The 56,601-nt window shown below is 66.7% G+C and carries 49 protein-coding genes (2 of these 49 only partly in view); 26 read left to right on the top strand and 23 right to left on the bottom strand.

The genetic code is table 11. The features are described 5' to 3' along the window. From ACGFZ3_RS06645 to ACGFZ3_RS06620, 6 genes are all read right to left on the bottom strand, one after another. A protein-coding gene (locus ACGFZ3_RS06645; protein WP_392918145.1) for a L,D-transpeptidase family protein crosses the window boundary here: on the bottom strand, window positions 1-470 show its 5' portion. The gene continues 496 nt to the left of window position 1, outside the view; 470 of the gene's 966 nt are visible here — the first part of the coding sequence; it begins with the start codon at window positions 468-470; the stop codon falls past the left edge of the window. Window positions 471-591: 121 nt separating this feature from the next. Next, window positions 592-927, bottom strand: a complete 336-nt coding sequence (locus tag ACGFZ3_RS06640) for a hypothetical protein (RefSeq protein WP_392918143.1) — start codon at window positions 925-927, stop codon at window positions 592-594. A 78-nt stretch (window positions 928-1,005) separates the two neighbouring features. Then, window positions 1,006-1,950 (bottom strand): DegV family protein, encoded by a 945-nt coding sequence (locus ACGFZ3_RS06635; RefSeq protein WP_392918140.1) that lies wholly within the window; start codon window positions 1,948-1,950, stop codon window positions 1,006-1,008. Window positions 1,951-2,032: 82 nt separating this feature from the next. Beyond that, window positions 2,033-2,668 carry a 2-hydroxychromene-2-carboxylate isomerase gene (locus ACGFZ3_RS06630; protein ID WP_392918137.1) on the bottom strand — a complete coding sequence of 212 codons (636 nt, stop codon included), beginning with the start codon at window positions 2,666-2,668 and terminating at the stop codon, window positions 2,033-2,035. A 57-nt stretch (window positions 2,669-2,725) separates the two neighbouring features. Then, window positions 2,726-3,997 (bottom strand): amidohydrolase family protein, encoded by a 1,272-nt coding sequence (locus ACGFZ3_RS06625; RefSeq protein WP_392918134.1) that lies wholly within the window; start codon window positions 3,995-3,997, stop codon window positions 2,726-2,728. After that, window positions 3,994-5,403, bottom strand: a complete 1,410-nt coding sequence (locus tag ACGFZ3_RS06620; protein ID WP_392918132.1) for an amidohydrolase — start codon at window positions 5,401-5,403, stop codon at window positions 3,994-3,996. The genes ACGFZ3_RS06625 and ACGFZ3_RS06620 overlap by 4 nt, the downstream gene beginning before the upstream one ends. Before the next feature lie 159 nt (window positions 5,404-5,562). Between ACGFZ3_RS06620 and ACGFZ3_RS06615 the strand changes: the two genes are divergently transcribed. From ACGFZ3_RS06615 to ACGFZ3_RS06600, 4 genes are all read left to right on the top strand, one after another. Further along, window positions 5,563-6,339: an AMP nucleosidase gene (locus tag ACGFZ3_RS06615; RefSeq protein WP_282247266.1), complete on the top strand. Its 777-nt coding sequence runs from the start codon at window positions 5,563-5,565 to the stop codon at window positions 6,337-6,339. Between the two features lie 53 nt (window positions 6,340-6,392). After that, window positions 6,393-6,932 (top strand): DUF924 family protein, encoded by a 540-nt coding sequence (locus ACGFZ3_RS06610; protein ID WP_392918128.1) that lies wholly within the window; start codon window positions 6,393-6,395, stop codon window positions 6,930-6,932. A gap of 312 nt (window positions 6,933-7,244) precedes the next feature. Further along, window positions 7,245-7,403 (top strand): class IIb bacteriocin, lactobin A/cerein 7B family, encoded by a 159-nt coding sequence (locus ACGFZ3_RS06605; RefSeq protein WP_392918125.1) that lies wholly within the window; start codon window positions 7,245-7,247, stop codon window positions 7,401-7,403. Between the two features lie 45 nt (window positions 7,404-7,448). Further along, window positions 7,449-7,823 carry a hypothetical protein gene (locus ACGFZ3_RS06600; RefSeq protein WP_392918123.1) on the top strand — a complete coding sequence of 125 codons (375 nt, stop codon included), beginning with the start codon at window positions 7,449-7,451 and terminating at the stop codon, window positions 7,821-7,823. A 69-nt stretch (window positions 7,824-7,892) separates the two neighbouring features. Here ACGFZ3_RS06600 and grxD read toward each other — a convergent pair whose 3' ends face one another. Beyond that, a complete protein-coding gene (grxD, locus tag ACGFZ3_RS06595; RefSeq protein ID WP_392918120.1) occupies window positions 7,893-8,819 on the bottom strand; it encodes a Grx4 family monothiol glutaredoxin in 927 nt (308 codons plus the stop codon). Between the two features lie 57 nt (window positions 8,820-8,876). Between grxD and ACGFZ3_RS06590 the strand changes: the two genes are divergently transcribed. Then, a complete protein-coding gene (locus tag ACGFZ3_RS06590) occupies window positions 8,877-9,728 on the top strand; it encodes a polysaccharide deacetylase family protein (RefSeq protein WP_392918117.1) in 852 nt (283 codons plus the stop codon). Here the strand turns inward: ACGFZ3_RS06590 and ACGFZ3_RS06585 are convergent. The 4 genes from ACGFZ3_RS06585 to ACGFZ3_RS06570 are packed head-to-tail and all read right to left on the bottom strand — an operon-like array spanning window position 9,631 to window position 12,584. Then, on the bottom strand, window positions 9,631-9,990 hold the full coding sequence (locus ACGFZ3_RS06585; RefSeq protein ID WP_392918114.1) for a hypothetical protein: 360 nt from the start codon (window positions 9,988-9,990) through the stop codon (window positions 9,631-9,633). The genes ACGFZ3_RS06590 and ACGFZ3_RS06585 overlap by 98 nt on opposite strands. Continuing rightward, window positions 9,987-10,628, bottom strand: coding sequence for a methyltransferase domain-containing protein (locus ACGFZ3_RS06580; protein WP_392918111.1), 642 nt, complete (start codon window positions 10,626-10,628; stop codon window positions 9,987-9,989). The genes ACGFZ3_RS06585 and ACGFZ3_RS06580 overlap by 4 nt, the downstream gene beginning before the upstream one ends. A gap of 56 nt (window positions 10,629-10,684) precedes the next feature. Further along, on the bottom strand, window positions 10,685-11,308 hold the full coding sequence (locus tag ACGFZ3_RS06575) for an SGNH/GDSL hydrolase family protein (RefSeq protein ID WP_392918108.1): 624 nt from the start codon (window positions 11,306-11,308) through the stop codon (window positions 10,685-10,687). A gap of 1 nt (window position 11,309) precedes the next feature. Further along, window positions 11,310-12,584 carry a pyridoxal phosphate-dependent aminotransferase gene (locus ACGFZ3_RS06570; RefSeq protein ID WP_392918105.1) on the bottom strand — a complete coding sequence of 425 codons (1,275 nt, stop codon included), beginning with the start codon at window positions 12,582-12,584 and terminating at the stop codon, window positions 11,310-11,312. A 125-nt stretch (window positions 12,585-12,709) separates the two neighbouring features. Here ACGFZ3_RS06570 and rsgA point away from each other — a divergent pair, with 125 nt between their 5' ends. From rsgA to ACGFZ3_RS06555, 3 genes are all read left to right on the top strand, one after another. Then, complete coding sequence (gene rsgA / locus ACGFZ3_RS06565) at window positions 12,710-13,801, top strand: ribosome small subunit-dependent GTPase A (RefSeq protein ID WP_392918102.1); 1,092 nt, start codon at window positions 12,710-12,712, stop codon at window positions 13,799-13,801. A 67-nt stretch (window positions 13,802-13,868) separates the two neighbouring features. Next, window positions 13,869-15,137, top strand: a complete 1,269-nt coding sequence (locus ACGFZ3_RS06560; RefSeq protein ID WP_392918100.1) for a flavohemoglobin expression-modulating QEGLA motif protein — start codon at window positions 13,869-13,871, stop codon at window positions 15,135-15,137. 172 nt (window positions 15,138-15,309) lie between these two features. Further along, window positions 15,310-17,604: a TonB-dependent receptor gene (locus ACGFZ3_RS06555; protein ID WP_392918097.1), complete on the top strand. Its 2,295-nt coding sequence runs from the start codon at window positions 15,310-15,312 to the stop codon at window positions 17,602-17,604. 143 nt (window positions 17,605-17,747) lie between these two features. On the opposite strand, the gene phbB is transcribed toward ACGFZ3_RS06555, so the two are convergent. From phbB to ACGFZ3_RS06540, 3 genes are read right to left on the bottom strand one after another with little or no spacing between them, the layout of a single operon-like run. Beyond that, entirely contained in the window at window positions 17,748-18,488 is a 741-nt protein-coding gene (gene phbB, locus ACGFZ3_RS06550) for an acetoacetyl-CoA reductase (RefSeq protein WP_068853963.1), read from the bottom strand. 16 nt (window positions 18,489-18,504) lie between these two features. Further along, a complete protein-coding gene (locus tag ACGFZ3_RS06545; protein ID WP_392918884.1) occupies window positions 18,505-19,830 on the bottom strand; it encodes a CitMHS family transporter in 1,326 nt (441 codons plus the stop codon). A 28-nt stretch (window positions 19,831-19,858) separates the two neighbouring features. Then, window positions 19,859-21,040 (bottom strand): OprO/OprP family phosphate-selective porin, encoded by a 1,182-nt coding sequence (locus ACGFZ3_RS06540; protein WP_392918093.1) that lies wholly within the window; start codon window positions 21,038-21,040, stop codon window positions 19,859-19,861. Between the two features lie 216 nt (window positions 21,041-21,256). On the opposite strand from ACGFZ3_RS06540, the gene ACGFZ3_RS06535 reads away from it, so the two are divergent. From ACGFZ3_RS06535 to ACGFZ3_RS06500, 8 genes are all read left to right on the top strand, one after another. Then, entirely contained in the window at window positions 21,257-21,946 is a 690-nt protein-coding gene (locus tag ACGFZ3_RS06535; protein ID WP_392918091.1) for a response regulator, read from the top strand. After that, on the top strand, window positions 21,933-23,318 hold the full coding sequence (locus tag ACGFZ3_RS06530) for a sensor histidine kinase N-terminal domain-containing protein (RefSeq protein ID WP_392918088.1): 1,386 nt from the start codon (window positions 21,933-21,935) through the stop codon (window positions 23,316-23,318). The genes ACGFZ3_RS06535 and ACGFZ3_RS06530 overlap by 14 nt, the downstream gene beginning before the upstream one ends. Continuing rightward, window positions 23,315-24,355, top strand: a complete 1,041-nt coding sequence (locus tag ACGFZ3_RS06525) for an ABC transporter substrate-binding protein (protein WP_392918086.1) — start codon at window positions 23,315-23,317, stop codon at window positions 24,353-24,355. The genes ACGFZ3_RS06530 and ACGFZ3_RS06525 overlap by 4 nt, the downstream gene beginning before the upstream one ends. Before the next feature lie 284 nt (window positions 24,356-24,639). Then, window positions 24,640-25,293 (top strand): response regulator transcription factor, encoded by a 654-nt coding sequence (locus tag ACGFZ3_RS06520; protein ID WP_282246411.1) that lies wholly within the window; start codon window positions 24,640-24,642, stop codon window positions 25,291-25,293. 170 nt (window positions 25,294-25,463) lie between these two features. Next, entirely contained in the window at window positions 25,464-25,991 is a 528-nt protein-coding gene (locus ACGFZ3_RS06515; protein ID WP_392918083.1) for a hypothetical protein, read from the top strand. A 605-nt stretch (window positions 25,992-26,596) separates the two neighbouring features. Beyond that, window positions 26,597-26,761, top strand: coding sequence for a hypothetical protein (locus ACGFZ3_RS06510; protein WP_392918080.1), 165 nt, complete (start codon window positions 26,597-26,599; stop codon window positions 26,759-26,761). Between the two features lie 428 nt (window positions 26,762-27,189). Then, on the top strand, window positions 27,190-27,738 hold the full coding sequence (locus tag ACGFZ3_RS06505; protein ID WP_392918078.1) for a hypothetical protein: 549 nt from the start codon (window positions 27,190-27,192) through the stop codon (window positions 27,736-27,738). Between the two features lie 117 nt (window positions 27,739-27,855). Beyond that, window positions 27,856-28,419 carry a hypothetical protein gene (locus ACGFZ3_RS06500; RefSeq protein WP_392918075.1) on the top strand — a complete coding sequence of 188 codons (564 nt, stop codon included), beginning with the start codon at window positions 27,856-27,858 and terminating at the stop codon, window positions 28,417-28,419. Window positions 28,420-28,534: 115 nt separating this feature from the next. On the opposite strand, the gene ACGFZ3_RS06495 is transcribed toward ACGFZ3_RS06500, so the two are convergent. Continuing rightward, the gene (locus ACGFZ3_RS06495; protein ID WP_392918072.1) at window positions 28,535-31,183 is read right to left on the bottom strand and encodes a PAS-domain containing protein; all 2,649 of its coding nucleotides are present in this window, start codon (window positions 31,181-31,183) and stop codon (window positions 28,535-28,537) included. A 142-nt stretch (window positions 31,184-31,325) separates the two neighbouring features. Between ACGFZ3_RS06495 and ACGFZ3_RS06490 the strand changes: the two genes are divergently transcribed. After that, a complete protein-coding gene (locus tag ACGFZ3_RS06490) occupies window positions 31,326-31,862 on the top strand; it encodes a hypothetical protein (RefSeq protein ID WP_392918069.1) in 537 nt (178 codons plus the stop codon). Between the two features lie 222 nt (window positions 31,863-32,084). Here ACGFZ3_RS06490 and ACGFZ3_RS06485 read toward each other — a convergent pair whose 3' ends face one another. Further along, on the bottom strand, window positions 32,085-33,251 hold the full coding sequence (locus tag ACGFZ3_RS06485; RefSeq protein WP_392918067.1) for an OprO/OprP family phosphate-selective porin: 1,167 nt from the start codon (window positions 33,249-33,251) through the stop codon (window positions 32,085-32,087). Between the two features lie 261 nt (window positions 33,252-33,512). Between ACGFZ3_RS06485 and ACGFZ3_RS06480 the strand changes: the two genes are divergently transcribed. Both ACGFZ3_RS06480 and ACGFZ3_RS06475 read left to right on the top strand, forming a co-directional pair. After that, window positions 33,513-34,862 carry a dicarboxylate/amino acid:cation symporter gene (locus ACGFZ3_RS06480; protein ID WP_392918064.1) on the top strand — a complete coding sequence of 450 codons (1,350 nt, stop codon included), beginning with the start codon at window positions 33,513-33,515 and terminating at the stop codon, window positions 34,860-34,862. Window positions 34,863-35,115: 253 nt separating this feature from the next. After that, a complete protein-coding gene (locus ACGFZ3_RS06475; RefSeq protein WP_392918062.1) occupies window positions 35,116-37,407 on the top strand; it encodes an NADP-dependent malic enzyme in 2,292 nt (763 codons plus the stop codon). 524 nt (window positions 37,408-37,931) lie between these two features. On the opposite strand, the gene ACGFZ3_RS06470 is transcribed toward ACGFZ3_RS06475, so the two are convergent. After that, complete coding sequence (locus ACGFZ3_RS06470) at window positions 37,932-41,273, bottom strand: GH92 family glycosyl hydrolase (protein WP_392918059.1); 3,342 nt, start codon at window positions 41,271-41,273, stop codon at window positions 37,932-37,934. Window positions 41,274-41,598: 325 nt separating this feature from the next. Here ACGFZ3_RS06470 and ACGFZ3_RS06465 point away from each other — a divergent pair, with 325 nt between their 5' ends. The 4 genes from ACGFZ3_RS06465 to ACGFZ3_RS06450 all read left to right on the top strand — a co-directional run bounded on the left by ACGFZ3_RS06465 (window position 41,599) and on the right by ACGFZ3_RS06450 (window position 44,807). After that, on the top strand, window positions 41,599-41,796 hold the full coding sequence (locus tag ACGFZ3_RS06465; RefSeq protein WP_019183790.1) for a zinc-finger domain-containing protein: 198 nt from the start codon (window positions 41,599-41,601) through the stop codon (window positions 41,794-41,796). A 16-nt stretch (window positions 41,797-41,812) separates the two neighbouring features. Next, entirely contained in the window at window positions 41,813-42,925 is a 1,113-nt protein-coding gene (locus ACGFZ3_RS06460) for a glycosyltransferase (protein WP_392918056.1), read from the top strand. After that, window positions 42,906-44,228: an O-antigen ligase family protein gene (locus ACGFZ3_RS06455; RefSeq protein WP_392918882.1), complete on the top strand. Its 1,323-nt coding sequence runs from the start codon at window positions 42,906-42,908 to the stop codon at window positions 44,226-44,228. Before ACGFZ3_RS06460 ends, ACGFZ3_RS06455 begins: the two co-directional genes overlap by 20 nt. Before the next feature lie 144 nt (window positions 44,229-44,372). Beyond that, a complete protein-coding gene (locus ACGFZ3_RS06450; protein ID WP_392918053.1) occupies window positions 44,373-44,807 on the top strand; it encodes a transposase in 435 nt (144 codons plus the stop codon). Window positions 44,808-44,914: 107 nt separating this feature from the next. On the opposite strand, the gene ACGFZ3_RS06445 is transcribed toward ACGFZ3_RS06450, so the two are convergent. After that, window positions 44,915-45,835: an LpxL/LpxP family Kdo(2)-lipid IV(A) lauroyl/palmitoleoyl acyltransferase gene (locus ACGFZ3_RS06445; protein WP_392918050.1), complete on the bottom strand. Its 921-nt coding sequence runs from the start codon at window positions 45,833-45,835 to the stop codon at window positions 44,915-44,917. Window positions 45,836-45,923: 88 nt separating this feature from the next. On the opposite strand from ACGFZ3_RS06445, the gene waaA reads away from it, so the two are divergent. Further along, window positions 45,924-47,222 carry a lipid IV(A) 3-deoxy-D-manno-octulosonic acid transferase gene (gene waaA, locus ACGFZ3_RS06440; protein WP_392918047.1) on the top strand — a complete coding sequence of 433 codons (1,299 nt, stop codon included), beginning with the start codon at window positions 45,924-45,926 and terminating at the stop codon, window positions 47,220-47,222. 125 nt (window positions 47,223-47,347) lie between these two features. Here waaA and ACGFZ3_RS06435 read toward each other — a convergent pair whose 3' ends face one another. The 3 genes from ACGFZ3_RS06435 to ACGFZ3_RS06425 form a co-directional block, all read right to left on the bottom strand. Further along, window positions 47,348-48,712 carry a TolC family outer membrane protein gene (locus tag ACGFZ3_RS06435; RefSeq protein WP_392918045.1) on the bottom strand — a complete coding sequence of 455 codons (1,365 nt, stop codon included), beginning with the start codon at window positions 48,710-48,712 and terminating at the stop codon, window positions 47,348-47,350. 16 nt (window positions 48,713-48,728) lie between these two features. Further along, entirely contained in the window at window positions 48,729-49,379 is a 651-nt protein-coding gene (locus ACGFZ3_RS06430) for a protein-L-isoaspartate O-methyltransferase (RefSeq protein ID WP_392918042.1), read from the bottom strand. Between the two features lie 137 nt (window positions 49,380-49,516). After that, window positions 49,517-50,188 (bottom strand): TetR/AcrR family transcriptional regulator, encoded by a 672-nt coding sequence (locus tag ACGFZ3_RS06425; RefSeq protein WP_392918039.1) that lies wholly within the window; start codon window positions 50,186-50,188, stop codon window positions 49,517-49,519. 123 nt (window positions 50,189-50,311) lie between these two features. Here ACGFZ3_RS06425 and ACGFZ3_RS06420 point away from each other — a divergent pair, with 123 nt between their 5' ends. Both ACGFZ3_RS06420 and ACGFZ3_RS06415 read left to right on the top strand, forming a co-directional pair. After that, the gene (locus ACGFZ3_RS06420; RefSeq protein ID WP_392918035.1) at window positions 50,312-51,439 is read left to right on the top strand and encodes an efflux RND transporter periplasmic adaptor subunit; all 1,128 of its coding nucleotides are present in this window, start codon (window positions 50,312-50,314) and stop codon (window positions 51,437-51,439) included. A 4-nt stretch (window positions 51,440-51,443) separates the two neighbouring features. After that, window positions 51,444-54,626 (top strand): efflux RND transporter permease subunit, encoded by a 3,183-nt coding sequence (locus tag ACGFZ3_RS06415; protein ID WP_392918032.1) that lies wholly within the window; start codon window positions 51,444-51,446, stop codon window positions 54,624-54,626. 443 nt (window positions 54,627-55,069) lie between these two features. Here the strand turns inward: ACGFZ3_RS06415 and leuB are convergent, their stop codons facing one another. Together leuB and leuD are read right to left on the bottom strand one after the other, a co-directional pair. Next, window positions 55,070-56,131 carry a 3-isopropylmalate dehydrogenase gene (gene leuB, locus ACGFZ3_RS06410; RefSeq protein WP_392918029.1) on the bottom strand — a complete coding sequence of 354 codons (1,062 nt, stop codon included), beginning with the start codon at window positions 56,129-56,131 and terminating at the stop codon, window positions 55,070-55,072. Then, a protein-coding gene (leuD, locus tag ACGFZ3_RS06405) for a 3-isopropylmalate dehydratase small subunit (RefSeq protein WP_392918026.1) crosses the window boundary here: on the bottom strand, window positions 56,121-56,601 show its 3' portion. It continues 98 nt past the right edge of the window; only the last 481 of its 579 coding nucleotides appear in the window; the start codon falls outside the window, past its right edge; it ends in the stop codon at window positions 56,121-56,123. Before leuD ends, leuB begins: the two co-directional genes overlap by 11 nt.

Here is a 56,601-nt window from a genome sequence, read left to right as displayed (position 1 = left end):
AGCAGCTTGGGGTCGGCGTGGAAACGTTCGCCGAGCGCTTCGCCCACGGAAGTAAAGCCCATCGCCTTGAGCTTGGCCTGCTCGGCAGGCTTCTTCGGAACGGGCTGGAAGGGGCCAGCCACGTCTTCGGCGGTGAGGGTGTAGCTGGCCAAGGGCGGCGTGCTGTCCGGCTGCAGCGCCTGCCAGGTGGCGTCGTCCAGCTCACCGGTCACCTTCAGTCCGCGCGCGGCCTGGAAGCCGGCCACCGCGCGCTTCTGGTTCGAACCCGTGAGCCCGTCGATCTGGCCCGGCGAGAAATGCGCGCGGTCCAGCAGCACCTGCGCATGCAGGTCAGAGCGTGGGCCGGTGGCCACGGCATCGCTTTCGGCGATGGGCGCGGGCAGGGTAGCCGGAGTCTGCGCCACTACCGGGGTTGCGGCGGCCAGGGCAAGGGCAAGCAGGGAAACGGAGGCAGGCAGGCGCAGCGGCATCGAATACTCCAGGGCAGGTTCATCCCCACCATGCCGGAGCGCGCTGCACAGGCCCCGTGAAATGCCTGACGGGCAGCTGACCGGCAACGCGCTGCAGCGGCGCCGCCGGTCGGCTTGGCTTTTACCGGACGTCGCGCAGTTCCCAGTGGTGGCCGGCGAGCAGGCGCAGCCGCTCCTTCAGCACATCGCTGTTGATGGTGGTGGTGACCACAAGGTTGATGCGCAGGTCTTTCTGCTCACCCGTCACGGTGGCAGCCGGGTCGGTTGCACCCCACTGCGGCTCGACGGCATCGGGATCCGGCTGCTTGGCGCGCCAGCGGTCGAACAGGCCGGTAGTGCGCAGTGCGGCCTCCAGCTCCTCTGCGAAGCCGCCGGCGCTCTGCGAACTGAAAGAAAGATCGGCATCGTTGCCGTGTGCCTTGGAAGGGTCCGGCAGGCTGATGAAATACTGCGACATGGTGGTCTCCGTTGAATGCGGCAAGGCTGGCAGATGCGCGGTGGAATCGGTGTGCAGAAACCGGCCGTGGTCTGTTGCTCAGGCGCTGAAGGTATGCGGCTCGTCCGCGAAACCAATGGTGACCGCGCCCTTGCCCACGTTGACCATGCCGGTCAGGCTCATCACCGATTCGTACACGTCGACCCCATGCGCTTTGCAGGTCTCGCGCAGGCCGGCATAGCCCGGCAGTGCCTGCAGGTCGGCCAGTTCGCCACCATAGCTGACGCACACCGTGGGCGTCAGCAGCCCCGCCCGCACGCGCTGTCCAACGAAATCGAACAGCTTCTGCACGGCGTTGTCGAAGCCCTTGATCTTGGCCACCGGACCGGTGGTGCCCCGGTAGCCGTGCAGCACCGGCTTGATGTCGAGGGCGCTGCCAAGCGCGGCGCTGATCAGGCCGACGCTGCGGTCGCCCTTGTGCCGGGCCCGGGCGCGCATGTAGTAGAGGTCGCGGGTGACCATGTAGCCGTGCACGTTCTGTGCCAGGCTTTCCAGCCGCTCGCGGATCTGCTGCACGCCGGCGCCGCTTTCGCGCAGGCGCACGGCTTCCACGGCCGTCACGCCCTGCGCGGCGAACAGGTTCTGGGTGTCCAGCACGCGCAGCGCGAACGGCGAGTTGTAGCCCGCGGCCTGGCGCACCGGTTTGTAGTCGTTGAGGATCGCGAAGCTGGCCTGCATCGCGTTGTCGTAGATCGGACTGCGGGTCTTGGTGATCGTCATGCAGAACACGTGGTCGTAATCGATCACCAGCTTGCCCAGGAACAGATCGCGGATCTGCACCACGCTGAAGGGAATGGTCTCGGCCTCGGCACCGTGTTCGGCCACGTGGGCGTGCAGGAAACTCAGGGTGGCCTGTTCGTCGCGGTGGTCGGCCAGTACGGCCTCGCCAATCCGGACGGTGATGGGCAGCCGCACGATGTTGTGCTGCTGGATGAAGTCCTGCGGCAGATCACAGGCAGAGTCGACCACGATTCCGATGCGCATCCTGTTTGCCCCCTCCAGGCAGGTGTCCGTTCGAAAGTGTGAAAGCTATCTCAAAACGCGTCCGGTTACCTGACCGCGCGGGTCAGCTCGGCCGGCTCCGTTCCACTGCTACCGGCAGCGCGTCGATCCGTTGCCATTCCGGCCGCTGCAGCAGGGCCGGATCGGCCAGCACCGCCGCCATCAACGCGTGGCTTTCGTTGCCCCAGAACAGCTCACCATCGATGGACAGGGTGGGGACCCCGAACACGCCGGCGGCGATGGCCGCCTCGGTGTTCTGGCGCAGCTGCTCCTTGACCGACGGCGCCGACACCGCGGCCACGACGTCGCCCACGTCCAGCATCGCCGCCGGCAGGGCCAGGGCCTGCGGCGTATCGGCCGCACGGCCGTCGCGCCAGATCCAGTTGAACAGGATGTCCAGCGACGCCGGCGTGGCGTTCGCCGCCAGGCACAGGCGCAGGGCGGCCAGCGGGTTGAACGGGTGGCCGGGCGGGAAGCGCAGCGGCACGCCCTGCTGCTGCGCCTGCCAGAGCACCTGACGGTAGGTGAAGCGGCGCTTGGCCGGGATTTCGGCCGGGCCCAGATTGCCCAGGTGATGCAGCACCGCCCCCAGCGCGATCGGCACCGGGGTGATGCGGTCGAACTGCGGCAGGGTTTTCAGCTGCTGCCAGTGCAGGTAGGCGAACGGGGAGACGAAGTCGAAGTACCAGCGCAGGGTCATGGGATTCCTTGGCCTTCAGCCAGGCGGGGCCTGGCTCTACGGGTCGTGTAAAAGACCTTAGCGCGAATATGCCCTGGGTTCGCGGGTGGCCGGGGCGGCATAGCGGTCGCGCAGCTCGGTCTGGCGCGAGCGCATCGGCATGCTCCGGCCGCCCAGCCAGACCTGCTCGGCGTAGTGGCTCACATCGAGCGGGTCGCCTTCCCACAGCACCAGGTCGGCCAGCTTGCCCGGCTCGATGCTGCCCAACGTGTCACCGACGCCCAGCACCTGCGCCGGAATCCGGGTCAGCCCGGCCAGGCCGTCCTGCCAGGGCAGGCCATTGGCCACTGCATTACCCGCCAGCTGGCGCATCTTGCGCGCGTTGTGCGAGGCATCGTCGCGCTGGGCGAAGCTGACCTGTACCCCGGCCGCATGCAGCCGGGCCGCATTTTCCAGGGTCGCGCCGAGCTGGTCGAAGCTGCTGGGCAGGTTGCCCAGCGCGTCCACGAACACCGGCACCTTCGCCTGCGCCAGCAGCGGCGCCACCCGCCAGGCTTCGGCACCGCCGGCAATGGCGATGCTCACCTTCTCGCGCGCGGCCCAGCGCAGCAACTGGCGGATGTCCGCGGCGCGGTCCACCTCCACCACCAGCCGTCCCTGCCCGGCCAGGTAGCGCGCCAGCGTGGCGCGGCCGGCAGGGGTGAGCAGGGCGTGCGGCGAATCGACCGGCACCCGGTTGCGGGCTTCGCTCACCATCTGCTCCAGCAACATCCACTGCGCCGCACGCGAGGTGCCGGTGAGTTCGGCGCCGGACGAGCCGAGGCGGATGAACAATGCACGCGGGCCGATCGGATCGGCGCTTCCATCCAGCCGCATCACCCCTCCCTGGCCGGCGATGAAGCTGCCGTCGCTGTTGGCGCCCAGGGCGGTGAAGCCTATGCCGTCAAGGCGCGCAACGGGGATCAACACCGAGGCCGGGTTGTAGGCCAGGGTGACGTCGAACTCCGGTCGCATCGGCTGGTCCTGCAGCTTCAGCGAACTGTCCACCGTGGTCGATTCGCCGGACACTTCGTCGATGCCGATATCGGTGATGCCCCCAAAGAACGCCGGGGTCAGCGGGCGGCCGTTGGCCTCCACCACCGTGGCGCCGGCCGGTGCGGCCAGGCCCGTGCCTACGGCGCGGATCACGCCGGCCTGCACCAGCACATCGCTGTGTTCCAGGCTGCCGCGCGCGCTGGCGGTGTGCACTGTGGCATTGCGGATCAGCAGGTCCTGCGCCCCGCTGGCGGGCGCAGCGCCAAGCAGTGCCAACACCAGCAGGCTGCGCTGCAGTACGCGGGTGGCGGTCATGGGCGCGCCTCCTGGCCAAGCATGAAGTCCGACAGCGGCTGGCGGCGCACGTCGTGGCGGTCGTAGACCTGGTGGCCGTCGATGTAGACCTTTTCAGTCATTGCGTAGGAGCTGAAGGGGTTGCCGTTCCACACCACCACATCGCCCATCTTGCCTACCTCCAGGCTGCCGGTCTGCTTCTCCACGCCCAGCGAGCGTGCTGCGTTGAAGGTCAGCCAGCCGATGGCGCGTTCGGGCGCGATCTGCATGCCGGCGCGGCGCGCGTTGGCGATCACCTTGGCTGCCTCCTGGTTGAGCCGCTGGATGCCCTCGGGCGAATCCGAGTGCACGATCGCGCAGCTGTTCGCCGGGCGGTCGACCAGCGCGATGTTTTCCTGGATGCCGTCAAAGGCTTCCATCTTGAAGCCCCACCAGTCCGCCCACAGCGCGCCGCAGACGCCTTCGGCGGCCAGCCGGTCGGCCAGCTTGTAGGCTTCCACGCCATGGTGGAACGCGGCTATCTTGAAGCCGAACTCCTTGGACAGGTCCAGCATGGTGGCCATTTCGTCGGCGCGGTAGCAGTGGATGTGCACGCGGATGTCGCCGTCGATGGCGCCAGCGAGCGTATCCAGCTTCAGGTCGCGCTTGCCGCCGGTATCGCCGGCGCTGTCGCCCTTGTCGCTGCCGCCGAACCAGCGCTTCTTCTTGACCTTCTTCGGCGCGTTCTTGGCCAGGTATTCGCTGGCGTCGATGAAGGCGGCGCGGTACCCGGCCACGTTGCCCATGCGGGTACCCGGTGCCACGCCCTTGCCGCCGCCGTATACCCGCTTGGGGTTTTCACCACAGGCCATTTTCAGGCCCCATGGTGCGCCGGGGAACTTCATTGCCTGGTAGGTGGTGGCCGGCACGTTCTTGAGCGTCACCCCGCGGCCGCCGACCAGGTTGGCAGAGCCGGGCAGCACCTGCATCGAGGTCACTCCGCCGGCCAGCGCAGCGGCAAAGCCCGGATCCTGCGGCCATACCGAATGTTCTGCCCAGACGTTGGCGGTGACCGGTGCGGTCATTTCATTGCCATCGCTGTGCGCGCTTACGCCGGGGCTGGGGTACACGCCCAGGTGCGAATGCACGTCGATGATGCCGGGGGTGACCCACTTGCCGGTGCCATCGACCTGCACCGCGTTGACCGGTGCCTCCAGCGCGCTGCCCAGCGCGGCGATGCGGCCATCGCGCAGCAGCAGGTCGGCCTGCTCCAGGCGCGCGCCGGTGCCGGTGAGCACGGTGGCGTTGCGGATCAGCACCGGGGCCGAGGCAATCGGCGCATAGGTGCTGGGGTAGGGGTCCTGGGTGAAGCGCGATGCGGCCGGCGCCGACGGCGCAGCCAAGCCGAACAGCGCCAGGCCCAGCCCGGCGGTCAATCGTGTACGCATGTCATCCCCGAAGCGGCGTGAAAGATCCCCCGCGACGCTAGCCGCTGGCCGGCGCGTTGCCAAGTGGCCAAGTGCATGCCCTGTCCGCCGCCGGCTTGCTTATTCGTTGCAGCGCACGACAATTGCCGCATTCAACGGGATGCCACGCCGAGCCGCGCCATGAAAAACAAACAGGAAATCGTCGAAAACTGGCTGCCGCGCTACACCGGCGTGGCGCTGGACCAGTTCGGCCCGCACGTACTGCTGACCAACTTCGGCGGCTACCTGCACGTGTTTTCCCAGCTCACCGGCGCGCCGGTGCAGGGCCTGGACCGGCCGATGGCCAGCGTCACCAGCGATGGCATCACCCTGATCAACTTCGGCATGGGCAGCCCCAACGCGGCCATCGTGATGGACCTGCTGTCGGCGGTGATGCCAAAGGCCGTGCTGTTCCTGGGCAAGTGTGGCGGGCTCAAACGCAAGAACCAGCTGGGCGACCTGATTCTCCCGATTGCAGCGATCCGCGGCGAGGGCACCTCCAGCGACTACCTGCCGCCGGAAGTTCCCGCGCTGCCGGCGTTCGCGCTGCAGCGTGCGGTGTCCACCACGATCCGCGACCTCGGTCACGATTACTGGACCGGCACCGTCTACACCACCAACCGGCGGGTCTGGGAACACGACGAGGCGTTCAAGGAAAAACTGCGGCTGATGCGCTGCATGGCCATCGACATGGAAACGGCCACCCTGTTCGCGGCCGGCTTCGCCAACCACATCCCGATCGGCGCCCTGCTGCTGGTGTCCGACCAGCCGATGATTCCAGATGGGGTCAAAACCGAGGCGTCCGACGCCAAGGTCAGCTCCCAGTTCGTTGAAAACCATATCCAGATCGGTATCGAGGCGCTTAAGCTTATACGGCGCAACGGCAAGTCGGTCCGCCACCTGCGCTTTGACGAATGATGGCAATGGCAGGGGTGGGCGCCTGGAAGGCGCGCCGCCCGCAGGGGTATTGAATGGACGTGGCGGCACAAGTAGTGGAATTCTGGCGCAACGCGGGACCCCAGCAGTGGTTCGCGCGCGATGACGCGTTCGATGCGCGTTTCCGCGAGGCATTCCTCGACGAACACTTCGCTGCCGCCCGGCGTGGGCGCGAGCATTGGCTGGAAACGGCCGATGGCGCACTGGCGCTGATGATCCTGCTCGACCAGTTCCCGCGCAACTGCTTCCGCGACACCGCCCATTCCTACGCCACCGACGGCCTGGCCCGCCACTACGCCATGCGCGCGGTGGAAGAAGGCCTGGACCTGCAGCTGGTGCCCAAGCTGCGCGCCTTCATCTACCTGCCATTCGAGCATTCCGAAGACCCGCAGGACCAGGAACGCTCGGTGGCCATGTTCGACGTGCTGGGCGACAAGGAATACCTGCAGTACGCCGAACTGCACCGCGACATCATCCGCCGCTTCGGGCGGTTCCCGCATCGCAATGCGGTGCTGGGGCGGATGCCGACCCCCGAAGAACTGGACTACCTCGCCGAAGGCGGCTTCGCCGGCTGACCGACCCCGCGCAGCGACGCAGGGCGTCGCTCTGCAGAATGGCACAATGGAGCATGTCGTCGTTTCAGGATGCACGGCGCTGGTAGCGTCGGTTCCCAAACGACGGCCGTGAGATCATCCGCGTTCTTTAACGTCGATGAATGATCGAACGCGCCGTCCGAAGTCAGGGTGGGGCGAGACATTCGAGAAGGCGTGGGTAAGGAATCATCCTCAGATTTCGTAGCCGTTTTCTGATTCTCTGGAACTGTCGCAATCACACATTGAGCGGCTCTTCGCTGGTGCGTACTTTCTCATTCCGCCTGGAGATGCTGTATGAGAGAAGTTACTGCCCAGGAAATCGAGGCTGTCGCCGGCGGGGTGGTGCCCATTGCGGTGGCGGTTGGCTGGGCGTTCGCGAAAGGTGCGTTCGCCGGGGCCTCAGCGGCTGGTGGGGTATATCTTGGATATCAGTTCTACCAGATGGCCAAGTAGACAGGCCCGCGAGGCCCGTTTGCCCCACGCTCTGGAGGGTGTCAATTGAAACTTGTCGAAGGCTTTGACCGCCAGCATAGAAACTTTTACTTCTGGTTTCTGGTTGTAATGGCATTCTGTTCTGGATTGATGTTGATCGCCGGATTCTTTGAGGAGTCCCCCCGCAATCTTCCAAAGCTGGTTCGCATTGCTCTGGCCACCCTGTCTTTATTTGCGGCCACGGCCAGCTACCTGTCAATCGACCGTTTCGACCGTTCGTACCCGCTGGTTGGCCTATCATCCGTGGTGTATGCGGCGTCACTCTGGGCGTTCGGGTTGCCAACCGCCCTGGTGCTGCTGATCGCCATTCCTTCACTCGTTCTGTCTGTGCTGTGCCTGATATTCAAAGGCGCGGCGGACCTTACGGATAAAGTGGATTGACATGAAAAACGCCGGCTTGCCGGCGTTTTTCTTTACCGCGTGACACGCAGGGCGTGTCACTACGCGCCATCAATACTTCGGCACGCTGTTGTCAACCGCATCCGACCAGGCATCGATGCCGCCGGTGATGTTGTAGACCTTGCTGAAGCCCAGCGCACGGAACTGTTCGGCGGCCTGCGCGCTGCGGCCACCGTGGTGGCACAGGAACGCCAGCGGGGTGTCCTTGGGCAGGGCTTCCAGCTCGGCACGGCTGTTGCCGTCGAAGGTCTTGAACTCGCCGCCAATCGAGGCAATCGCACGCTCATCGGCCGGGCGCACATCCACCACGGTCAGGGTGCCGGCGCGGCGCTGGTCGTCGGCATCGCGAACGGCCAGTTCCTGCACGGCCTTCGGCGCATTCGGGTTGTCGATGGCCAGGCCTTTGCCACGGATATCGTCCACCCAGTCGATGGTGATGCCCTCGGCGCGGCGCGCGCTCGCCAGGTCGAACTGCACGCGCAGGCCATTGGATTCAGCGGCAATGGCGCTGTCATCGTGCGGGGCCAGCTGGAAGTTCGGCTGGAAGCTGGCATCGATGCTCAGCTGCAGCGAAGCACCCGGTGCATCGGCCAGCGCACCGCGCAGCATTTCCACCGCGGCCGGGGTCACGGTGATGTTCGGCGGGGTGCGGTCCGGCGCGGCCAGGCCGAGCACGCTGCTCAGCTCACCGCTGCTGGCCATCTGCAGGATGATGTCGCTGCCGCCGACCAGTTCGCTGTCGATGTACAGCTGCGGGATGGTCGGCCAGTCGCCGTAGGCCTTGATGCCTTCACGGATTTCCGGGTCGGCCAGCACGTTGACGTGGGCGAACTCCACGCCCAGGTCCTGCAGCGCGCCCACGGCCTTGGCCGAGAACCCGCACTGCGGCATGGTCGGCTGGCCCTTCATGAACAGCACGACGCGGTTGGCGGTAAGGATGGATTCGATGCGCGAACGCAGGGCGGGATCAAGGGACATGGTGGTCGGGTCCGGAGTTTCGAACCTTACATTCTACGCGGCATGGCATCATGGGGCATGACCGTACCGGAAACGTTGCATCGCATTCCCCGCCGCCCGTGGCGCTGGCTGCCCTGGCTGCTGCTGTCCCAGCTGGCCGTGGTGCTGGCCTGGTGGGCCTGGGGCTGGGCCATCGGGCTGCCGTTGATGGTCGCCTCGCACGCCCTGTTCCTGGTGCCGGTGTTCCTGCCCAACAGCCGCTTCTACGCCCCGGTGCTGAGCCACCTGCCGGCCCCGGCTGAACAGGTCTGGCTGACGATTGATGACGGCCCCTCCGAAGAGACCCCGGCCGTGCTGGACCTGCTGGACCGCTATCAGGCCAAAGCCACCTTCTTCATGGTCGGCGAGCGCGCTGCCGCCCAGCCGGAACGGGTGCGGCAGGTGCTGGCCCGGGGCCACGATCTCGGCAACCACAGCCACCGCCACCCGCAGACCCGTTTCTGGCGGCTCGGCCCGGCGGCCATGGCCGACGAAATCGCCCGCTGCCAGCAGGCGCTGACCGCCATCGCCGGCACCCCGCCGCGCTGGTACCGCTCGGTGGTGGGCATGACCAACCCGTTCGTGGCCCCGGCACTGAAGCGCTGGGGCCTGACCCGGGTGGGCTGGAGTGCACGCGGTTTCGACGGCGTCGACTGCCAGCCGCAGGCCGTGGTCGACCGCATCGTCGCCCAGCTTCGTCCGGGCGCGATCGTGCTGCTGCACGAAGGCGCCGCCCACGGCCACAACCTCGCCATCATCGAAGCGGTATTGCAGGCCATCCAGGCGCGTGGTCTCAGTGCGGCGTTGCCTCTGCGCCCGCTGTCGGATGCGCATCCACCCATTGCTGGTGGATCCAGCTCCCCAGCGACGCCTGCGCCCACAACAACGTGATCGACAGCCCCAGCGCCAGCACGCCGGTCACCCGGCGTCGCTGGTGCTGCAGCGCGCTGCCGATGCCCAGCAGCAGGCCCACCACCGTGACACCCAGCGCCACGAACAGCATCACCAGCACCGCCACCGGCACCTCATGCATGCCCGCGTAGCGGGGCAGGTGCGCCACATGCGCGGTCACCGCGAACAGCACCAGCGCCACCAGGCTCACCGCCAGCGCGGCGATGCCCAGCGCAGAATGGCGGCGGCGGGAAGTCGTCATGCCGGCTGCCTGCGTACGGCCGTCACCAGCCAGTTGTTGAACGGTGTATTGCCGTACAGCGGCGTCATTGCCAACTGCAGCCCGGCGGCCTCCAGCGGTGCGCGCACGCTCGCCGCATCCGGGTAGTGCCGGGGCCGCGTGCCCATCCAGCCGACCAGGTGCGCCAGCATGTCGGTGATCCGCGTGGTACGGTCGCGCCCGCTGTTGTCGGCCAGCGTGGTGCGGATCACCAGCCGCCCGCCGGGTGCGACCCGTGCCGCCGCGTCGCGCAGCAGCACCGGCTGCGCGTCGGCCGGCAGGTATTGCAGCACGTCCAGCAACGCCACGCTTCCGTGGTGATCGGGCAGGGCAGCGCTGGCATCCACGCACTCAAAACGCGCATCGTGCAGCGCCGCGCGCGCACCCGCACGCTGCGCGCGGGCAATCTTGTCTGCATCGATATCCACGCCATGGTAGGACTGCGTGCGCTGGTTCTGCCGCAGCACGTGGGCCAGCAATCCCAGCCCGCAGCCAATATCCAGCAGGGGCAGCGAACACGGCGCGAGCGCACCGAGCACGCCCGGATACAGCGGGTCGCTGCCGAGTTTGCCGCGGCTGTAGTAGTAATCGCGGCGGTTGCCGAAGCGCTGCGCCGGCATGAAGGCATCGGCGATGCGGTGGGCCTGTTCCCTGGCCAGTGGTAACGCGTCCGTGCTCAGCGTGCTGCCTCGTCATCCAGGTGGGCGCGAACGAGCGGGAAGGCCCGGCGCGTCCATTCGGTATACATCGCCGCCGACGGATGCAACCCATCGTCGACCAGCATGTCAGGTTCCGCACCGCGTTCGCGGCTGATCGCGGTGATGTCCACGAACGCCACCGCGTGCTCGGCACAGATCGCCTGTGCGGCCGCGTTGTAGGCATCCAGCTCGTGTGCGATCTGCGCCGGATCGCGCTTGTTCTCGCGCGCATACGGGGTCACGCCCCAGTCCGGAATGGACAGCACAAACACCCGCCGTCGCTGCCGCCCGGCAAAGCCGAGCGCGCGCTGCAGCAGGGCAGCAAAGCGCGGGCGGTACTCCTCCACGCTGCGGCCGCGGTACTGGTCATTGACCCCGATCAGCAGGCTCACCAGTCCGAACGGGCCCGTTGGCGAGGCGGCATCGATGCCCGCATCCAGTTCGTCGGTGGTCCAGCCGGTGGTGGCGATGATCTGCGGTTCGGCCACCACGTGGCCGGCCTCCTGCAGCGCCGTGGCCAGCTGCACCGGCCAGCGCCCGCCCGCGGCCACGCCTTCACCGATGGTGTAGGAATCGCCCAGGGCCAGGTAGGACAGCGCCACCTCAGGCCACCGCGCTGCGCGGCTTGAGCGGTACCACCTTGGTATTGGCGTCGGCGCGGCGGGCCAGCGCCCGGTCGATGCGTGCGAACACATCGCGCATCACCTCGGCCTCCGGCAGCAGCGTCACCCGGAAGTGGTGGCGGTAGGGCACGTTGAAGCTCGAACCCGGCACTACCAGCACGCCTTCCTCGTTCATCAGTTCCAGCGCGAAATCGTGGTCGTCGAAGCTGCGCGCGGCTGCGCCCACCACCGCCGGGAACGCATAAAGCGCGCCGGCCGGAGCCACCAGCGACAGATGCTCGCTGGCGTCGCAGGCCTCGATCACCGCGCGCCGGGTTTCATACAGGCAGCCACCGGGGGCGCACAGCGCCGACACCGTGTCCGGGCCGTTGACCGCCGCATCAATGGCGTACTGGCCCGGCACGTTGGCGCACAGGCGCAGCGCGCTGAGAAGGTCCATCGCGGCGCGGAACTCACCCAGCCGTTCCGCCGCACCAGACAGCATGGCCCAGCCCACGCGCCAGCCGCACGCGCGGTGCACCTTGCTCAGGCCGCTGAAGGTGATGCACGGATGCTCGCCGGCCAGCGGGGCCACGGGCTGGAACTGCGCGTCGTCGTACAGGATCTGGTCGTAGATCTCATCGACCATCAGCAGCAGATTGTGCTTGGCCGCGATGGCCACGATACGCTCCAGCAGCTCGCGCGGATAGCTGGCGCCGCTGGGGTTGTTCGGGTTGATCAGTACGATGGCGCGGGTGCGCGAGGACACCAGCGTCTCGATCTCCACCGGGTCCGGCTGGAAGCCGTTCTCGGGCGCACAGCGGTAGTACACCGGGCGGCCGTCGTTGAGGATGGTTGCCGCCGACCACAGCGGATAGTCGGGCGAGGGCACCAGCACTTCGTCGCCGGGGTTGAGCAGGGCGCGCAGCGAGAGGTCGATCAGCTCGCTGACACCATTGCCGATGAATACCCGGTCCGGGTGTGCATCGGGCGCGCCACGGCGGGCATACGCGGCGGCGATGGCCTCGCGTGCCTCGGGCAGGCCCTGCTGGTGGGTGTACGGATCGGTGCGGCCCATGTCGTCGGCAATGGCACGCTGCAGGTGTTCCGGCGCGCGAAATCCAAAGTTGCCCGGGTTGCCGATGTTCAGCTTGATCAGCTTGCGGCCCTGCGCCTCCAGCTCACGCGCTCGCCGCGCCAGTTCGCCCCGGATCTCGTAGCGGACTTCGGACAGGCGCTCGCGGGTGGCAAGCGGCTTCAGCGGGGGCGTGGACATGACTGGGCCGTGGTTCGGGCATGGAAATCGCATACTAGCGGAAATGCTGCGTTGCAGGGCAAGGGCTCCCGGGCAAATTCCCAGCATTGGCGGGCAGTTGCCGCCGATGCCTCTAGAATGGGCACATGAGCGAACCGATCGACTACCGCGCCCTGCAGACCATGGGCTGGCCCTGGGCAGGCGCCCCCGAGCTGCCCAGCTGGCAGGCCCTGTTCGAGCAGTACCCACAGGCCCGCCCGGGCCGGGTGGTCGAACAGCACCGCACCGGCTACGTGGTGGCCGATGCCCCGGGCGCGGCGATCAAGACCGAATCCCCGGCCGAATGGCAGCGCCCGCGCTTCCCCAGCCACGAACGCGCGGCGGTCGGCGACTGGGTGCTGCTGGACGGCATCCTGATCGTAGCGCTGCTGCCCCGGCGCACCGCGATCAAGCGCGGTGCGGCCGGCGAGCATTACCACCAGCAGGTGATCGCGGCCAACATTGATACCGTGTTCATCGTCTGCGGGCTGGATTCGGACTTCAACCCGCGCCGGATCGAGCGTTACCTGATGCTGGTGGGCGGTGGCGGCGCGCAGCCGGTGGTGGTGCTGACCAAGGCCGACCAGACCGAGTACAGCGAAGACGCCCTGGCGGTGCTCGAAGAACTGGCCGCGCAGGACATCCCGCTGCTGGCCATCAACGGCCGCGACCCGGCCAGTGCCAGCGCGCTGCTGCCGTGGCTCGGCGCCGGGCAGACCGTGGTCCTGGTCGGCTCCTCCGGCGCCGGCAAGTCGACCCTCACCAACACGCTGCTTGGCTACGAGCTGATGAAGACCGCCGAAGTGCGGGGCAATGATTCCAAGGGCCGCCACACCACCACCCATCGCGCGCTGATTCCGATGCCGTCGGGCGCGTGCCTGATCGACACCCCTGGCATGCGTGAGCTCAAGCCGACCGGTGAAGAAGCGTTGGGCGAAGTGGGCTTTGCCGACGTGGAAGCGCTGGCTGCCCAGTGCCGCTTCCGCGACTGCGCGCACCAGCGTGAGCCGGGATGTGCGGTGCGCGCGGCGATCGACGCCGGTGAGCTGGACGAAGAACGGCTGCTCAACTACTTCAAGCTGAAGGACGAAGTCGCCGCCGCGGCGGCCAAGCTGGCCGTGCGCCAGGCCCAGCAGGCGCTGGAGCGCAAGCATGTGAGCAAGGGCGCGCAGTGGCGCCCGCCGGGCAGGAAGCGCTGACCAAAGCGCGCTGGCCCTACCAGGGGAGGGGCCGACAGCGCGGTTCGGGCCTGCTAATGTCCGCGTCATGAGCATCGCTCCTCACCGCCCGCCGATGACCGTGGACCGGGACGTGGCCCACCACACCGAGCTCGATGCCCGGCTGGTGCAGGCCGTGGGGGGGCTGCGGCTGCTGGGCCTGACCAGCTGGCCGGCCGCCCTGCAGGCCCCGTTCCTGGCCAGCGTGGCGCGCGGCCAGCCGGTGCTGCCGGTGCTGGAGTACCCGAAACTCGATTTTGCCGACACCCGCCGCGAACTGGCCGCGATCAGCGCACAGTGCGACGTGGACCACCCGATCGGCCTGTACATCCGCCGCTCCGCGCACAGCTGGGACCAGGCGGCCGGCCTGCTTGAATCGCTGGGCACCGCTGCGGTGGACGGGTATTCGGTGGAATTGTTCGGGTCGCCCGAACAGCCGCTGCCTGGCAATGGGCCCAGCACCCGCGACGCGGCCCGCCACTTCATCCAGATCGCCCAGGAACTGGACCACGAGCTGCTCGCACCCGAAGAGCAGGTGCCGGTATCGGCCACGGCCTTGCAGCTGCAGCTGCAGAGCGACCTGGATGCATTCTTTGAATCACGCATCATCAGCGTACAGCTGGACCCGGAATTGATCTCCAAGGCGGCCGCCGGCCCGACCCGCATCCGCCTGCGCACCAGTGCGCGCTTCAGCGCCTACGACCGCGCGCAGCTGTTCCACCACGAAGCACTGGTGCACTCGCTCACCGCGCTCAACGGCCGGGAGCAGCCGCACCTGCCCAGCCTGGCGTTGTCCTCGCCCCGAGTGACCGCTACCCAGGAAGGGCTGGCCACGTTCGCCGAACAGATCACCGGCAGCATCGACATCGAGCGGCTCAAACGCATCAGCCTGCGCACTGAAGCCATCGCGATGGCGCGCGAAGGCGCCGATTTCATCCAGGTGTTCCGCTACTTCTGCGATGCCGGACAGAACAACGAAGAGAGTTTCGCCTCGGCCCAGCGCGTGTTCCGCGGCGTGCCTGCCACCGGCGGCGCGGCCTTCACCAAGGACACCGTGTATCTGCGCGGGCTGGTGTCGGTGCACACCTTCTTCCGCCACATGCTGGCCGAAGACCGGCTGCAGAACTGCCGTTGGCTGTTCGCGGGCAAGATGTCACTGACCGACGCGGTGGATTTTGCGCCGCTGTTCGAGGAAGGCATCCTGCGCCCACCGCGCTGGTTGCCACACTGGGTCAGCCGCGCCAACGGGCTGGCCGGCATGCTGGCGTTCTCGCTGTTCGCCAACCGCATCCGCATGGACCAATTGGCAGCAGAGTAGGTGGCAGTACCTGCCCACCGTCGGTGGGCACGCCGTTGACCGCACGCAATCCATGCGCCGCGTCGCACTTTCGATGCGCGCTCGCCCAAGCGTAAAATTCCTTTCATGTTGCGTCCCCATGATGGCCGCGCACCTGCACCACGCAGGCACTTCCATCACCCAACGGATCCCCATGCTCAACCGACCCCTGACGATCGCCGTGGCGATCGCGCTGTGCGCTGCCAATGCACATGCCGCCGACGTGGACACCTCCCTCGATGCCAGCGGCGCGCCCAGCGCCCGCACCCTGGACGCCGTGTCGGTGATCGGCCAGGGCGAAACCCGCCAGGTGCAGCGCATCACCGCCGTGGACAAGCAGATGCTGCCGCCGGGCACCAGCGCGCAGAAGATCCTTGACCGCCTGCCGGGTGTGTCGGTGCAGTCCAACGATGCCTTCGGCGCAAACGAGGAATCGCAGACCATCAGCCTGCGCGGTTTCGACAAGAGTCGCCTGGGCTACACGCTCGATGGCATTCCGCTGGGCGACAACAGCTACGGCAACTACAACGGGCTGAGTATCGCGCGTGCGCTGATCGCCGAAAACCTGGCTGGTGCCGAGCTGTCGCAGGGCATCGGCTCGCTGGGCGTGGCGTCCACCAGCAACCTTGGCGGCACCATCCAGTACTTCTCGCAGGACCCGTCCACCGAATTCGGCGGCCGTGCCAGCGTCACCGTGGGCGACGACAACCAGCGCCGTGGCTTCCTGCGCGTGGATACCGGCGACCTCAATGGCTTCTCGGCCTATGTTTCCGGCGTGCACCAGGACGCGGACATGTGGGCCGAACCGAACCAGAACCAGACCACCCGGCAGTTCAACGCCAAGGCGGTGTGGAACGTGGGTGACCACCGCTTCGGCGCGTTCGCCGCCACCTCGAGGGTGAGCCAGGCCAACTACGCGTACCTGTCCAAGAGCATGCTCGAGCGTGGCCTGGGCTGGGACTGGAACATCTACGCGCCGGACTGGGATCGCGCCCTGGCTGCCGCCTACTGCGCGCCGGCCACCTACAACGCGCAGCGCTGTGCGTTCAGCGGGGGTGTCAACAGCATCGACGACGCGTACTACCAGAGCCGCGCGCTGCGCGATGACAACCTGTATTCGCTGGATGCGGATCTGGCATTGGGCGACAGCGCCCGCCTGAAGCTGCTCGCCTACCACCACGAGAACCGTGGCCAGGGCCACTGGTGGGCACCGGGGCAGGCGTCCAATCCAGGCACCCCCCAGGCGCTGCCGATCTCCATCCGCAGCACCAACTACACCATCAACCGCCAGGGCATCACGGCTGCGCTGAGCTGGCAGCTGGGCCTGCACGAGCTTGAAGCAGGGCTGTGGTACGAGCGCAATGACCACAACGTGGAGCGCAACTTCTACTACATCACCGGGCCGTTCCTGGACGACGGTTACCTGAATTACCCGAACCGCCGCCTGTTCGACCAGGACTACGACATCCGCACCCGCCAGTTCCATGTACAGGACCGGATGCGCTTCCTGGACGATCGGCTGACCTTGGATGTGGGCATCAAGAGCCCCAATACCCGCATGACCGCCGTGTCCAGGCCGGGTACCGAGGCCAGTTATGCGTCTGGCACGCTGACCGCCAAGGAATCGGTGCTGCCGCAGGCGGGTATCGGCTTCAAGCTCAACCCGAACAACGAGCTGTTCGCCTCCTACTCGGAGAACATCGCCGCGTTCGTCGGCGGTGGCAGCGGTGGCCCGCTGCAGGTATCGCCGGAATCGTTCGCGGCCAGCGTGGATGACCTGGAACCGGAGAAGTCGCGTTCGTTCGAAGCCGGCTTCCGTACCTTCGGCGAGACGTACCAGGCCTCGATCGCGGCCTACCACGTGATGTTCGACAACCGCCTGCTGTCGCTCAATCCCTGCACCAGCATCGAAGTGGGCACCCGGCCGGAGTGCATCACCCGTTTCATCAACGTCGGCTCGGTGAAGAGCCAGGGCGCGGAGCTGACCTTCATCCTCAAGCCGGTGGATGGGCTGCAGTGGTACAACGCGGTGTCGTGGAACAAGAGCACCTACGAGGATGACTACACCTCGGGCGGCGCGGTGGTGCCGGTGGCGGGCAAGATCACCGTGGATACGCCGCAGCGGATGGCCTCCAGCGAGATCAGCTGGAACCGGGATGGCTTCTTTGCCAGCCTGCGCGCCAAGTACACCGGCAAGCGGTATTACACCTACACCAATGACCAGTCCGTTCCGGGCGTGACCACGTTCGATGCGGGTATGGGGTATTCGTTCGGGCCGGGCCTGGGCCTGCGCGACGTCAAGGTGTCGCTCAACGCCACCAACCTGACCAACAAGCGCTACGCGGGCCAGCTGAGTTCATTCGCCCCGACCGACCCGACCGGAACGCGCTACGCGATCCACGCAAGCGCGCCGAGGCAGCTGTTCATGACGGTAAGCGCGGAGTTCTGACGGTGGGTCGCCGCCCGACCAACGGTCGGGCGCTACCGTCCGGGGCGACATCCCCGGGTGACATCCCCGGGGCGACACCGATCCGGGACGCACGGTAGGTGCCGACCGTTGGTCGGCACATTGCCCGTCATCCCGGCACGCCATCAGAACATGTGCAACCCGCCGTTCACCGCGTAATCGGCGCCGGTCACGTATGCGGCATCATCCGACGCGAGCCACGCACACAGGCTGGCCACCTCTTCGGGCTTGCCCAGGCGGCGGATCGGTACCGAACCTGCCAGCCGGTCCAGTACATCCGGCGGGAAGCTGCTGATCGATTGGCTGGCGATATAGCCCGGCGAAATGGTGTTCACCGTCACTCCGCGCGTGGCCACTTCGTTGGCCAATGCCCGGCTGAAACCGTGCATCGCCGCCTTGGCCGTGGCGAAGTTGACCTGCCCGATCTGGCCCTTGTGCGCGCTGACCGAGCCGATGTTGATGATCCGGCCCCAGCCGCGTCCGGCCATGCCATCGATCACCTGCTTGGTGATGTTGAACAGCGCATGCAGGTTCGAGCCCATCACCGCGTTCCAGTCGTCCTGGGTCATCTGCCGGAACAGCACATCGCGGCTGCCGCCGGCGTTGTTGACCAGAACGTCGATCTCGCCGACTTCAGCCTTGACCTTGGTGAAGGCCGCCACGGTGGATTGCCAGTCGGCCGCATTGCCTTCCGAGGCGATGAAATCAAAGCCCAGCTCGCGCTGTTCGCGCAGCCAGCCGGCCTTGCGCGGGGAATTGGGCGCACAGCCGGCCACGACCGTGTGCCCGGTGCGGGCCAGCTTCTGGCAGATGGCAGTGCCCACGCTGCCCATGCCGCTGGTGACGTATGCGATACGAAGGGTCATCTCGGAATCTCCAGGATCAAGCGGCGAGGGGATACAGCGCGAACAGCAGGCTGCCGGCCATCAGCACCAGCGACACCATCACCGCCCACTTCAGGGTGAACTTCTGGTGGTCGGCAAATTCCACCTTGGCCAGGCCCACCAGCAGGTAGGTCGACGGCACCAGCGGGCTGAGCAGGTGCACCGGCTGGCCGGCCAGCGAGGCGCGCGCCATTTCCACCGGGGTGATGCCGTAGTTGCCGGCGGCCTCGGACAGGATCGGCAGCACGCCGAAGTAGAACGCGTCGTTGGACATGAAGAAGGTGAACGGCATCGAGGCCAGCGCGGTGATCACCGCCAGGTACGGGCCCCAGGCATCGGGAATGATGGCCAGGAAGCTGTGCGACATCGCCTCCACCATGCCGGTGTTGTTGAGGATGCCGGTGAAGATGCCCGCCGCGAAGATCAGCGATACCACCGAGAGCACGTTGCCGGCGTGGTTGACCACGCGGCGGCGCTGCTCGGCCAGGTTCGGGTAGTTGATCACCAGTGCGATGGCAAAGCCGACCATGAACAGCACCGGCATCGGCAGCACGCCCATCACCAGCGCGGTCATCAGCGCCAGGGTCAGGCCCAGGTTCACCCACAGCAGCTTCGGCCGCTTGGTGTCCTCGGCATCGTCCATGGTGGGCAGCGCGCCATCATCGGACACGCTGGCATCCATCCAGCTGCCACCCTTGGGCAGGGTCACCACGCCCAGCCGACGGCGTTCCTTCAGGCCCAGGTACCAGGCCAGCAGCAGCACCGAGATGCAGGCCAGCACCATCGCCGGGATCAGCGGAATGAACACGTCGGCCGGGTCCACATGCAGCGCCGTGGCCGCACGCGCGGTCGGCCCGCCCCACGGGGTGAGGTTCATCACGCCGCCGGCCAGGATGGTCACGCAGGTCATGTTCAACGCGCTCATGCCCAGCCGCTGGTACAGCGGCAGCATCGCCGACACGGTGATCATGTAGGTGGTCGAGCCATCGCCATCGAGCGAGATCAGCATCGCCAGCGCGGCCGTACCCAGCACGATCTTCATCGGGTCGCCCTTGACCAGACGCAGGATGATACGCACCAGCGGGTCGAACAGACCGGCATCGATCATCACCCCGAAGTACAGGATGGCGAACATCAGCATCACGCCGGTGGGCGCGATCTTCTTGATGCCATCCAGCATCATCTGGTCGATATCCGCACCGAAGCCGCCCATCAGTGCGAACACGATGGGAATGGTGATCAGCGCGACCAGGGGCGACAGTCGTTTGCTCATGATCAAGTACATGAACGTAATGACCATGCCAAAACCGAGGATGCTCAGCATCATCTGCGGGTTTCCTTGCAAGGGGAGGTTAGAAATCGAACTGCAGGCGGCCGGTGACCGCGCGGGTGTGGTCCACGGTGGCCGCGGCGAGGTAATCGCGGTTGCGGCTGTCGATCAGGTTCAACATGAAGCGCAGGTTCGGGCGCATGTACCAGTTGCCACCCAGCGTCCAGGCGTCGGTGCGCGCATCGATCAGGTCCGGTTGGCCGAACAGGTGCTGCTCACCGCGCATCTGGTCGTAGCGCAGCGCCAGCTCGAATGCACCGGCCTTATGGCGGATGTCCTTGATGCGCGCGAAGCGCCCGGTCTTGCGATCGTAGCCGCGCGACTCGCCGGTGACGAACCAGCTCAGCATCCCGTAGCCGGCCAGCACGGTGCCGCGCTGGCTGCCGTCATCGAAGGTGGCACCGCTGAACTCGCCCTGCCACGACAGCGGGCCGCGCACCTGCGCGTATTCCAGCGACCATTTGTTGACGTCGGTATCGCGCCCGGACGAGAAGTCGATCAGGGTCAGCCGGCTGTTGTCGGAAAGGTGGCCGGCCGGGCGCGGGCGGATGCGCAGCGCCGGCACCCCGTTGGCACCGGGCGTGTCGTAGCGCTCGTGCGCCAGTGACAGCCCCAGGTGCAGCACGTCGCCGGCAGTGGCGCCCGGTGCCCAGGTGACGCGGCCGCCGGCCGCACGGCCCTTCACCTGCCACGCATCGATGCTTTCCAGACTGTAGGCGCTGGCGGCCCAGGTCATGTCGTTCTTGGCCGCCTGCCACGACGCGCCCAGCCGGTACAGCGGCGCCAGCGTGGTGCCGGCGTTGCCGCGCTCCAGGAAGCTGCCGTAGTTGGAGCCGGTGCGGTCATCCAGCGAGAAGAACTGCTTGAACTGGCCCACGCTGAGCTTGCCGCCGCTGAAATCGCGGCTGACGTAGACATCCTTGGCTTCCACCTGGTCGCCGGAGAAATCGGCTTCCAGCTTGTAGTCCACCACGAAGAACCTGCCCGACATGTCCAGCCAGGCACGACGGATCTCGGTATCGTCCTTGTTCGGGGTGCCGCGCGCATCGTTGTCGAAGTCGGCGAAATCCAGGTGCAGGCGGCCGCCGAAGGTCGCGGTGAGCGGGTGGTCCGGATCGGCCTCCTCGGCGGCCCAGAGCGGGGCGATGGGCAACAACAGGACGCAGGCGGCCAGCCCGCGGCGGCGCAGGAGATCGAAGTGCATGAACCCTCCCAGGTACATGGCGGTGGGAGGGCAGGGCGTGTGGCCCCACCCGCCCGCAGGTTGTCGGTGATCGCATCGGCACCGGGGTGCGACGCGATGGCGCAGCCTAGAGCGGGGAAGCTGTCATCCACCTGTCGGCGCCTGCTGCAGCGCAGCGCAACCCACGAAACACCCCGCTCGCGCTAGGATTCCCGCACCCCCGCCTGTTTGCACCCGATGCGCATCCTGCTGGTAGAAGACAACCCGGACCTGGCCGACGCCATCGTGCGCCGCATGCGCCGCAGCGGTCACGCGGTGGATTGGCAGAACGACGGCCTGGCCGCTGCCAGCGTGCTGCGCTACCAGAGCTTCGACCTGGTGGTGCTGGATATCGGCCTGCCCAAGCTCGATGGCCTGCGCGTGCTGGCCGGCATGCGCGAGCGCGGCGATGCCACCCCGGTGCTGATGCTCACCGCGCGTGATGGCATAGAAGACCGCGTGCAGGCGCTGGACGTGGGCGCGGATGATTACCTGGGCAAGCCATTCGACTTCCGCGAATTCGAAGCACGCTGCCGCGTGCTGCTGCGGCGCACGCGTGGGCAGGCCAGTGAAGTGGTGCAGATCGGCGGGTTCCAGTTCGACAATGCCTCGCACCGGGTCAGCCTGGATGGCCAACCGATCGAGCTGCCCAACCGCGAGTACCGCCTGCTGGAAATTCTGATGGGCCGGCTGGGCCACGTGGTCGGCAAGGATGAGATCGGCAATGGCCTGTTCGGCTTCGACGACGAAGCCGGCCCGAATGCCATCGAGCTGTATGTGGGACGCCTGCGGAAAAAACTGGCCGGCGCGCCGCTGCGCATTGTCACCGTGCGTGGCAGCGGGTACCTGCTGGAAGCCATCGACGGCACGCCCGATGCCGAAGGCTGATACCGGCGCGCCCAGCTCGCTGCGGCGTACGCTCACCCTGTACCTGGGCGTGCTGCTGGCGGTGTTTGCCGTGGCGTTGCTGTTCGCCGCCCGCGATTACGGCCAGCGCGCTGCCAACCGCTCCTACGATCACCTGCTGGTGTCGTCGGCGCTGTCCATCATCGACTCGGTGGCACTGGTGGATGCGCAGTGGCAGGTCGACCTGCCGTATGCCGCGCTCGACCTGCTGTTCATGGCGCCGGATGATCGTGTGTTCTACCGCGTGTTCGATGGCCAGAACCGCACCGTGACCGGGTATGCCGATCTGCCCCTGCCGCCACGCACGCCTTCCGACGAACCGCAGTTGTTCGATGCTCAGTACAGCGGCGAAACGGTGCGCTTCGTCGTGGTCTCGCGGCGCGTCTCCTCGCCCTCGGCGCAGGCCGAAGTGCGCGTGCAGGTCGGCCAGACCCGCCGCGCGCGCGAGGCGGTGGCGCAGGACATCGTCAACCGCGCGTTGCTGGCCATCGGCGTGCTCTCACTGCTGTCGCTGGCACTGGTGGCCTTCGGCGTGCACCGCGCGTTCCGGCCGCTGGTGAAGGTGGAGCGCGAACTCTCGCGACGTGAACCGTCCGACCTGAGCCCGCTCGACGCCCGCGTGCCGCGTGAGATGGACCAGATGGTGGCGGCCTTGAACCGCTTCATGGCGCGCCTGTCCAGCAGCAATGAAACCCTGCGCGCATTCATGGCCGAGGCCGCCCACCAGATGCGCACCCCGCTGGCCGCCCTGCGCGCCCAGGCACAGCTGGCGCTGGACGACGACGACCCCGAGGACATGCGCCGCAGCCTGGCCGCCATCGACCGCAACGCCACCCACATGAGCCGCCTGCTCAACCAGCTGCTCAGCGACGCCAGCGTGATCCACCGGTCCAACCTGCAGCGCTTCGCTCCGGTAGACATGGTGGAAACCGTGCACCAGGCCCTGCATGAGGCGCTGCCCCAGGCATTGCCTGCTCCACGTGTGCAGCTGGCCGTGGGCGTGGCTTCCTCGCGTGTGCAGGGCGATGCACTGCTGCTGCGCGAAGCGATCAAGAATCTCATCGACAACGCCCTGAAGTACGGCGGCGATGGCCCGTTGCAGGTCGCACTTACCGAAGACGACACCTACAGCATGGTCACCATCGCCGACCATGGCCCCGGTATTCCGCCGGGCGATGCCGAGCGCGTGTTCGAGCGCTTCGCCCGCGGCGAAGATGCCGCACCGGGCGGGGCAGGGCTGGGCCTGGCCATCGTCAAGCGCGTGGTGGACGGCCACGGCGGCCAGATCGACCTGAGCAACCGGCCCGGCGGCGGGCTGGTGGCCACCATCCGCCTGCCGAGGCTGCACGCATGATGCGCACCGTGTTTCTGTTGTTGCTGCTGGTGGCGGGGCCCGCGTTCGCCGCCCCTGGCGATGTACGGAAGTTCCCCGCCAAGGGCACCGCCACGGCCGAGCTGCGCATCCACGGCTCCACCGATATTGAAGTGTTCGCCGCCGTCATCACCGATTACCAGCGCCTGCACCCGGGCACCGAAGTCGTCTATGAAGACGTGATCACCCAGGACATGTACGCCCAGTACCTGCGCCAGCGCCACAGCCCCACCGGTCCGGACATGTTGATCAGCAGCGGCATGGACCTGCAGGCCAAGCTGGTCAACGACGGCCACGCGCTGCCACACCGCTCGCCGCAGACCGACGCACTGCCCGCATGGGCGCAGTGGCGGCATGAAGCGTTCGGCATCAGCTACGAGCCGGTAGCGATGGTCTACAACACGCGCACCCTGCCCGCGGCCCGCGTCCCGAAAACCCGCCGCCAGCTGCTCGAACTGCTGCGCGCCCCGGACGCCCCGCTGGCCGGCAAGGTGGGCACCTACGATGTGGAACGCAGCAGCGTCGGCTACCTGCTCGCCACCCAGGACGGCCAGCGCGGCAGTATGGCCGGTGCGCTGCTCGGTGCACTGGGCGACAACCAGGTACAGCTCGAAGAGCGCACCGGCGTATTGCTGGACCGCGTCAGCAGCGGCCAGCTCTCGCTGGTCTACAACGTACTCGGCTCCTACGCGCAGGCCCGTATCGATGCAGGCGCCCCGCTGGGCATCGTTGAACCGGAGGACTACACCCTCGTAGTCCTGCGCACCGCCGTCATTCCGCGCACGGCCCAGAACGCAGCAGAAGCCCGCCGCTTCCTCGACTACCTGCTATCCCCCCGCGGCCAGCAGGTGCTGTCCCGCGAAGCGCGGCTGATGTCGATCGTCCCCACCCAACGCGGCCGCGCCCCGGGCCGCAGCTATCGCCCGATCCTGCTGGGCCCGGGCCTGCTGGTCTACCTGGATGCCCTGAAACGCCGGCAGTTCCTCGACGCGTGGAAGGGCAGCACCCAGCCGCGCTGAACCCCGGGGCAGCGGCTGCGCTACTTTGCGCGCTGGACACGCATGGCGTGTCGCTACCTGCGGGGGGCAACCCACCCCGTGACACGCACGGCGTGTCACTACCGCCGGTCGGCAAGGTACCCCATGACACGCATGGCGTGTCACTACGGCCGGCATCCCACCGCGTAGGGACACGCCATGCGTGTCCGCTCTCCCCGCCGGCCGCGCGATCCCAATGCCGCGTAGAGCCACGCCCTGCGTGGCTGCTCTTCGCGGGATCCAAAAATCCCCCCTACAATCCCCCCATGAGCGAAATCACCATCCTCGTAGCCGACGACCACCCGCTACTCCGCGCCGCCGTAGTCCACTCCCTACGCCAGGCCCTCCCAGCGGTACAGGTCATCGAGGTGGCCAGCGCCCAGGCATTGGAAGCAGCCCTCAACCAGCACCCGGAAATCGAACTGGTCCTGCTGGACCTCACCATGCCCGGCGCCCGAGGCTTTTCCTCACTCCTCCACGTACGCGGCTCCCACCCGGACATCCCGGTGGTCATCGTCTCCTCCAACGACCACCCGCGCGTCATCCGCCGCGCCCAGCAGTTCGGCGCCGCCGGCTTCATCCCCAAATCCGCCCCGGCCGAAACCATTGGGCAGGCAGTGGCAGCCGTACTCGACGGCGGTCTCTGGTTCCCGGCGATGGCAGCCGAGCGCTCCGAATCGGATGCCCTGCTCGCCGCCCGCCTGGCCCAGCTGACCCCGCAACAATTCCGCGTACTGCTGAGCCTCGCCGACGGCCTGCTCAACAAGCAGATCGCCTACGAACTGGGCCTGGCCGAAAACACCGTAAAAGTCCACGTGACGGCCATCCTCAAAAAACTCGAATGCCACAGCCGCACGCAGGCGGCGGTGCTGGTAAAGGCCCTCGAACCAGAAGGCGACGCAGGCGCAGACCTGACCTAAGCCCGGTGCGCGTGGCAACGCGGTGCAACCCAAGCCCAACCCGGTAGGGTCGCATCCCAATCGACCGCCAATACAACTGATCGGCACGGCAGGGCATGACCCAGCCAGAAGCCCTGCTCCAGTCTCAGACACGCAACACCTGCAACCCCTCAAGGACGAGACCAACCCCCATGCCACTCACCGGCGAACAGAACTTCGTAAAGTGCTCGAAAGCAGCCCTCCTGATAGGATCAGGCTACATCCTGTTCGAACTAGGAAACCTGATAGTCACGATCGACTGCACATCGAACCGCCCAACAGGCGCTCTGATGTGGCCATGGCTGATTTCGCTGCCGATCCTGTTCGTCTACTACCTCTTCGACTTCTTGAAGACGGGGCTCTTCAAGGTCAACGTAATCCGGGTGCGCATAGCGGCAGCGCTCCTGCTGACGACCGAGCTGGTAATCGCCGCCCACTTCGGAACACAGCTCTCAACGTGTCCGAACGACGATGGCGGCATGATCGTGCCCCCAGCCATGTTGCTGCTGTTCTACACAGCGTTCGCACTCTCGCTGCTGTTCGGAGACGCCTGGCTGGGTGTGATCCGCACTCTGGCACGCCGAGGCCGCAGGGCCTTCGACCTCTCACCAGCGGATGACGTCGATCCATTCGAAGCAATAAGAACCCCATCCAGCCGAAAAAGGCGCAAGCGCTCATGAACTCTGGCCGCCCGTAGACCACCGGTAGGGCCACATCCCAATCGACCGCCGACCTTGGTCGGCAGTGCGATTTCGTCATGAATCGAACGCCGACCCTGTTCGTACGTTCTGTTGTGGCATTGCCATCGACGAAGAAGCGCCTTTCGTTCAGAGGTCATGCGTTCGTCGCACGTAGCAGCGTTACGTGCAGTCGACCGGGGTCCGACCCTACCGAAAGGCGGATCCCGGTAGGGTCGCATCCCAATCGACCGCCGACCATGTCCAAACGTTCGGTAATGGCATGACCATCAACGAAGATCAGCATTTCGCGCTGGTGCATTGCGCACCGGACCAAGCCTGGTGCCGCGCCAGCAACTGCATCATCAACGCCCACAAGGCCGGCGGGCGCACCGGCTGGGACCGGAAGCCCCAGCCGTTCTCCGCTGTTCGTAGTACGTATATCTGTCGAACAGCCGCACGAACAGGACCGCCAGCGTGGATACGATGGCTCCGAGGTAAATGGCGGTCGATGCCTAAACTCCGTTCAGCTCATCGCTCTCCCCAATCAATCGTAGTGCCACGTCCTGCGTGGCCGCAACCGACCAGTTTGCCCCTGCAATGCGGGCATGGTCGAAATCACCAGCCTTGGAGCCGGCGACCAAGGACATCCCGGTGGTCCTGAAAAAGTTCTATACGACAGCCGTACCCGGGAAGCTGTACTGGTAAAAGCTCTCGAATCCGAACGCGACTGGATACTGCCCTATGCGCGCCGGATTGAAAATCAGTCCTAAAGCGACAGCACCAAAGAGCCATGATGCACCGCGTTCCTCATTCGCCGTGCGCCGATGCGCGCGCGGGCCGCGGCGCCCATGGTGGAGAAAACTGTGTAGTACTACGCCTCGACAGGGCGGCTGTCGGGTGCCTCATGCCGCACTCGGCAACTGTGACCCAGCGTTCTCACGTTTGCATGAAACCCCTGTGGTGACTGGGCATTGCGGGTGTCTGCAGCATCTCGTCACATGCAGGCGCGACGCCGAAGGTGCTGGCCAGCATCTTGTCCAGTTCGCGTGTGCAATGAGAAAGTTCTGATAACGCAACGCCTCGCTTCCGGGCGTGGTGCAACACTGGCCCCACCGTTTTACTCGAAATACATCGACATTCTTCACTGGGAATCGACATGTCCATTGCGAGTCTGCGCGCCCTTTCAGGAGGAACGAGCATGGACAAGAGTGAAATGGTCAAGAGTTTTGTCGAGGGCGATGCGATGGTGATCCTCAAGACAGACGGCACGACGGTGCAGGGACGGCTGGCGAAGATCGACCTCGTGCAGAGTCGCGTGGTCCTGAATGTCGCCGTGTACATCGGTCTCGATGGAAAGGTCGAGCAGGTGGTTCAAGAAGAGGTCGGATTCGACAGTATCGACACGATCAGCAAGCTGGTGACGGCCGTCCAGAAACCCCCGACCCTTGATGACGATCTCAGGAAATACCCGATCGGCAAGTATCTGATGATCTGGGGCAAGCATGACGGTTCCATCAATCCGACTATTCAGCAAGGCCAGTTGAAGAGCATCAACTGGGGAAATCGCACGCTTGTGCTGCACAACACCAACTACGATGAGGACCTGACGGTCAAAATGGACCAGATCAGTTTCATCGACGATACCCGGAGCGGATCGGGCGCCAAGAGTTCGGTCCAGACGCCTGACTGGCATATGCGCCCCGATGGTGCGTGGTACCGCGGTGACCGTAAATACGGGGGCGACTGAGCTCCTCTGGTTTCACATTTCAACGCATCCCGGTACCAACTGGCGACGCGGACGATATCCACGGAGACCGCTGCACTGCTGCCCGGTGTGCCTGCGAGTGCTCCTGAATCCCGGAGAATGAATGTGGACAAGCACGATATGGTGAAGGGGTTTTCCCAAGGCGATGCGGTAGTGATTATCGAGACAGGGGGCAGGTCGCTGCAGGGGTACCTGTCAAAGATCGATGTCGCCCAGGATCGCCTGGTGCTCAGGGTGGGCGCCGACATCGGCTACGACGGCAAGGTGGAGCGCGAACACCTGGTTGAGCTCAAGTTCGACGGTATCGCCGCGATCGGTCGGTTTGGCAGCAATCTCAACAGGCACCCCACCCTGGAAGACGAGCTCAAGAAGTATCCGATCGGGAAATACCTGATGATCTGGGGCACGCATGACAACTCCATCAACCTGACGATCCAGCAGGGGCAGTTGAAGAGCATCAACTGGGAAAAACGCACACTTGTGCTGTACAACACCACCTACAAGGAGGACCGCACGGTCAACTTTGATCGGATCAGCAGCATTGACGCGTCCCGCAGTGGCCCCGGGGCCGCATCGCCTGCCAGTGTTCCCGATTGGTACATGCGGCCGGACGGTGCCTGGTACCGCGGTGAGCAGGAACATTCTGACGGTGGTGACAAGTAGCTGATGCCAGGTAAACCACTGCGGCGTTGGGTGGCATTGCTCCGATGCCGCCCAACGCGCAGTGGTCTTCTGGATGGCAAGGTCCGCTACCTGGGCGGGCAGGTTGCGCGCCGGTCTACGACCGGTGCCGCACCAGCAACTGCGTCATCAACGCCCGCAAGGCCGGGGGGCGCACCGGCTTGGACAGGAAGCCCCAGCCGTTCTCAGCCGCCTGCGCCTTCAACGCATCATCGCGCTCGGCAGTGACCAGAATCACCGGCGGCCTTGCCTGCCACAGCTCGCATAGCTGCTCGTACAGATCCGGCCCCTGCCATTGGCCCATGCGCACATCCAGCAGGACCAGCTGCGGCACGTTCAATGCGGAGGCGATTTCCAGGGCGGCGTGCGGCCCATCGGCCAGCTCCACCCGGCAGCCCCAGCGTTCCAACAGTGCCCGGGTAGCCGCACACACACGCGGGTCATCATCAATGCTCCACACCCGGCACCGCCGCAGCGGGCCGTCATCGCCCGAATCCGCGGACACCGCCGGGGCAGGAGCGGGTGCGGGTATCGCCTCGGCGCTGCCCAGCGGCACGGTGACGGCAAACACGCTGCCGCTGCCCAGCGTGGAACGCAGGCTGATGCGGTGCCCCAGCAGCCGCCCGATGCGCTCCACGATCGCCAGGCCCAGCCCGGCCCCGCGCTCCTGGTCCACGCCATCATCCAGCCGCCGGAACTCCTCGAAGATCTCGCCCTGCAGGCTCTCCGGAATACCCGGGCCCTGGTCATGCACTTCGATGCGCAGCTGGTCGCCCACCCGGCGACACCCGATCAGCACCCGCCCACGCGGGGTATAGCGCAGCGCATTGGACAGGAAATTCTGCAGGATGCGACGCAGCAGCGCCTCATCGCTCACCACCACCGCACGGGTATCCACCCAATCCAGCCGCAGCCCGCGTGCCTGTGCTGCAATGCCGAACTCACGCGCCAATGTTTCCAGCAACGGCGACAGCGCAAACGCACGCACATGTGTCTGCAACGTGCCCGATTCCAGCCGCGAGATATCCAGCAGGCTGTTGAGGATGGAGTCCTGCGCCGCCAGCGCCGCATCCACATGCTCGCTCAGCTCGCGCGCATCGCCACTCAGCTTGCCGCGCAGCACCGAAACGAACATGCGCGCAGCATTGAGCGGCTGCAACAGATCATGCACCGCCGAGGCCACGAAGCGGGTCTTGTAGCGGTTGGCCCGCTCGGCTTCGCGGCGGGCCTCGTCCAGGTCACGGGTACGCTCGGCCACGCGGTGTTCCAGCGCATCGGCCAGCGAGCGCAGCTCACGCGCGGTGTTCTTGTAGGCGGTGATATCGGCGTAGCTGGTGACGAAGCCGCCATCGGGCAGCGGGTTGCCACGGATCTCCAGCACCGTGCCGTCGTCCTTCTCGCTCTCGCGCATGTGCGGGCGGCCACTGCGCAGGTGATTCAGGCGACGCTCGATGGCCTCATCGATCGGCCCCGGACCCAACAGGCCACGGCGGGCGTTGTAGCGGAACGCCTCGGCGATGGGCACGCCCACCCGGATCAGATCCGGCGGGAACCGGAACAGTTCCAGGTAGCGCGCATTCCACGCCACCAGCCGCTGCTCGCTGTCGATCACCACCACGCCCTGCGGCAGGTGCGCCAGGCTGCGGCTTAGCCCGCTGTCGGCCTGCTGGGCGGCCTGCAGCACGCCATCCTGTGCGGTGCGCAGTTCCTGCGCGTGCTGCTGCAGCACCGCTTCCAGCTCCAATCGACTGCGCTGGCGGTGCGAGGCCAGGCGCCGGCGCTGCTGGACGAACAAGGTCAGAAAGCACAGCGCCAGCCAGATGCCGCCCGCGGCCAGCGCGGTACTGCGTCCCACGGCGGCGCTGGCGCCGGCATCGTGCAGCAGGTGCAGCTTCCACTGCGGGTCATCCAGCACGTAGGTCTGCCACAGCACCGGGCGTGGCAGCGAGGGCTGCTCCAGCCGCACCATGCGGCCGCCATCGGCCAGCACATCCAGCGTGCGCGCCTGCAGCGGCTGCAGTGAGCGGTCGGCGTACTGGCGGGTGGCGAGCATCTCTTCATGCTCGGTCGGGGAGAGCGGGCGCAGCAGCCGGTAGCGCCACGCATCGCCGTTGGCCAGGAACACCACGTCATGCGCATCGCTGGCCATCACGATGTCGGTGCTCTGCAGCCATTCCTGCTCCAGCGCCCGCAGCTCGATCTTGATCGCAATGACGCCCAGCACATCACCCGCGTGGTTGAGGATCGCCTGCGACAGGAAGTAACCCGGCACCGCCGTGGTCATGCCGATGCCGTAGAAGCGCCCGGTGCCCTTGGCCATGGCCTGCTGGAAGTAGGGGCGGTAGCTGTAATCCTCGCCCACGTTGCTGGTGGGCTGGTCCCAGTTGCTGGCGGCCACGGCTACGCCGTGGCGGTCGATCAGGGTGAGGGTGGAGGCGCGGGTGACGTTGTTGGCCTGCTGCAGCTTGAGGTTGAGCCGGTGGCGTTCGGTGTCATCCAGCGGGTTGCTCACCGCCTGCAGCAGCTCCGGATCCAGCGCCAGCAGCTGGGGCAGCGTGCGGAACCGGTCGATGCGCTGCTGCAAGGTCTGCGCGTACAGGTCCAGCTGGCGGCGTACCTGCGTGCTTTCTTCTGCGAGGGCCCGCTGCTGGGCATAGCGGCCGGCGGCCAGGCCAGCCAGAAGCGTACCGCCCACCATGATCAGCAGGGTCAACAGCAGCGGCCGATAGCGGGAAGCGCGGTACATGCAGGGCGGGGCACCAGCGGGCAGGTTTCACGTGGGATTGACTGGCGACAATGATAGTTCACGTACGGACCCCGGCTGTGGAGCGGGTCTGCCGAAACGGGGGCGTTTCGAGACCGGGGCGCTGCGTCCTGGGAGGAGCATCGTGAAAAAGAAGATGACGGCGGTCGCGGTCTGTTGCCTCTCACTGATGGCTGGCCTCGCCCACGCGGGCGAATGCAAGCCAGGCGGCTCCATGATGTCGGTCGACAAGCGTGAGGCAAGCCCAACGCATCGTGGCTATGTGTGGACGCTTGGCTTGGAGGCCAGAGCGACCACGAACCTGGAGCAGCTGCGGCGGGACCTCCAGCTGGAACGCTCAAGCCTGACGGTGGGTAGAGAGCCAGCCGGCGCTGGCATGATGTACGCCGTGTCCGTCGTTGGCGACAGCACAACATCGACATGCGTGGTCTACGAGCCCTGGCGACAGGATCTGGACAGTGCCGGTCTGATCGGGGAGGTAATGCAGATGGATGGAACGCCACCCGGGATCTGTATTGATCCGGACGGACGGATTGCAGCCAGGCTTCAGGTGCACACGATTATCGGAACGGCTCCGTTCGTCAGGCTGGTCATACCGGGCCGCGACCCGTCCCGGCGAGGGCTCGACGTCGTTTTCAAGGAAAATGGTTGTCCAGACTGAGCTGAAACTGCACGACCCGGCTCGGCGGCAGAACACCATCAAACGCTCTGCAGACGTTCCCCGGAAATGCATCTGGGTGCACAGCTCATGGCGCTTGGGCCTGGCCCGCACGTCACGGCGGCGGTGGCGCTCGGCGTCGTCCAACGAATGGCTCACCGCTGAAACGGGAAGAACGGACAAAGGTCGCGACAGGGCGGACTCAGGCGCCCTGTCGCGATTCCATCAGAAGTGAACCTGCGCCCGAAGCTCGAAGATCTCCGGCTTGGTGCGCACGCCGCGGCGGCTGGCATCCGCCCACACGTAGTTCGCCTGGAACTTGAAGTGGCTGGTCAGGTACCAGTTCGCACCGACGGTCCAGTCGTGCTGGCGGCCGCCGAGCACGTCGGCGTCATCCAGGTCGATGCGGCTGTAACGGGCCAGCAGTTCGACCGCGCCGTAATCGTGCGCCGGCTTCACGTTGGCAACGGCACCTGCGCTGTACGGGCGCGATTCGCCGGTGACGATCCAGCTGCCCATCACGTACTGGCCATCGCCGGTGTAATCCGGCTTGCCATCACGGGTGACGGTGGTGCGCAGCGCTTCGGCCTGCACCGAGAACGGGCCGTGGATGTAGATGCCCTCCAGGCCGGTACGGCGGATCTGGTCGGCGGTGACCAGTGCGCCCGAATCCACCAGGCGGATGTCGGTCAGGCCGGCTTCCGGGCGCGCACGCAGGCGGGCGCTGGCGTCGAAGTGCACGTCGCGGCCGTCGCGGTAGCCGCGCGGGTTTTCCTGCGAATAGGCCAGGCCCAGGTGGATCACATCGCCCGGTGCCTTCACCGGGGTCCACACGCCGCGCACGGCCTGGGTGGTGCCGGGGTTGTCACCCTGCAGATCCTTGCCGCCATAGGCGCCCACCTGCATCAGGTAGGCCGGGCGCTCCAGCACCCATTCGGCACCGGTGCGGCGGCCGGCGTAGAAGGCCTGCACGGGCAGGGCGGTTTCCATGAAGCTGCCCGCGCGCGAGGAGGTGTTGGCATCCAGGCCGACCGGGGTCTTCATGTAGCCGAAGCGGAAGCGGCCCACGTCCTTGCCGAACACGGCCTTGCTCTCGAAGCGGAAGAACACGTCCAGCCAGGTGTCGGCCTGGAAGTCGTAGTACACCATCGCGTCGTACACGCCCTTCTTTTTCAGGGTCGCGCCGAACTCCTTGCGGCGCACCGCGTCGTCATCTTCGAAGCGGTCGCTGCCGGAGAAGTCGTTGAGGTCGTAGGCGATGTTGGCGGTGGCGGCCAGTTCTGTGCCGTCGCTGAAGGCAACCTTGGTCGGCCAGTTGTCCCAGTCCGCGGCGGACGCGGCAACGGGGGCAGACAGGGCGGTAAGAGCGATGAACAGGGGGGTCAGGCGCATGGAATATGGTCTGGCTTCAAATAAGTGGGGCAGAACAACAACGGCCGCGAGCGGGAAAACTGTTGGACCACAAGGCCCGGAACGACACGGCCACCCGCCGCCGTGGGGGCGCGGTGCCCCTGCAGTGTAGGCACTGGGCTTGGCTGAACAGGGGGGCTAGTACCAATAGGTTATCTGCGTGGCGATGCAGCGGGCGTAAAAAGACCACGCCCGATGCCGCCGCGTGCGGCCGGCATCCCCGTGACACTGCCGGAGTTTCCCATGCACGTTCCCACCGCTGCCCCGCTTGCAGCCAAGCCGTTGCCGTTCTACCGCCAGCTGTATTTCCAGGTGGTGGTGGCGATCGTGCTGGGCGCCATCCTCGGCCATTACGAGCCGGCGTTCGCTGAATCGCTCAAGCCGTTGGGGGATGGTTTCATCAAGCTGGTGAAGATGATCATCGCCCCGGTGATCTTCCTCACCATCGTCACCGGCATCGCCGGCATGACCCACCTGCGCACCGTGGGCCGGGTCTTCGCCAAGTCGATGGCCTACTTCCTGTTCTTCTCCACCCTGGCGCTGATCGTGGGCATGGTGGTGGCGCACGTGGTGCAGCCCGGCGCCGGCATGAACATCAACCCGGCCGACCTGGACCAGACCGCGGTGCACAGCTACGTGGAAAAATCCCACGAGCTCACCCTCACCGGCTTCGTCATGGACATCATTCCGTCCACGCTGGTAAGCGCGTTCGTCGATGGCAACATCCTGCAGGTGCTGTTCGTGGCGGTACTGTTCGGCATTTCGCTGGCGCTGGTGGGTGAGCGCGGCCGCCCGGTACTGACCTTCCTGGAGGCGCTGACCGCCCCGGTGTTCCGGTTGGTCCACATCCTGATGAAGGCCGCGCCGATCGGTGCGTTTGGCGCCATCGCCTTCACCATCGGCAAGTACGGGGTGGGCTCGCTGATCAACCTGGCCTGGCTGGTGGGTTCGTTCTACCTCACCGCGTTCCTGTTCGTGGCGGTCATCCTGGGCGTGGTCTGCCGCCTGTGCGGGTTCTCGGTGTTCAAGCTGGCCCGCTACCTGAAGGCCGAGCTGCTGCTGGTGCTGGGCACCTCGTCCTCGGAATCGGCGCTGCCCTCGCTGATGGAAAAGATGGAAAAGGCCGGCTGCAGCAAGTCCGTGGTGGGCCTTGTGGTCCCCACGGGCTACTCGTTCAACCTGGACGGCACCAACATCTACATGACCCTGGCTGCGCTGTTCATCGCCCAGGCCACCAACACCGAACTGACCCTGGGTCACCAGATCGCGCTGCTGCTTGTGGCGATGCTCAGCTCCAAGGGCGCCGCCGGCGTGACCGGGGCGGGCTTCATCACCCTGGCCGCCACCCTGGCGGTGGTACCGGAAGTGCCGGTGGCCGGCATGGCGCTGATCCTGGGCGTGGACCGGTTCATGAGTGAATGCCGCTCGCTGACCAACTTCATCGGTAATGCGGTGGCCACCGTGGTGGTGTCGCGCTGGGAAGGCGCGCTGGACCGCGACCGCCTGGCGCTGGCCCTGGATGGCCGCGAGGCCGAGCTGCCGCCGCTGGCCAGCGACGACCTGCCGTCGCCGCTGCCCGCCCCGGCGCGCTGAACACGCCCCTCCCCCTGATGCGTGTGCAGCAGGTCCGTGCCGTTCCCCCTTGGACGGCACGGCCTGCTTTTTTCATGGGGTTTCCGGTGATGTAAGTTGTCATCGGTGCCCGTCAGGCTGGCGTCGCATACGCCGGCGCACGGCCCGCCCGATGTGCGGTCGCAGCATGATCGCGACAGCGTAGCGACAGGTCCAACACCGCCAACGGGGGTATGATCCCCTGTTCCTCTCGCCCATTCATCTGCAGAAAGCGATGTCCAACGAAGATTTCAAACAGGCCGCCCTCGACTATCACCGCATGTCGCCGCCGGGCAAGATCAAGGTCACGGCGACCAAGCCGATGCTGACCCAGCGCGACCTGTCGTTGGCCTATTCGCCGGGCGTGGCCCATGCCTGCGAGGCCATCATGGCCGACCCGCAGCAGGCCAGTGAGCTCACCGCCCGCGGCAACCTGGTGGCCGTGATCTCCAACGGCACCGCCGTGCTGGGGCTGGGCAACATCGGCCCCCTGGCCGGCAAGCCGGTGATGGAAGGCAAGGGTGTGCTGTTCCAGAAGTTCGCAGGTATCGATGTGTTCGACATCGAAATCAACGAAAACGATCCGGACAAGCTGGTCGAGATCATTGCTTCGCTGGAACCGACTTTTGGCGGCATCAACCTGGAAGACATCAAGGCGCCGGAGTGCTTCATCGTGGAGCGCAAGCTGCGCGAGCGGATGAACATCCCGGTGTTCCATGACGACCAGCATGGCACGGCGATCATCGTCGGCGCCGCGGTGCTCAACGCCATGGTGGTCACCGGCAAGAAGATCGAAGAGGTGAAGCTGGCCACCACCGGCATGGGCGCTGCCGGCATTTCGTGCGTGAACATGCTGGTCTCGCTGGGTCTGAAACCGGAAAACATCCTGGCCTTCGACCGTGAAGGCGTGATCCACACCGGCCGCAGCGACCTGGACCCGGAAAAGAAGCGCTATGCCCGCGATACGGACAAGCGCACGCTGGCCGAGATCGTCGAGGGCGCCGATATCTTCCTGGGCCTGTCGGCCCCGGGCATCCTCACCGCGGACATGGTCAAGACCATGGCCAAGGACCCGGTGATCTTCGCGCTGGCCAACCCCACCCCGGAAATCATGCCGGAAGTGGCGCGCGCGGTACGCCCGGATGCGCTGATCGGCACCGGCCGTTCGGACTACCCGAACCAGATCAACAACGTGCTGTGCTTCCCGTACCTGTTCCGTGGTGCGCTGGACGTGGGCGCCACCGCGATCAACGAAGAAATGAAGATCGCCTGCGTGCACGCGATCGCCGCGATGGCACGCCGCGAAGCCAGCGACCTCGGCTCGGCCTATGGCGATGACACCCCGAGCTTCGGCCGCGATTACCTGATTCCGCGCCCGTTCGACCGCCGCCTGCTGGTGGAGCTGTCGGCCGCCGTGGCCCAGGCCGCGATGGATTCGGGCGTGGCCACGCGCCCGGTGGCCGACATGGGCGCCTACCGCGAGAAGCTGGCCCAGTTCGTCTACCGCACCAGCCTGATGATGAAGCCGGTGTACGACCGTGCGCGCGCCGACAAGCAGCGCGTGGTGTACGCCGAAGGCGAAGAAGAAGTGGTGCTGCGCGCGGTGCAGAACGTGGTCGATGAGGGCCTGGCCTTCCCGATCCTGATCGGCCGCCCGGACGTGATCGAATCGCGCATCGAGCGCATGGGCCTGCGCATGAAGGTCGGCGTTGATTTCGATGTCACCAACATCAACGACGATCCGCGCTTCAACGAGTACTGGCAGTACTACCACAACCTCACCGGCCGTCGCGGCGTGACGGTGGCGGCGGCCAAGAACCTGATGCGCTCGCGCCCGACCCTGATTGCGGCGGTGATGGTGGCACGCGGTGAAGCCGATGCGCTGCTTACCGGCGTGGTAGGCCGCTTCCACAAGAAGCTGGGCTACGTGCGCAGCGTGCTGCCGCTGGAATCGAAGGTCACCTCGACCTCGGCCATGACCGGTGTGATCAACCAGCAGGGCGTGTTCTTCTTCGTGGACACCCACGTGCAGGAAGACCCCACCGCCGAGCAGATCTGCGAAGCCACGCTGCAGGCGGCGTATCGCATGAAGCTGTTCGGGATCGAACCGAAGGTGGCGCTGCTGTCGCACTCCAACTTCGGCAGCCACGATTCCAAGGACGCGCTGAAGATGCGCACCGTGCGCGAGCTGCTGCTCAAGCGCAACCCGCGTTTGAACGTTGATGGTGAGATGCAGGGCGACACCGCGTGGGACGAAGCGCTGCGCCAGAAGCTGCTGCCCGACAGCACGCTGAAGGGCCGCGCCAACCTGTTCGTGCTGCCCAACCTGGAAGCGGCCAACATCGCCTACAACCTGGTGCGGGTGTTCACCGACGGCGTGGCGATCGGCCCGATCCTGATGGGCGTGGCCAAGCCGGCGCACATTCTGACCACCAGCGCGACCTCGCGCCGCGTGCTCAACATGACCGCCATTGCCGCGGTGGATGCGCAGATCCGGAAGCAGCTGGAAGTGGAAAAGAACGCCTAAGGCGTTCTTGCCCACTTCCGCTGCCCACGCATTCCACCTCTACCCCCGCCTTCGGCGCGCCCCTTCAACAGAAGGGGCTCTGCACCCGACGAATCGCGGTGCCTGAACACGTGAAAGACGGGGACCAGTGCGCTGCACCGGTCCTTTTTGCTTTTGAGGATCCCGTGGGCCGGCCAACGGCCGGCGCTACCGGACACTTTCCCGCAGCCCCACGGTCACTCCCGTGCAACCTGCCAAGGGCCAAATACCCCCACGCGGCCCGGCCGTGGCGGTGGTCCGCTGGACCCCGCCACCCTGGGCCCGACCACTTCCCCCCTCTGGAACGGCGCCATGCGCACTCGTCCTGCAAAGCGGTACTTCAAGCAGTTGTTCGCGTTGTATGCAGGGTTGGTTGGCGGCCGCTGACCGGTAACGAACACCCGGTGGGGGCATGCCCCACCGGGTAGAGCCACGCCCTGCGTGGCTTGCGCGGACCCGGCCGAAGAGCAGCCACGCAGGGCGTGGCTCTACGTTATCGGGTGAGGTTACTGCGCGAGCAGCTCCACTTCGGCCAGCTGCATCCGCCCCGGCCCTTCAATGCGCAACCGGTACTCGGCATAACGGCCCGGCTTGGCAATCCGGAACGGGCGGGTCTGCTGCTGCCACTCGAACGTTTCACCGCTGCGCTGGTCCAGCGTGATCCAGTTGCCCCCGGCCTTGCGCGCTTCCAGGGTCCACTTGCCCCCCCGGATCGGCGCATTGCCACTGGTCAGCGTGTACATCGACGGCGTTCCGTCAGACACACCCGTGAACACCACGCTGCCCTTGCCGCCGAACGGCACCACGGTGCCCGCGTCGTCATCGGTCAGCGCCGCCAATACCTTGCCATCGTCCAGCTGCGCACGCGCGCCACCGCCCAGCAGGTCATGCAGCAGCGCCGGGCGTTCACCCCGCGCGGTCAACGAACGCGGCGCATCGTCCGGCCCGGTGCCCCACTTGGACGGCGCCGGACCCATCTCGAAGTCCAGCGTGGCGCCCTTGGCGATCACCTCGTGCGGCACCCACGTCTTCGTCCACGGCTGGCCGTTGATCTTCAACGACTGCACGTAGATGTTGCGGTCGGAATTCTCCGGCGCGTTGACGGTCAGCACCGCGCCGCCCTGCAGTTCCACCTTGGCGTGCTTGAACGCGGGCGAGCCGATCGCGTATTCCGGCGAGCCCATCCGCAGCGGGTACAGGCCCAGCGAGGCCAGCACGTACCACGCCGAGGTTTCGCCGTTGTCTTCATCGCCCGGGTAGCCCTGGCCGATCTCGCTGCCCACGTACAGCCGCTTCAGGATCTCGCGTACATGCTGCTGGGTCTTCCACGGCTGCCCGGCGTACAGGTACATCCACGGAATGTGGTGCGAGGGCTGGTTGCTGTGTGCGTACATGCCCATGCGCACATCGCGCGCTTCGGTCATTTCATGGATGGTGCCGCCGTAGGAACCGGAGAACTTGGGGTCGGCGGTTTCCGGGGTGCTGAAGAACGTATCCAGCTTTTCGGCCAGCTTTTCGCGGCCACCGTACAGGCCGGCGAGGCCTTCGCCGTCATGCGCGGCGGTGAAGGCGAACGTCCAGCCGTTCGATTCGGTGTAATCGTGGCCCCACACGCGCGCGTCGTAGTCCTTTGCAGCCACGCGCCAGCTGCCATCGTCCTTGCGACCCTGGAAGAAGCCGGCGGCCGGGTCGAACACGGTGGCGTAGGTGCCGGCGCGGGCGCGGAAGTAGTCCGCTTCGGTGGTGTAGCGCTCGCGCGCGGCCGGGCTGCCGGCGGTTTTCGCCAGCGCGGTGGCCATGTTGGCGATGCCAAAATCGTTGAGCGCGCCTTCCATCGTCCACGACATGCCTTCGTGAACGTCGGCGCTGGCGTAGCCACGGAAGGTGGATTTATCCATGCCCTTGCGGCCGACATGGCGGTCCGGCGGCACCACGGTAGCGTTCTTCAATGCAGCCTGGTAGGCCTCGTCCGGATCGAAGCCCTTGATGCCCTTGAGGTAGGCATCGGCGAAGGCCACGTCCGAACTGGTGCCCACCATCAGGTCGGCATAGCCCGGCGAGGACCAGCGCGCCACCCAGCCACCGGCGCGGTACTGCTCCAGGAAGCCCTGCACCAGCGCGCCGGCATCGTCCGGGGTGAACAGCGCATACGCCGGCCAGGTGGTGCGGAAGGTGTCCCAGAAACCGTTGTTGACGTACACCTTGCCATCGCGGATCGGCGCGAAGCTGCGCACCGCGCTGCCATCGGTGTTGTCGTCGGCGGCGCTGGCCTGGCTGGCGTAACGCCAGTCCGGGGCGGCGGCAGTACCGGCGTTCTCGAAGCCCGAATTCGGGTACAGGTAGAGCCGGTACAGGCTGGAATACAACGTGGTCTTCTGGTCGTCGCTGGCCTGGCCGATGTCGAAGCGGGCCAGGCGCTGGTCCCAGGCATCCTGGGCGCGGGCGGCAACGGTGGCCAGGGTGTCATCGCTGGCCAGCTCCAGCGCCAGGTTATGGCGGGCCTGCTCGACCGAGATCAGCGAGGTGGCGATGCGCATGGTCACGCGGCGGTCGCTGCCCGGGTCGAACTTGATGTAGCCGGTGGGCCGACCGCTGCTGATCTTGCCGCTGCTGCGCCACGGCCGGTCGAAGCTGGCCACTACGTACATGCGGGTGGCGCCGTTGGACAGCCCGCTGCGCGTATCGGTGTAGCCCGACAGCGTCTGCGTGGCCGCATCCAACGTGAGCCCGCCACGCGCGTCGACGTTGTCGAACAGCAGGTTGGCGTCGCCATCCTTGGGGAAATCGAACTGGAACAGCGCAGCGTGGTCGGTTGGCGCGATGGCGGCGGCAATGCCATTGTCGAAGCGCACCGCATAGCGGTACGGGCGCGCGCTTTCGTTGTCGCGCGAGAACGACAACGCACGCTTGGCGCGGTCCGCTTCCGGCACGCCACGGGTGGCCGACGGCATCACCTGGAAGGTCTGGCGGTCGCCCATCCACGGGCTGGGCTGGTGGCTCAGGGCCAAGGCCTGCAGCTGCGGGCGGTTGGCCGCGTTGTTCTGCTCGTTCCAGCGGTACAGCCAGTTCAGCGCGCCGGCGTCGGTCACCGGGGTCCAGAAGTTGAAGCCGTGCGGCACGGCGGTGGCGGGGAAGTTGTTGCCGCGCGAGAAGGTGCCGTTGGCCTGGGTGCCGCGGGTGGTGAGCACCCAGTCGGAGGGGCGGGCCGGGGCTGTGCGCGGCTGGCTGTCCAGGCGCACGTCGTCGATCCAGCCCGACACCGGTGCGTTGGCGGCGCTGCCCAGCTCCAGTTCGACGGCGACCACGCGACGGCCGCGCAGTGATTCCACATCGCCCAGGCGCACCGACTTGTGCGCCCACTGCTGCGGATACAGCGTCTTGGAATCCCCCTGCGCCTTGGCGCCGAGCGGGATGCCGTGCAGGTCGCGCGCGGCGCTGGCCGAGACCCGGCTTCCGTCGTCCAGCACCAGATCCAGCGAGACATAGGTGGAGGCCACCGTGTCCTCGCCCACGATCTCCGGCAGCACCAGCCAGGACAGGGTGGTGTCGGCGTCGATGGTCACATCGGTGGTGAACAGCGGGGTGGTGGCGGCGCCGCCTGCACTGGCGTAGTGCAGGGCACGCAGACCGCTATAGCCGACCCCGGGCTTGGCCGCATAGGGCGCCGCCGGGCCCTTGCCGACCTTCAGTTGCACGCCGCCCTTGCTGGCCTGCGGGGCCGGTTCCCCCGGCTCGAAGGAGGTCTGCAGGCCCTGAGCGAGAGCGGGCAGGGCAAATGGCGCGCAGGCCAGGGCGAGCGCCAGCGGAAGCAGGGCGCGGCGGGCAGGGCGGGGGTGCGGCAGGGTCATGCAGGGATCTCCCGGGTGGGACAGGCGGCAGGCGGAGCCCGCATCGGCGACCTCGGCAGACAGCATCACGCCGGCCGCCCGCAAGGGCAGTCGAAGCGATGCAGGTCCGGCGGGGGACGGGCCATGCGATCGGGTGTTTGATCGGAACGCATCCGATCCTGCAACACCGGGAGCGGCTCTGGCAAGTGAAATTAGTTCGATCTAAACCCGGAAAAACCGCATATCGCCATTTTCCTCGTGACCTCCCGCACGCAACCGGCCGCGCCGCGCCCGGCGCCCCGGGTGCTAGAATCGAGCCCCTCGCAATTCCTCTCCGTGCCCCGCCATGAGCCATACCGCCACCGCGCCCGCCAATGCCGAAAAGCGTTACACCGTGCACCGCAGCGACCTGCCGCTGAGCTGCCCGACGCCGGAGATGGCGCTGTGGAACTCGCACCCGCGCGTGTACCTGCCGATCGAAGACGAGCCGAACTGCGAAGCCGCGTGCCCGTACTGCGGTGCGGTCTTCGTGCTGGCCGACTGAGCAGGCGGAACCGAACGTGCGCCGACTGACCGTGGTGCAGCTGCTGCCGGCGCTGCACTCCGGCGGGGTTGAGCGCTCAACGCTGGAAATTGCCGCCGCGCTGGTCGCGGCCGGGCACCGCGCCATCGTGGTCTCCGCCGGTGGCCGGCTGGTCGAGCCGTTGCTGGCCAGTGGCGCCGAACATCTCACCCTCGATATCGGCCGCAAATCGCTGTGGACGCTGCGCCACGTACGCACGCTGCGCAACATGCTGGCCGAAACCGGCGCTGACATCGTGCATGCGCGCTCGCGGCTGCCGGCCTGGCTGGGGTACTACGCCGTGCGCAACCTGCCTGCAGCCACCCGCCCGCACTGGGTCACCACCGTGCATGGCTTGAATTCGCCCAGCCGCTACAGCGCGGTGATGACCAGCGGCGAACGGGTCATCTGCGTGTCCAACTGCGTGCGCGAATTCGTGCTGAAGCATTACCCGAGCGTGCCGCCGGAGCGTCTGCGGGTGATTCCGCGTGGCGTGGATACCGCCCAGTTCCCGCGCGTGGGCCGCCAGGACCGGCGCCCGCGCCTGACGGTGGCCGCGCAGCATCCGGCGCTGGCCGGCGACGCGCCGCTGCTGCTGTTGCCCGGCCGTGGCACCCGCCTCAAGGGCCATCACCACGCACTGTCGCTGCTGGCCGGGCTGCATGCGGCCGGCGTACCGGCGCTGCTGTGGATGCCGGGCACCCGTGAGCCGGGGCGTGAGCGCTATGTGGCCGAGCTGGAGGCGCAGGCACGCAGCTTGGGCATCGCCGACGCGGTGCTGATGACCGCGCCCACCTCGCGCATCGCTGAGGCCTATGCGGCCAGCGATCTGGTGCTGCAGCTGTCTGACAAGCCCGAGGCCTTTGGCCGCACCGTGGTCGAAGCGTTGTCGGTGGGCCGGCCTGTACTGGGCTGGAACCAGGGCGGGGTGGGCGAGCTGCTGCAACACCTGCAGCCATCCGGCGCGGTACCCTTGGGCGACGCCGGGGCATTGCAGGCACGTGCGCTGCAGTTGCTGGCGCAGCCACCTTCGCTGCCCTCGCGTATTCCGTTCACCCTGCAGGCGATGCAACGTGACACGCTCCAGCTCTATACCTCCCTCGCTGGCTGAGCCGGTCAAGGCGCCCGGTTCGCCGGGCTTCCGCGCCGGCCGCTGGGCTCCGTGGTGGGTCATCGCGTTCGTGGCGATGCTGCCACTGCCCGGCATCGCCGAAACCGTCCTGGGGCTGGGCGCGCTGTACGCCGCTGCCCGTATGGTGCAGCTGCGCCTGCAGGGCAAGCAGCGCATGCTCAGCAGCCCGGCCTGGGCGCTCACCAGCATCCTGTTCCTGGGGTATTGGCTGCCGCAGGCGTTTTCCACCTTTGATGCAATTGATCCAGGCACGGCGTGGCGCAAGACCGCCGCCGGGCTGCGCTACCTGCCTTTCATGTGGCTGGTGGCGATCGCGGTGGCGACGCCGGAGCGGCGCGCGCTGACCCTCAAGGGCATTGCGCTGATTACCGGGGTGTGGACGCTGGATGCACTGGCGCAGGCGGCGTTCGGTACCAGCCCGTTGTTCTGGTCGATGGACCAGTTGAAGTGGGCGATCAGTGGCCATGGCCTGTGCCCGCCGGCGGAGATGGCCGCGGCCGATCGCCTGAGTGGCGTGCTGGGGCCGTGCAACCTGAAATTCGGCCAGGTGCTGGCCAGCCTGTCGCCGTTCCTGCTGTTTGCCGCCGCCGCACGTTTCGGCCGTTGGGGCTGGATGGCGGTGGCCGCTGCCGTCGGTGCCGTGCTGGTGCTGGCCGGCTCGCGCGCGGCGTGGCTGACCTACGCGCTGGTGCTGGTGTTTTCCGGCTGGCGCCTGCTCGGCGCGCGCGGTCTGCTGGCCTGCGTGGCGGTGGGACTCGCAGTGGCGGTGGCCCTGGCCGCTGGCTCGCACCAGGTGCGCGAGCGGCTGGAACGCACCGCGATGGCATGGGAAGGCGAGAGTGACGGCGTGAACCAGGCACTGTCCGGGCGCGCGCAGATCTGGGCCGCGGCGGGCTGCATGATCGAGCAGCATCCGATCAACGGCGTAGGCGCACGGGGTTTCCGCGATGCCTACCCCGACTGCAACCCGCGCCCTGAAGAACAGGAAGTGTGGGGCGCCGGCCCGGCGTTGCACGCGCACCAGATCCTGCTGGAGATCCTTGCCGAAACCGGCGTGCTTGGCCTGCTGCTGTGGCTGGCGGCTGCGGCGCAGGCGTGGCGCGCGTGGCGCTTCGCCCCACTACCGGCGCGCGAACGCGCCCGCCCGGCGATGCTTGCCCTGGCGGTCACGGTGTTCCCGTTCAACACCCACCTGGCGTTCTATTCCACGTTCTGGGGCGGCCTCACCTTGCTGCTCGCCGCCCTCTACGCAGGCAGCCTGCTGGCAAGCGACGACCCGTAGAGCCACGCCCTGCGTGGCTGCCCTTCGTCGGAAACCGCGCCAGCCACGCAGGGCGTGGCTCTACGTCGTGGCAGGACGTGCACCGATGCGCCGAAGCGTGATTCGGCGATACCGCGGCGATCGAGGCACCTCCATCGTGGAGGCATGTCCAGTCCACGACTACGTCTTGGCCGCGTGTCCGAACCCGGCTATGTATATGTCCTCACCACCGTCGTAGAGGGTCGACGCCGCCTGTTTGAAGACCCCGTCAACGCAGAGCTGGCGATCGACGCGCTACGCCATGTTGAACGCTGTGGGCGCAGCCGGTCCATGGCGTGGGTGGTGATGCCCGATCACGTTCATTGGCTGATGGAGCTGCGGCGCGGCACGCTCGCCACCTGCATGAATGTGTTCAAGTCGTACAGCAGTCGGAAACTCGGTGTTGGGAAGGTCTGGCAACTGGGCTACTACGACCACGCCGTGCCTACGGACGAATCGTTGGAACATGCAGCGCGCTACATCATCGCCAACCCGCTGCGCGCCGGCCTCGCTGAAAACATGGGCGAATACCCTTACGCCTGGTGCCGCTGGGACCTGTAGAGCCACGCCCTGCGTGGCTGCGCGCGCGGTGCCCGACGAAGAGCAGCCACGCAGGGCGTGGCTCTACGATAGGGATCGACTTCCTGCAGCCGTGCAGCGCGTTCCCGTTATTTGTAATAGTCGCTGCGGCCGCCGGGCTGGCGCTTGAAGCGGCGGTGGATCCACAGGTACTGGTCCGGGGCTTCGCGCACCATCGCTTCGATGGCCTGGTTCACCCGCGCGGTATCGGCTTCCACATCGTCGCTGGGGAAGTTCTCCAGCGGTGCGCCGATCTTCAGGAAGTACTTCCCGCCTTCGCGGCGGTGGAAATACGGAATCACCGCGCAGCCGGTCATCCGCGCCAACTGGTGGGTGGCGGTGATGGTCGAGGCGGTATGCCCGAAGAACGGCACGAACACGGTGTCCTTGCCACGCATGTCCTGGTCCGGCGCGTACCAGAGGAAGCCGCCCTTCTTCAGGTGACGCACGGTGGCGCGGATGTCCTCGTTGGCATACATCGCCTTGGCATAGCGCAGCCGGCCGAACTTCACCGCCCACTCGTACACCGGGTTGCGATGCTTGCGGTACATGCCCGACAGGTCGACGTGGTCGCACAGCAGCCTGCCGCACATCTCCAGGGTCATGAAGTGGCCCGAGACCAGCAGCACGCCCCGGCCCTCGGCCTGCATGCGGTGCAGATGCTCCAGCCCTTCCACCTGCACCTTGGGGCGGATGCTGTCGATGCTGCCCCACCATGCCCGGGCGAACTCGAAGATGCCCACGCCCAACGCGTCGAAGCTGTCACGCAGCAGGCGCTGGCGCCAGGCGTCGTCCTTCTCGGGGAAGCACAGTCTGAGGTTCACCTCGGCCGCGCGCCGGCGGCTGCCGGCCAGCCGGTAGGCCACGGTGCCCACCCCGCGCCCGAGCGCGCGCTGCAGGCCCCAGGGAAGACGGGCCAGGACGAAGGCGACCAGGATGAAGGCGAAGGTCGGCCAATGCCGGGGATTGCGCAGGGAGGGGCGGGTGGCGGTGGAAGCGTTATCTGACATGTTCCCGATTCTAAGTCATGCGCTTGTCGGGGTGCGTCAGGACCGGTCCCGCATGTCTTTCCCGGTGCCGCTCCCGTATCCTCTGCGCATGCGTAAAAGTCCCGTCGAATGGATCCTGCGCGGCCTGTATTCGGTCGTGCTGTACCTGCTGTTGCCAATCACCGTGTACCACCTGGTCTGGCGCGGTTTCCGGGTGCGCGAGTACTTCCAGCGCTGGGACGAGCGCTATGCCTCCTACCCCGATTCCACCGCGCAGCCGCGGGTCTGGCTGCATGCGGTTTCGGTGGGCGAAGTGAATGCTGCCGCGCCGCTGGTCAATGCGCTGCGCGAGCTGCGTCCGGACATCCGCTGGGTGATCACCACCATCACCCCCACCGGCTCGGAGCGGGTCCGTTCGTTGTGGGGCAATGCGGTCGACCACGTGTACCTGCCCTATGACGTACCGGGCAGCGTCGGCCGCTTCCTGGGCCACTTCAAACCCAGCCTGGCGCTGATCCTGGAAACCGAGTTGTGGCCGAACCTGCTGTTCGGCTGCCGCGACCGCGGCATTCCGGTGTACATCCTCAATGCCCGGCTGTCGGCGCGCTCGCTGCGCGGCTACCGCCTGCTGCGTCCGCTGATCGGGCGCACGCTGCGCACGGTCACCTGCGTGGCCGCGCAGTCGGCCGACGATGCCGAACGCTTCATCCAGCTCGGCGCGCTGCCCGAACAGGTGCAGCCGTTGGGCAACCTGAAGTTCGACATTGCCACGCCGAACGTGCGCGAGTTCACCGCCGATTTCCACGCCGCCGTGCCCGGCACGCGCCCGGTGTGGATCGCGGCGAGCACGCACGAAGGCGAGGAGCAGGCCACCATCGACCTGCACCGCCGCCTGCGGAAAGAGATTCCGAACCTGCTGCTGCTGTGGGCGCCGCGCCATCCCGAACGTTTCCCGCGGGTGGAAGCGCTGGCGCGCGAGCAGGGCTGGAAGGTCAGCACGCGCCGGCAGCAACAATGGCCGCAGGCCGACAGCGACGTGTTCGTGATCGATACGCTGGGTGAACTGATGGCGTTCTACGGCTGTGCCCAGGTGGCATTCGTTGGTGGCAGCCTGCAACCGATTGGCGGCCACAACCTGCTCGAACCGGCAGCGATGGGCACCGCCACGGTGACCGGCCCGCACCTGCACAATTTCGCCGAGATTTCCCGACGCATGCGTGAAGCAGGCGCGGTACTGATCGCCGACGACGTGACCGGCGTGGGCGATGCGCTGCTCACTCTGCTGCGCGATCCCGAAGCGCGGGAAGACATGGCCAGTGCAGGGTGTGCACTGGTGAGTAACGGCAGAGGCGCCTTGAAGCGGACTGTGGAGTTGATCGCACCGCAGCTTCCGCCGCCTCTGGTATGACCTTGGCGTAGGGAGACGCCCTGCGTGTCTGCGCGGTGCCGGCGATCCGTGGGACACGCATGGCGTGCCGCTACGAAAAAGCCACCCTTTCGGGTGGCTCTTCTGGCTTCCGCCTTACCCTGCGATCAGTTGTTGACCTGGGTGCTCGGCGTCGCAGCCTGCTGGGTCAGCAGGCGGTTGACATCCTGCAGGTCGGCGATATCCAGCGTGCCGACCGCCTGGCCCAGCTGCAGGCGGTTCTGCAGGAAGGTGTAACGGGCGTTGGCGTAATCGAGCTGGGCCGAGAACAGGATGCGCTGGTTCTGGATCACGTCCAGCACGGTGCGGGTACCCACTTCCAGACCCACCTGGGATGCATCGTAGGCGCTCTGTGCCGAGACCACCGCCAGGCGACGGGCTTCGACTTCGCTGATGCCGGCCACCAGGGTCTGGTAGGCATTGCGGGTGTTGCGGTCCAAGGCGCGCTTCTGCTGCTCGTAGCCATCCTGGGCGATGTCGCGCTGGGCCAGCGCCTGGCGCACGCCGGACTGGGTGGCACCGCCCGAGAAGATCGGCACGCTCAGGGTCAGCCCCACGCTGTTGGTACGCTGGTCGGGGCTGAAGTTGGAGCCGCTGCCCACGACATCGCCCCAGCTGGCCGAACGGCCTGCGGTAGCGCCCAGCGACAGGGTCGGCAGGTGGCCGGCACGGGCTGCGGACACGCTGGCTTCGGCGGCGCTCACCTGCAGTTCCTGCGCCTTCAGTGCCGGGTTCTGGGCGACCGCTTCGTTGACCAGCTGGTCAACGGTGGCGTACTTGGCCGGCAGTTCCGGACGGAAGTCGGCGGGCAGCGCATTCAACTGGGTGACCGGCTGCCCGGTCAGTTCGGTCAGCGCCTGGTAGGCGTCGGCCAGCGTGTTCTGCGCGATGATGGTGTTGGCGCGGGCCTGGTCATACTGCGCGCGTGCTTCATGCACGTCGGTGATGGGGGCCAGGCCCACTTCCAGTCGCTTGTCGGCGAAATCGAACTGCTTCTTGGCTGCCGCTTCATTGGTCTGCGCCGCCGACAACGACTCGATGGCCACCAGCACGTTGAAGTACGCCGCCGAGGTGCGCACGATCAGGTCGTCGTTGGCCGAATCCAGGGTGAAGTCGGCCGCCTTGCTCAATTCGCGCTGCGCACGCAGATTGGCGAACTGGGTGAAGTTGATCAGCGTCTGCGAACCGGAGAGGCCGTAGGTGCGGCTCTTGGTCGTGTACGAGGTCGAACTCACGTCATGGTTCGGGTTGGTCCGATTGCGGTTCAGCGATGCCTCGCCGTTGATCTGCGGCAACAGTGCGGCGCGGGCCTGCACTGCGCCTTCCTTGTCAAACAGACGGGTCGATTCAGCCGCGGACAGCTGCGGATCGCCGTTGCGCGCCATTTCGTAGACCTGCAGCAGGTCGGCGGCAGAGGCGGTCATCGGCAGCAGGGCGGCGGCCAGCGCAATAGCGAGGGATCGGCGGATCATTGCGGCTTCCTTGGACTCAGAGGTGGAACTGGGGTGCCGGCGCGGCACCGCGCAGGTAATCGATATCGGTTTCAAACAGCGAATCGCTGATGCTGCCATCGGCATTGACCAGCACCGCTTCCATCGCCGGCGAATGGCCGCGGATCACGAACAGGCGGCCACCGGGACGCAGCCACTGGGTGAAGCGGGCGGGGATGGTCTCCACTGCCCCGGTAACGCAGATGGCGTCGAAGCGGCGCTCGGTGTCCCAGGTCAGGGCATCGGCGGTTTCAATCCGGACATTGCTGCCCAGGCCGGTGACATCCAGGCGCGCACGCGCCGCGTCGGCCAGGACCGGGTCGATTTCCAGGCTGAGCACTTCCCGGGCCAGGGCGCCCATGCAGGCGCTGAGGTAGCCGCTGCCGGTGCCGATTTCCAGCACTTCGTCGCCCGGCTGCAGGTTCAGCGCCTGCAGGGTGCGGCCTTCGATGACCGGCTTCATCATCTTGCGGCCGTCGCCCAGCGGCAGCTCGACATCGGTATAGGCGAGGGGACGGTTCGCATCGGCGACGAACGCCTCGCGCGGCAAACGTGCCAGTACGTCGAGCACACGGATGTCCAGCACGTCCCAGGGACGGATCTGCTGTTCAACCATCAGTTCGCGGGCGTGGGCGTAATCGATCGTCATGAGGTTCTTAATCCAGCGCAGTGGGCCGGCCATTTTACCGGTGCCGGGAGCCGGCGGCGCGCTGAGAGCATCGCTGCCGTCGCGCCGGGGTCGCAGTGCCGGAAGTCACCGCGACCTCCGGTCCATTCATGTTGTCCTTACCGCCCGGGGCGGGTGGCGTAAGCCCTCAGGAAGAAGGTCACGCTGGCCTCGACATGGGCATCGGCGTCGCACTCGGCCGGGGCCGTTCGCAGCCCGCACATCATATGCGTATGCAGCTCGCCTTTGATGAGGGTGAAGAACTGCAGGGCGGCGGTCTGGAAGTCGGCGATCTCCAGTTCGCCCCGTTCGGTGCGGGCGCGCAGGAACTCGGCCAGGGCATCGCTGGTGCGCTGCGGGCCCGCCACCCAGAACATCTCGCGGATGCGATCGTCGGTGTCGGGCGCCATCATCACCCGCTGCACGGCCACGGCCGCCGGCGAGGTGATCATGCTGAAGAACGCCCGTCCGATGCCCAGCAGCTGCTCGCGCAGCACGCCGTCAGCGTCGGCGACGAACAGCGCGTCCGGCAGCATCTCCATGCAGGTGGACTTCACAGCTTCGGTGAAAAGCGTCTCTTTGTCGCCGAAATGGCTGTAAACCGTCAGCTTGGACACACCGGCCTGGGCCGCGATGCTGTCCATGCTGACGCCGCCATACCCCTGGTCCACGAACAATGCCTTGGCCGCGTCCAGGATGGCCGCGCGCTTGCCCAGATCCTTCGGGCGGCCGGGTCCGGCTGCCTTGCTGGCGGGCTTGGACGGGACAGCGGAAGTGGTCGGAACAGTCATGCAAACAATACTAGACCAATCGGTTCGATATTTATACTATACCGACTGGTTCACTATTGTCCGTCATGGAATAGAGTGTCGCTTCCAGACGGTCTCCCCCGGTAATTCAAGGTCCAGGACCTCATGAACAACTTGCGATGGATGGGCAGTGGGCTGCTGGCGTTGGTGCTGGCAGCGTGTGGCAGACAGGATGCCGAGCCGCCCGCTCCGATCCCGGTGCTGGTGGTGCAGCCGGGCACGGTGAGCGGCCAGGAAGTGGCGGCGTACCCGGGCGAAGTGCGTGCGCTGCAGGAAAGCCCGTTGTCGTTCCGGGTCGGGGGCAACCTGGTCAAGCGGCACGTCGATGCCGGCCAGCGCGTGCGCAAGGGCGACCTGCTGGCCGAACTGGACGCCGCTGATTTTGCCTCCCAGGCAAGTGCCTCGCAGGCGCAGCTGGCTGCGGCCGAGGCCGACCTGGTGCGCGCCCGCGACGACCAGAGGCGTTACGCCAAACTGGCCGAGCAGCAACTGGTCAGCCAGTCCACCCTCGATGCGCAGACCGCGGCATTCAAGGCGGCGCAGGGCCAGGCCAATGCCGCCCGCGCGAACCTGGCAGTGGCCCGCAACCAGACCGGCTACGCCCAGCTGCGCGCGCCGGCCGATGGCGTGATTGCCAGCCGCGAGGCCGAAGCCGGACAGGTGGTCGGCGCCGGGCAGACGGTGTTCACCCTGGCCGCCGACGGTGGCCGCGAAGTGCTGATCGCACTGCCGGAGAGCAACATCCGCGATTACCAGGTCGGCCAGCAGGTGCAGGTGGAGCTGTGGAACAAGCCGGGCCTGATGCTGCCGGGCACGATCCGCGAGATCGCGCCGGCCGCCGATGCGCAGGCGCGCACCTACGCCACCCGGGTCAGCCTGGCGCCGGAAGCCGCCGCCGAAGTGGAACTGGGCCAGAGCGCGCGCGTGTTTGCCGCCGCCGGCCGCACCGGCACGTTGCAGCTGCCGCTGGGCGCGGTGCTGCGCGGCGCCGATGGCAAGGCCAGCGTGTGGGTGGTCAATCCGTCCAACGGGGCGATCAAGGCCACGCCGGTGACCGTGGGCGCCTATGGCCCCGACGCGGTGCCGGTGCTGTCCGGCGTGGCCGCGCAGGATTGGGTCGTTGCCGCCGGCGGGCATCTGCTGCGCGACGGCCAGACGGTCACCCCGGTGGACCGCCAGAACCGCCCGGTGCTGAAGCCGGCCGCCGCCCCCGCCGCAGCCAAGGGGCACTGATCCCGTGCGCCGCTTCAATCTTTCCGAATGGGCGCTGGGCAACCGCGCGCTGGTGCTGTTTGCGATGCTGGCCTTCGCGATCATCGGCGCGTGGTCGTACAAGCACCTGGGCCAGTCCGAGGATCCGCCGTTCACCTTCAAAGTGATGGTGGTGCGCACGATGTGGCCGGGAGCCACTGCCGAGCAGGTCTCGCGCCAGGTCACCGAGCCGATCGAGAAGGCACTGCTCAATACCGGGCAGTACGAGTTCATCCGTTCGTACTCGCGCCCGGGGGAATCGCAGGTGATCTTCGTGGCCCGCGACAGCCTGCGTTCCAAGGCCATTCCGGACCTGTGGTACCAGGTGCGCAAGCGCGTGGGCGACATCAAGCCGACCCTGCCGCGCGAGATCGTCGGCCCGTTCTTCAACGATGAATTCGGCGATACCTTCGGCAACATCTACGCGCTGACCGGGCAGGGCTTCGATTACGCGGTGATGCGCGACTACGCTGACCGCATCCAGCTGGAACTGCAGCGGGTGCCGGACGTGGGCAAGATCGAGCTGGAAGGCCTGCAGGACGAAAAGGTGTGGATCGAGTTGTCCAACACCAAGCTGGCCACCCTGGGCGTGTCGCTGCAGCAGGTACAGCAGGCGCTGGCCGACCAGAACGCGATCGCGGCCACGAGTTTCTTCGAAACCCCCACCGACCGCGTGCAGCTGCGCGTGACCGGTCAGTTCCAGAGCGTGGACGACATCCGCCGTTTCCCGATCCAGGCCGGCGACCGCACGGTGCACCTGGGCGACATCGCCGAGGTCAAGCGTGGCTTTGCCGACCCGGCGTCGCCGAAAATGCGCTTCATGGGCGAGGACGCCATCGGCATCGCGGTGGCGATGAAGGACGGCGGCGACATTCTCAAGCTGGGGTCCACCCTGGATGCCGAATTCGAGCGTCTGCAGAAGACGCTGCCAGCCGGCATGCAGCTGCGCAAGGTCTCCGACCAGCCGCACGCAGTGGAAGAATCGGTCGGCGAGTTCGTGCAGGTGCTGACCGAAGCGGTGGTGATCGTGCTGCTGGTCAGCTTCTTCTCGCTGGGCCTGCGTACTGGTCTGGTGGTGGGGGTGACCATTCCGCTGGTGCTGGCGATGACGTTCTTCGTCATGCACTACTTCGACATCGGCCTGCACAAGATCTCGCTGGGCGCGCTGGTGCTGGCGCTGGGCCTGCTGGTGGACGATGCGATCATCGCGGTGGAGATGATGGCCACCAAGATGGAGCAGGGCTACGACCGCCTGCGCGCGGCCAGCTTCGCGTGGGAGAGCACGGCGTTCCCGATGCTGACCGGTACGCTGATCACCGCTGCCGGCTTCCTGCCGATTGCCACCGCTGCGTCCAGCACCGGTGAATACACCCGTTCGCTGTTCCAGGTGGTGACCATCGCGCTGGTGGTGTCGTGGATCGCGGCGGTGCTGTTCATTCCGTACCTGGGCGACAAGATGCTGCCGGACCTGTTCAACCCGCAGCCGCCCAAGCCGGACAGCCTTGCGGGGCGCTGGCGCGCCCGGCGCCTGCAGTGGGCCGACCGCCACCCGGCGTTTGCGCGCTGGATCGCCCCGAAGGAACTGGCGCATGACCACGATCCGTACCAGCGGCCGTTCTACACGCGCTTCCGCCGCTTCCTGGATACATGCCTGCGCCACCGCTGGTGGGTGATCGCGGCCACGGCGGCGCTGTTCGTGTTCTCGCTGTTGATCTTCCGCTTCGTGCCGCAGCAGTTCTTCCCGGATTCGACCCGCCCGGAGCTGATGGTGGACATCGAACTGGCCGAAGGTGCATCGCTGCAGGCCACCCAGGCCCAGGCGGGCAAGCTGGAGAAGCTGCTGAAGGGGCGCGACGGCATCAGCAATTACGTGGCCTACGTGGGCACCGGTTCGCCGCGCTTCTACCTGCCGCTGGACCAGCAGCTGCCGGCGACCAATTTCTCGCAGTTCGTGGTGCTCACCGAAAACGCCGAGGCACGTGAAGCCACCCGCGACTGGTTGCTGAAGGAGGTCATTCCTCAGTTCCCGGACGTGCAGATGCGCGTGACCCGGCTCGAGAACGGGCCGCCGGTGGGCTACCCGGTGCAGATGCGCATTTCCGGCGAGCACATCGAGCAGGTGCAGGCGATCGCGCGCAAGGTGGAAGCGAAGGTGCGCGAAAACCCACATGTGATGAACGTGAACCTGGACTGGAGCGAGCCGAGCAAGGTGGTGCGGCTGGTGATCGACCAGGACCGTGCGCGTGCGCTGGGCGTCAGCAGTGCACAGGTGAGCCAGCTGCTGGGTACGTCGCTGTCGGGCATGAGCGTGAGCACCTACCGTGAGGGCAACCGCCTGATCGAGATGCTGCTGCGCGGGCCGGACAACGAGCGCGTGCGCCTGGACATGCTGGGCAGCCTGGCCATTCCCACGGCGAGCGGCACGTCGGTCACGCTGTCGCAGGTGGCGCGGCTGGAGTACGTATTCGAGGACGGCATCATCTGGCACCGCAATCGACTTCCGACGGTGACGGTGCGCGCGGATATCGGGGATGGCAGCCAGGCACTGGATGTGGTGCAGCAGATCCTGCCGACGCTGGAAGGCATCCGTGCCGAGCTGCCGTCCGGTTACCTGCTGGAGACCGGTGGCACGGTGGAGGACTCGGCCCGCGGGCAGAACTCGATCAAGGCCGGCATGCCGCTGTTCCTGATCGTGGTGGCCACGCTGCTGATGCTGCAGCTGCGCAGTTTCTCACGCGCGGCGATGGTGCTGGTGACCGCGCCGCTGGGCATCATCGGGGCCACGTTGTTCCTGCTGCTGTTCCGCGCGCCGTTCGGGTTCGTGGCGCTGCTGGGCACCATCGCGCTGGCGGGCATGATCATGCGCAACTCGGTGATCCTGATCGACCAGATCCAGCAGGACATCGACGCCGGCCATGACCGCTGGCACGCGATCATCGACGCCACGGTGCGCCGCTTCCGCCCGATCGTGCTGACCGCGCTCGCCGCGGTGCTGGCGATGATTCCGCTGTCGCGCAGTGCGTTCTACGGCTCGATGGCGATTTCGATCATGGGCGGATTGATTGTCGGCACCGTGCTGACGCTGGTGTTCCTGCCGGCGTTGTACGCGGCGTGGTTCCGGGTGAAGCCGGATGAAGCGGGTGAAGCGGGTAAAGCGTCGGCGCCTTGATTGTTACGTGGCGGGGCGGCCGACGGTCAGCCCCCTACGGGACACGCCGTAAACGCATCCCTGGGGGCTTGGCAAAAACATCCATGTTTTTGACAGTCCCTACGGGGGCTGCCCGCCGGCCGCCCCAGACAGACGGTCGTGGGCGGAGACAATGATCAAAGGCCGGAGCAGCCACGCAGGGCGTGGCTCTACGGTAGGGTCGGTTCCCAAACGACTGCCGTGAACGAATCAACGCACGGTAACGCATGCAAATGATCGAGCCTGCGCTTGATCTCCCATGGCCCCTAAGCAACCGTCAATGGGTCGGCGGGGGTGGGGGTACGGGGGCTTTGCGAAACATGGATGTTTCGCAAGAGCCCCCAAGGATGGGTTCACGGCGCCCCCCGTACCCCCGCCACCGCCGGCCCATCACTCGTAAACGATCAAACGACGGCCTTTAAACGTCAGCCCAACCGCGCCAGCACAGCGTCGGTTGCCTGCGTAGTCGAAACAGCCTGGCCCTTGGCCGCCAGATCCGCAGTAAACACCCCATCATCCAACGCCGCATGCACCGCGGCTTCAACGGCAGCCGCTTCAGCTTCCAACCCCAGCGAATGGCGCAGCAGCATCGCGGCGCTGAAGATCGTGGCGTACGGATTGGCAATGCCTTTGCCGGCGATATCCGGCGCCGACCCGTGGATCGGCTCGTAGATGCCGACCGCACCGGGCTCACCCAACGACGCCGACGGCAGCAGGCCGAGCGAACCGGCCAGCATCGAGGCCTCATCGGTGAGGATGTCGCCGAACATGTTCTCGGTCACGATCACGTCGTACTCGCGCGGCTTGGCCAGCAGGTGCATGGCCATCGAATCCACCAGCTGGTGCTTTAGCGCGATCTCCGGGAATTCCTCGCGGCCGATCCGCGCCGCCACGTCACGCCACAGGCGCGAAGTTTCCAGCACATTGGCCTTGTCTACTGAAGTGACCTTGCCACGGCGCTGCCGTGCCAGCCGGAACGCACTTCGCATCACCCGCTCGATCTCGCCCACGCTGTAGCTGCACAGGTCGCTTGCGGTATCGGCTGTGCGCGTCTTTTCGCCGAAGTAGATGCCGCCGGTGAGCTCGCGCACCACCACGAAGTCCACGCCCTCCAGCAACTCCGCCTTAATCGGCGACGCGCCCAGCGCGGCAGGGTGGGTGCGCACCGGGCGCAGGTTCGCGTACAGCCCCAGTGCTTTGCGGATTGCCAGCAGGCCCTGTTCCGGGCGCACCTTCGCGTTCGGGTCGGACCACTTCGGGCCGCCCACCGCGCCCAGCAGGATCGCATCGGCCTGGCGGCAGGCATCGAGCGTGGCCGCCGGCAGCGGCTCGCCGTGGCGGTCGATGGCGATACCGCCGATATCGTGTTCGCTGAAACCGAAGGTGTGGCCGAAACGTTCGGCCACCGCGCCCAGTACCGCAACCGCGGCCGCAGCGACTTCCGGACCGATGCCGTCACCGGGCAATACGACAATCTCAGCGTGCATGTTCACTCTCGTAACGTTCAATGTCAGGGGTACGACCCAACAGATACCCCAACTGGTCCACGCCTTCCAGCAGGCAGGTCTGCGAGAAGCCGTCGAGCGGGAAGGAATACACGCGGCCATCGGGCGTGCGCAGCTCGCGCGCGGCGATGTCCACGGTCAACGCGTCGTCCGGGCGCTGCATCAGCGTCTGCACGTCAGCTTCGTCGAGCACGATCGGCAGCAGGCCGTTCTTCAGTGCGTTGCCGCGCAAGATGTCGGCGATCTCACTGCTGACGATCGCGCGCAGGCCCAGGTCGGCCAATGCCCATGGCGCGTGTTCGCGCGAGGAACCACAGCCGAAGTTTCGCCCGGCCAGCAGGATGCTGCGGCCGGCGTTGTGCGGCTGGTTGAAGGCGAAGCCCGGGTTCGGGCTGCCATCGGCCTGCCAGCGCCAGTCGTTGAACGCGTGCCTGCCCAGCCCGGCGCGCTCG

It is taken from the genome of Stenotrophomonas sp. NPDC047960, from assembly GCF_043204395.1.
Taxonomy (GTDB): domain Bacteria; phylum Pseudomonadota; class Gammaproteobacteria; order Xanthomonadales; family Xanthomonadaceae; genus Stenotrophomonas.
This window is presented reverse-complemented; position numbering and strand designations above follow the sequence as displayed.

Bases quoted from the DNA above. Each gene is read 5' to 3' on its own strand.
- waaA (WP_392918047.1), top strand. From the start codon at position 45,924: ATGCGTAAAAGTCCCGTCGAATGGATCCTGCGCGGCCTGTATTCGGTC.
- ACGFZ3_RS06470 (WP_392918059.1), bottom strand. From the start codon at position 41,273: ATGACCCTGCCGCACCCCCGCCCTGCCCGCCGCGCCCTGCTTCCGCTG.
- leuB (WP_392918029.1), bottom strand. From the start codon at position 56,131: ATGCACGCTGAGATTGTCGTATTGCCCGGTGACGGCATCGGTCCGGAA.
- ACGFZ3_RS06615 (WP_282247266.1), top strand. From the start codon at position 5,563: ATGAAAAACAAACAGGAAATCGTCGAAAACTGGCTGCCGCGCTACACC.
- ACGFZ3_RS06525 (WP_392918086.1), top strand. From the start codon at position 23,315: ATGATGCGCACCGTGTTTCTGTTGTTGCTGCTGGTGGCGGGGCCCGCG.
- ACGFZ3_RS06510 (WP_392918080.1), top strand. From the start codon at position 26,597: ATGGTCGAAATCACCAGCCTTGGAGCCGGCGACCAAGGACATCCCGGT.
- ACGFZ3_RS06465 (WP_019183790.1), top strand. From the start codon at position 41,599: ATGAGCCATACCGCCACCGCGCCCGCCAATGCCGAAAAGCGTTACACC.
- rsgA (WP_392918102.1), top strand. From the start codon at position 12,710: ATGAGCGAACCGATCGACTACCGCGCCCTGCAGACCATGGGCTGGCCC.
- ACGFZ3_RS06635 (WP_392918140.1), bottom strand. From the start codon at position 1,950: ATGCGCATCGGAATCGTGGTCGACTCTGCCTGTGATCTGCCGCAGGAC.
- ACGFZ3_RS06570 (WP_392918105.1), bottom strand. From the start codon at position 12,584: ATGTCCACGCCCCCGCTGAAGCCGCTTGCCACCCGCGAGCGCCTGTCC.
- ACGFZ3_RS06520 (WP_282246411.1), top strand. From the start codon at position 24,640: ATGAGCGAAATCACCATCCTCGTAGCCGACGACCACCCGCTACTCCGC.
- ACGFZ3_RS06500 (WP_392918075.1), top strand. From the start codon at position 27,856: ATGAATGTGGACAAGCACGATATGGTGAAGGGGTTTTCCCAAGGCGAT.
- ACGFZ3_RS06605 (WP_392918125.1), top strand. From the start codon at position 7,245: ATGAGAGAAGTTACTGCCCAGGAAATCGAGGCTGTCGCCGGCGGGGTG.
- ACGFZ3_RS06420 (WP_392918035.1), top strand. From the start codon at position 50,312: ATGAACAACTTGCGATGGATGGGCAGTGGGCTGCTGGCGTTGGTGCTG.
- ACGFZ3_RS06495 (WP_392918072.1), bottom strand. From the start codon at position 31,183: ATGTACCGCGCTTCCCGCTATCGGCCGCTGCTGTTGACCCTGCTGATC.
- ACGFZ3_RS06545 (WP_392918884.1), bottom strand. From the start codon at position 19,830: ATGCTGAGCATCCTCGGTTTTGGCATGGTCATTACGTTCATGTACTTG.
- ACGFZ3_RS06445 (WP_392918050.1), bottom strand. From the start codon at position 45,835: ATGTCAGATAACGCTTCCACCGCCACCCGCCCCTCCCTGCGCAATCCC.
- ACGFZ3_RS06540 (WP_392918093.1), bottom strand. From the start codon at position 21,040: ATGCACTTCGATCTCCTGCGCCGCCGCGGGCTGGCCGCCTGCGTCCTG.
- ACGFZ3_RS06620 (WP_392918132.1), bottom strand. From the start codon at position 5,403: ATGCGTACACGATTGACCGCCGGGCTGGGCCTGGCGCTGTTCGGCTTG.
- ACGFZ3_RS06630 (WP_392918137.1), bottom strand. From the start codon at position 2,668: ATGACCCTGCGCTGGTACTTCGACTTCGTCTCCCCGTTCGCCTACCTG.
- ACGFZ3_RS06625 (WP_392918134.1), bottom strand. From the start codon at position 3,997: ATGACCGCCACCCGCGTACTGCAGCGCAGCCTGCTGGTGTTGGCACTG.
- ACGFZ3_RS06585 (WP_392918114.1), bottom strand. From the start codon at position 9,990: ATGACGACTTCCCGCCGCCGCCATTCTGCGCTGGGCATCGCCGCGCTG.
- ACGFZ3_RS06610 (WP_392918128.1), top strand. From the start codon at position 6,393: ATGGACGTGGCGGCACAAGTAGTGGAATTCTGGCGCAACGCGGGACCC.
- phbB (WP_068853963.1), bottom strand. From the start codon at position 18,488: ATGACCCTTCGTATCGCATACGTCACCAGCGGCATGGGCAGCGTGGGC.
- ACGFZ3_RS06430 (WP_392918042.1), bottom strand. From the start codon at position 49,379: ATGACGATCGATTACGCCCACGCCCGCGAACTGATGGTTGAACAGCAG.
- ACGFZ3_RS06485 (WP_392918067.1), bottom strand. From the start codon at position 33,251: ATGCGCCTGACCCCCCTGTTCATCGCTCTTACCGCCCTGTCTGCCCCC.
- ACGFZ3_RS06425 (WP_392918039.1), bottom strand. From the start codon at position 50,188: ATGACTGTTCCGACCACTTCCGCTGTCCCGTCCAAGCCCGCCAGCAAG.
- grxD (WP_392918120.1), bottom strand. From the start codon at position 8,819: ATGTCCCTTGATCCCGCCCTGCGTTCGCGCATCGAATCCATCCTTACC.
- ACGFZ3_RS06640 (WP_392918143.1), bottom strand. From the start codon at position 927: ATGTCGCAGTATTTCATCAGCCTGCCGGACCCTTCCAAGGCACACGGC.
- ACGFZ3_RS06450 (WP_392918053.1), top strand. From the start codon at position 44,373: ATGTCCAGTCCACGACTACGTCTTGGCCGCGTGTCCGAACCCGGCTAT.
- ACGFZ3_RS06530 (WP_392918088.1), top strand. From the start codon at position 21,933: ATGCCGAAGGCTGATACCGGCGCGCCCAGCTCGCTGCGGCGTACGCTC.
- ACGFZ3_RS06560 (WP_392918100.1), top strand. From the start codon at position 13,869: ATGAGCATCGCTCCTCACCGCCCGCCGATGACCGTGGACCGGGACGTG.
- ACGFZ3_RS06515 (WP_392918083.1), top strand. From the start codon at position 25,464: ATGCCACTCACCGGCGAACAGAACTTCGTAAAGTGCTCGAAAGCAGCC.
- ACGFZ3_RS06480 (WP_392918064.1), top strand. From the start codon at position 33,513: ATGCACGTTCCCACCGCTGCCCCGCTTGCAGCCAAGCCGTTGCCGTTC.
- ACGFZ3_RS06435 (WP_392918045.1), bottom strand. From the start codon at position 48,712: ATGATCCGCCGATCCCTCGCTATTGCGCTGGCCGCCGCCCTGCTGCCG.
- ACGFZ3_RS06555 (WP_392918097.1), top strand. From the start codon at position 15,310: ATGCTCAACCGACCCCTGACGATCGCCGTGGCGATCGCGCTGTGCGCT.
- ACGFZ3_RS06535 (WP_392918091.1), top strand. From the start codon at position 21,257: ATGCGCATCCTGCTGGTAGAAGACAACCCGGACCTGGCCGACGCCATC.
- ACGFZ3_RS06505 (WP_392918078.1), top strand. From the start codon at position 27,190: ATGGACAAGAGTGAAATGGTCAAGAGTTTTGTCGAGGGCGATGCGATG.
- ACGFZ3_RS06580 (WP_392918111.1), bottom strand. From the start codon at position 10,628: ATGCCGGCGCAGCGCTTCGGCAACCGCCGCGATTACTACTACAGCCGC.
- ACGFZ3_RS06475 (WP_392918062.1), top strand. From the start codon at position 35,116: ATGTCCAACGAAGATTTCAAACAGGCCGCCCTCGACTATCACCGCATG.
- ACGFZ3_RS06590 (WP_392918117.1), top strand. From the start codon at position 8,877: ATGACCGTACCGGAAACGTTGCATCGCATTCCCCGCCGCCCGTGGCGC.